General features: G+C 67.7%; 47 protein-coding genes and 3 tRNA genes (2 of these 50 cut by a window edge). 21 read left to right on the plus strand and 29 right to left on the minus strand.

The window, feature by feature from the left end; all coding sequences use genetic code 11:
• The 6 genes from C9412_RS03535 to C9412_RS03560 all read right to left on the minus strand — a co-directional run.
• Nucleotides 1–421, minus strand: partial view of a molecular chaperone gene (locus tag C9412_RS03535; protein ID WP_107230334.1) — the 5' portion only. 278 nt of this gene lie to the left of the window's left edge; 421 of the gene's 699 nt are visible here — the first part of the coding sequence; the start codon lies at nt 419–421; its stop codon lies beyond the left edge, outside the window.
• Entirely contained in the window at nt 421–765 is a 345-nt protein-coding gene (locus tag C9412_RS20810) for a hypothetical protein (RefSeq protein WP_258189958.1), read from the minus strand. Before C9412_RS20810 ends, C9412_RS03535 begins: the two co-directional genes overlap by 1 nt.
• Before the next feature lie 90 nt (nt 766–855).
• The gene (locus C9412_RS03545; protein WP_107230336.1) at nt 856–1,893 is read right to left on the minus strand and encodes a spore coat U domain-containing protein; all 1,038 of its coding nucleotides are present in this window, start codon (nt 1,891–1,893) and stop codon (nt 856–858) included.
• The gene (locus C9412_RS03550) at nt 1,890–4,268 is read right to left on the minus strand and encodes a fimbria/pilus outer membrane usher protein (protein WP_107230337.1); all 2,379 of its coding nucleotides are present in this window, start codon (nt 4,266–4,268) and stop codon (nt 1,890–1,892) included. Before C9412_RS03550 ends, C9412_RS03545 begins: the two co-directional genes overlap by 4 nt.
• A gap of 7 nt (nt 4,269–4,275) precedes the next feature.
• Nucleotides 4,276–5,025, minus strand: coding sequence for a molecular chaperone (locus tag C9412_RS03555; protein ID WP_107230338.1), 750 nt, complete (start codon nt 5,023–5,025; stop codon nt 4,276–4,278).
• Nucleotides 5,025–5,555 (minus strand): spore coat U domain-containing protein, encoded by a 531-nt coding sequence (locus C9412_RS03560; RefSeq protein WP_107230339.1) that lies wholly within the window; start codon nt 5,553–5,555, stop codon nt 5,025–5,027. Before C9412_RS03560 ends, C9412_RS03555 begins: the two co-directional genes overlap by 1 nt.
• Before the next feature lie 230 nt (nt 5,556–5,785).
• Between C9412_RS03560 and map the strand changes: the two genes are divergently transcribed.
• The 6 genes from map to dapE are packed head-to-tail and all read left to right on the plus strand — an operon-like array spanning nt 5,786 to nt 12,658.
• A complete protein-coding gene (gene map / locus C9412_RS03565; RefSeq protein WP_146160116.1) occupies nt 5,786–6,571 on the plus strand; it encodes a type I methionyl aminopeptidase in 786 nt (261 codons plus the stop codon).
• Between the two features lie 2 nt (nt 6,572–6,573).
• Nucleotides 6,574–9,201, plus strand: coding sequence for a [protein-PII] uridylyltransferase (locus C9412_RS03570; RefSeq protein ID WP_107230340.1), 2,628 nt, complete (start codon nt 6,574–6,576; stop codon nt 9,199–9,201).
• Nucleotides 9,201–10,262: a 2,3,4,5-tetrahydropyridine-2,6-dicarboxylate N-succinyltransferase gene (gene dapD / locus C9412_RS03575; RefSeq protein WP_107230341.1), complete on the plus strand. Its 1,062-nt coding sequence runs from the start codon at nt 9,201–9,203 to the stop codon at nt 10,260–10,262. The genes C9412_RS03570 and dapD overlap by 1 nt, the downstream gene beginning before the upstream one ends.
• Nucleotides 10,263–10,264: 2 nt before the next feature.
• Nucleotides 10,265–11,131 carry a hypothetical protein gene (locus tag C9412_RS03580; RefSeq protein ID WP_107230342.1) on the plus strand — a complete coding sequence of 289 codons (867 nt, stop codon included), beginning with the start codon at nt 10,265–10,267 and terminating at the stop codon, nt 11,129–11,131.
• Nucleotides 11,132–11,162: 31 nt separating this feature from the next.
• Nucleotides 11,163–11,534, plus strand: a complete 372-nt coding sequence (locus C9412_RS03585) for an arsenate reductase (RefSeq protein ID WP_181358660.1) — start codon at nt 11,163–11,165, stop codon at nt 11,532–11,534.
• Nucleotides 11,531–12,658, plus strand: a complete 1,128-nt coding sequence (gene dapE / locus C9412_RS03590) for a succinyl-diaminopimelate desuccinylase (protein WP_107230343.1) — start codon at nt 11,531–11,533, stop codon at nt 12,656–12,658. The genes C9412_RS03585 and dapE overlap by 4 nt, the downstream gene beginning before the upstream one ends.
• 102 nt (nt 12,659–12,760) lie before the next feature.
• Here the strand turns inward: dapE and C9412_RS03595 are convergent, their stop codons facing one another.
• On the minus strand, nt 12,761–13,639 hold the full coding sequence (locus tag C9412_RS03595) for an SEL1-like repeat protein (RefSeq protein ID WP_107230344.1): 879 nt from the start codon (nt 13,637–13,639) through the stop codon (nt 12,761–12,763).
• Nucleotides 13,640–13,975: 336 nt separating this feature from the next.
• Here C9412_RS03595 and asnB point away from each other — a divergent pair, with 336 nt between their 5' ends.
• The gene (gene asnB / locus C9412_RS03600; RefSeq protein WP_107230345.1) at nt 13,976–15,667 is read left to right on the plus strand and encodes an asparagine synthase B; all 1,692 of its coding nucleotides are present in this window, start codon (nt 13,976–13,978) and stop codon (nt 15,665–15,667) included.
• Nucleotides 15,668–15,773: 106 nt separating this feature from the next.
• The gene (locus C9412_RS03605; protein WP_107230346.1) at nt 15,774–17,165 is read left to right on the plus strand and encodes a cation:proton antiporter; all 1,392 of its coding nucleotides are present in this window, start codon (nt 15,774–15,776) and stop codon (nt 17,163–17,165) included.
• Between the two features lie 86 nt (nt 17,166–17,251).
• On the opposite strand, the gene C9412_RS03610 is transcribed toward C9412_RS03605, so the two are convergent.
• On the minus strand, nt 17,252–19,579 hold the full coding sequence (locus tag C9412_RS03610) for a penicillin acylase family protein (RefSeq protein ID WP_107230347.1): 2,328 nt from the start codon (nt 19,577–19,579) through the stop codon (nt 17,252–17,254).
• 123 nt (nt 19,580–19,702) lie between these two features.
• Between C9412_RS03610 and bfr the strand changes: the two genes are divergently transcribed.
• Nucleotides 19,703–20,191 carry a bacterioferritin gene (gene bfr / locus C9412_RS03615; protein WP_107230348.1) on the plus strand — a complete coding sequence of 163 codons (489 nt, stop codon included), beginning with the start codon at nt 19,703–19,705 and terminating at the stop codon, nt 20,189–20,191.
• Nucleotides 20,192–20,491: 300 nt separating this feature from the next.
• On the opposite strand, the gene parC is transcribed toward bfr, so the two are convergent.
• Nucleotides 20,492–22,735, minus strand: coding sequence for a DNA topoisomerase IV subunit A (parC, locus tag C9412_RS03620; RefSeq protein WP_107230349.1), 2,244 nt, complete (start codon nt 22,733–22,735; stop codon nt 20,492–20,494).
• 59 nt (nt 22,736–22,794) lie between these two features.
• Nucleotides 22,795–23,676: a helix-turn-helix transcriptional regulator gene (locus C9412_RS03625; RefSeq protein WP_181358661.1), complete on the minus strand. Its 882-nt coding sequence runs from the start codon at nt 23,674–23,676 to the stop codon at nt 22,795–22,797.
• A gap of 172 nt (nt 23,677–23,848) precedes the next feature.
• Between C9412_RS03625 and emrR the strand changes: the two genes are divergently transcribed.
• The 4 genes from emrR to emrB are packed head-to-tail and all read left to right on the plus strand — an operon-like array spanning nt 23,849 to nt 28,569.
• The gene (gene emrR / locus C9412_RS03630) at nt 23,849–24,292 is read left to right on the plus strand and encodes a multidrug efflux system transcriptional regulator EmrR (protein WP_005408766.1); all 444 of its coding nucleotides are present in this window, start codon (nt 23,849–23,851) and stop codon (nt 24,290–24,292) included.
• Nucleotides 24,289–25,782 (plus strand): multidrug efflux transporter outer membrane subunit EmrC, encoded by a 1,494-nt coding sequence (gene emrC / locus C9412_RS03635; protein ID WP_107230351.1) that lies wholly within the window; start codon nt 24,289–24,291, stop codon nt 25,780–25,782. Before emrR ends, emrC begins: the two co-directional genes overlap by 4 nt.
• A gap of 11 nt (nt 25,783–25,793) precedes the next feature.
• Nucleotides 25,794–26,975 carry a multidrug efflux MFS transporter periplasmic adaptor subunit EmrA gene (emrA, locus tag C9412_RS03640; RefSeq protein ID WP_107230352.1) on the plus strand — a complete coding sequence of 394 codons (1,182 nt, stop codon included), beginning with the start codon at nt 25,794–25,796 and terminating at the stop codon, nt 26,973–26,975.
• 7 nt (nt 26,976–26,982) lie between these two features.
• Nucleotides 26,983–28,569 (plus strand): multidrug efflux MFS transporter permease subunit EmrB, encoded by a 1,587-nt coding sequence (emrB, locus tag C9412_RS03645; RefSeq protein WP_107230353.1) that lies wholly within the window; start codon nt 26,983–26,985, stop codon nt 28,567–28,569.
• A 153-nt stretch (nt 28,570–28,722) separates the two neighbouring features.
• Here emrB and C9412_RS03650 read toward each other — a convergent pair.
• Together C9412_RS03650 and C9412_RS03655 are read right to left on the minus strand one after the other, a co-directional pair.
• Nucleotides 28,723–28,807, minus strand: a tRNA-Leu gene (locus tag C9412_RS03650).
• 50 nt (nt 28,808–28,857) lie between these two features.
• Entirely contained in the window at nt 28,858–29,757 is a 900-nt protein-coding gene (locus C9412_RS03655; RefSeq protein ID WP_107230354.1) for a LysR family transcriptional regulator, read from the minus strand.
• Between the two features lie 99 nt (nt 29,758–29,856).
• Here C9412_RS03655 and C9412_RS03660 point away from each other — a divergent pair, with 99 nt between their 5' ends.
• Nucleotides 29,857–30,603, plus strand: a complete 747-nt coding sequence (locus C9412_RS03660) for a sulfite exporter TauE/SafE family protein (RefSeq protein ID WP_107230355.1) — start codon at nt 29,857–29,859, stop codon at nt 30,601–30,603.
• Nucleotides 30,604–30,732: 129 nt separating this feature from the next.
• Here C9412_RS03660 and C9412_RS03665 read toward each other — a convergent pair.
• Nucleotides 30,733–30,817: transfer RNA gene (locus tag C9412_RS03665), tRNA-Leu, on the minus strand.
• A 218-nt stretch (nt 30,818–31,035) separates the two neighbouring features.
• Nucleotides 31,036–31,120: transfer RNA gene (locus C9412_RS03670), tRNA-Leu, on the minus strand.
• 128 nt (nt 31,121–31,248) lie between these two features.
• Between C9412_RS03670 and rnr the strand changes: the two genes are divergently transcribed.
• The 3 genes from rnr to rlmB all read left to right on the plus strand — a co-directional run bounded on the left by rnr (nt 31,249) and on the right by rlmB (nt 35,213).
• A complete protein-coding gene (rnr, locus tag C9412_RS03675; protein ID WP_107230356.1) occupies nt 31,249–33,714 on the plus strand; it encodes a ribonuclease R in 2,466 nt (821 codons plus the stop codon).
• A gap of 119 nt (nt 33,715–33,833) precedes the next feature.
• A complete protein-coding gene (locus tag C9412_RS03680; protein ID WP_107230357.1) occupies nt 33,834–34,316 on the plus strand; it encodes a GFA family protein in 483 nt (160 codons plus the stop codon).
• Nucleotides 34,317–34,469: 153 nt separating this feature from the next.
• Nucleotides 34,470–35,213 (plus strand): 23S rRNA (guanosine(2251)-2'-O)-methyltransferase RlmB, encoded by a 744-nt coding sequence (gene rlmB, locus C9412_RS03685; protein ID WP_107230358.1) that lies wholly within the window; start codon nt 34,470–34,472, stop codon nt 35,211–35,213.
• Nucleotides 35,214–35,311: 98 nt separating this feature from the next.
• Here rlmB and C9412_RS03690 read toward each other — a convergent pair whose 3' ends face one another.
• From C9412_RS03690 to C9412_RS03700, 3 genes are read right to left on the minus strand one after another with little or no spacing between them, the layout of a single operon-like run.
• Entirely contained in the window at nt 35,312–36,751 is a 1,440-nt protein-coding gene (locus tag C9412_RS03690) for a TolC family protein (RefSeq protein ID WP_107230359.1), read from the minus strand.
• The gene (locus tag C9412_RS03695; RefSeq protein ID WP_107230360.1) at nt 36,748–38,706 is read right to left on the minus strand and encodes a MacB family efflux pump subunit; all 1,959 of its coding nucleotides are present in this window, start codon (nt 38,704–38,706) and stop codon (nt 36,748–36,750) included. Before C9412_RS03695 ends, C9412_RS03690 begins: the two co-directional genes overlap by 4 nt.
• Nucleotides 38,703–39,947: an efflux RND transporter periplasmic adaptor subunit gene (locus C9412_RS03700; protein ID WP_107230361.1), complete on the minus strand. Its 1,245-nt coding sequence runs from the start codon at nt 39,945–39,947 to the stop codon at nt 38,703–38,705. The genes C9412_RS03695 and C9412_RS03700 overlap by 4 nt, the downstream gene beginning before the upstream one ends.
• 204 nt (nt 39,948–40,151) lie before the next feature.
• Between C9412_RS03700 and C9412_RS03705 the strand changes: the two genes are divergently transcribed.
• The 3 genes from C9412_RS03705 to C9412_RS03715 all read left to right on the plus strand — a co-directional run bounded on the left by C9412_RS03705 (nt 40,152) and on the right by C9412_RS03715 (nt 45,506).
• A complete protein-coding gene (locus C9412_RS03705) occupies nt 40,152–40,880 on the plus strand; it encodes a response regulator (RefSeq protein ID WP_107230362.1) in 729 nt (242 codons plus the stop codon).
• A 6-nt stretch (nt 40,881–40,886) separates the two neighbouring features.
• Nucleotides 40,887–42,296, plus strand: coding sequence for an ATP-binding protein (locus tag C9412_RS03710; protein ID WP_107230363.1), 1,410 nt, complete (start codon nt 40,887–40,889; stop codon nt 42,294–42,296).
• Nucleotides 42,297–42,473: 177 nt separating this feature from the next.
• Complete coding sequence (locus tag C9412_RS03715; protein WP_107230364.1) at nt 42,474–45,506, plus strand: ligand-binding sensor domain-containing diguanylate cyclase; 3,033 nt, start codon at nt 42,474–42,476, stop codon at nt 45,504–45,506.
• Between the two features lie 91 nt (nt 45,507–45,597).
• Here the strand turns inward: C9412_RS03715 and rnt are convergent, their stop codons facing one another.
• From rnt to pstS (C9412_RS03770), 11 genes are all read right to left on the minus strand, one after another.
• A complete protein-coding gene (gene rnt / locus C9412_RS03720; RefSeq protein ID WP_107230365.1) occupies nt 45,598–46,182 on the minus strand; it encodes a ribonuclease T in 585 nt (194 codons plus the stop codon).
• 273 nt (nt 46,183–46,455) lie between these two features.
• Nucleotides 46,456–46,950, minus strand: coding sequence for a DoxX family protein (locus tag C9412_RS03725; protein ID WP_107230366.1), 495 nt, complete (start codon nt 46,948–46,950; stop codon nt 46,456–46,458).
• A gap of 24 nt (nt 46,951–46,974) precedes the next feature.
• Nucleotides 46,975–47,730: a putative DNA-binding domain-containing protein gene (locus tag C9412_RS03730; protein ID WP_107230367.1), complete on the minus strand. Its 756-nt coding sequence runs from the start codon at nt 47,728–47,730 to the stop codon at nt 46,975–46,977.
• Nucleotides 47,723–48,598: a DUF692 domain-containing protein gene (locus C9412_RS03735; RefSeq protein WP_107230368.1), complete on the minus strand. Its 876-nt coding sequence runs from the start codon at nt 48,596–48,598 to the stop codon at nt 47,723–47,725. Before C9412_RS03735 ends, C9412_RS03730 begins: the two co-directional genes overlap by 8 nt.
• A complete protein-coding gene (locus C9412_RS03740) occupies nt 48,585–48,941 on the minus strand; it encodes a hypothetical protein (RefSeq protein ID WP_107230369.1) in 357 nt (118 codons plus the stop codon). The genes C9412_RS03735 and C9412_RS03740 overlap by 14 nt, the downstream gene beginning before the upstream one ends.
• A gap of 258 nt (nt 48,942–49,199) precedes the next feature.
• Nucleotides 49,200–49,907, minus strand: coding sequence for a phosphate signaling complex protein PhoU (phoU, locus tag C9412_RS03745; RefSeq protein WP_049444209.1), 708 nt, complete (start codon nt 49,905–49,907; stop codon nt 49,200–49,202).
• Nucleotides 49,908–49,983: 76 nt separating this feature from the next.
• On the minus strand, nt 49,984–50,814 hold the full coding sequence (gene pstB, locus C9412_RS03750) for a phosphate ABC transporter ATP-binding protein PstB (protein WP_057498350.1): 831 nt from the start codon (nt 50,812–50,814) through the stop codon (nt 49,984–49,986).
• 19 nt (nt 50,815–50,833) lie between these two features.
• On the minus strand, nt 50,834–51,697 hold the full coding sequence (gene pstA, locus C9412_RS03755) for a phosphate ABC transporter permease PstA (RefSeq protein WP_032127902.1): 864 nt from the start codon (nt 51,695–51,697) through the stop codon (nt 50,834–50,836).
• A complete protein-coding gene (pstC, locus tag C9412_RS03760; RefSeq protein WP_008267250.1) occupies nt 51,697–52,665 on the minus strand; it encodes a phosphate ABC transporter permease subunit PstC in 969 nt (322 codons plus the stop codon). Before pstC ends, pstA begins: the two co-directional genes overlap by 1 nt.
• 82 nt (nt 52,666–52,747) lie before the next feature.
• Nucleotides 52,748–53,836, minus strand: coding sequence for a phosphate ABC transporter substrate-binding protein PstS (gene pstS, locus C9412_RS03765; protein WP_107230370.1), 1,089 nt, complete (start codon nt 53,834–53,836; stop codon nt 52,748–52,750).
• A 496-nt stretch (nt 53,837–54,332) separates the two neighbouring features.
• A complete protein-coding gene (pstS, locus tag C9412_RS03770; RefSeq protein WP_014036550.1) occupies nt 54,333–55,349 on the minus strand; it encodes a phosphate ABC transporter substrate-binding protein PstS in 1,017 nt (338 codons plus the stop codon).
• Nucleotides 55,350–55,856: 507 nt separating this feature from the next.
• Here pstS (C9412_RS03770) and C9412_RS03775 point away from each other — a divergent pair.
• Nucleotides 55,857–57,089: a porin gene (locus C9412_RS03775; protein ID WP_107230371.1), complete on the plus strand. Its 1,233-nt coding sequence runs from the start codon at nt 55,857–55,859 to the stop codon at nt 57,087–57,089.
• 82 nt (nt 57,090–57,171) lie between these two features.
• On the opposite strand, the gene nth is transcribed toward C9412_RS03775, so the two are convergent.
• Nucleotides 57,172–57,671 carry the 3' portion of an endonuclease III gene (gene nth, locus C9412_RS03780; protein ID WP_107230372.1) on the minus strand. 193 nt of this gene lie beyond the right edge of the window, so the window shows 500 of its 693 coding nt (coding positions 194–693); its start codon lies off the right edge, out of view; the stop codon is at nt 57,172–57,174.

Consider the following 57,671-nt stretch of genomic DNA (forward strand, 5'->3'; position numbering starts at 1 on the left):
GGTCGAGCCGGGCCTGTATGCGGGGTTGCGCCTGCGGAGCGGCCTGGCCGCGGAACAGCGGGAGTGAGTAGCGGGGCAGGCCGGGCTGGCCGGGCTCCAGCACGATGCGATAGGCCTGTTCACCGGCCACGGGCTCGGGGCGGCCGGGCAGCAGCCAGACGCGCTGGCGCACGCCCGGGGCGAGATCAAGCTGGATCGGGCTGGCCAGGATCTGCCCGGTTGGGCGCAGCCGTTCGGCATCCACCTGTTGTTCCCAGGCCAGCACCCGCACCTGGCCCTGCCAGTGGCCGGGGCCGGGGTTGTACAGCCACAGCTCGGTGCGGCCACCTTCGACGGGCAGCTGAAGCGTGGTGGGGGACAGGTCCAGTGCCGCGGCGGGCATGGCCAGCAGCGACGCCAGCAGGATCAGCGCCGTGCGCATCAGTAGATGACGGTCACGGCAGGCACCGGTTCTTCATTGGCGGGCGGTGGTGCCAGATCGCGGACCTGGGCGGGCAGCTGCGGCGCGTCACTGCGTTGCTGCGGGACCGGGCAGCGGCGGCTGCCGGCCTCGCCGTTGCAGGCGTCCACCACGGTGAGCCGGATCTGCAGCGGCGTGGTGGCGGGTTCGGCCCATGCGGGCGTGCTGGCGAACAGTATCGCCCCGATCAGAAATACGCGAACCACCCGCCAACCACCCTGCGTCAGGACTCGCTGCGCGGTATCGGCGGGATCGGCCGGAACTGTAGAGTCGAGTTTGCTCGACTGCGCCAGGCCAGCATCCACGCATGGCGTGGATCTACCGGAACCCGTCCCGGTAGGTGCCGACCGTCCGGAACCTGCCCGGTAGGTGCCGACCGTTGGTCGGCACGCCCATCAATAGGTGATCGTCACCTGCACCAGGTCGTTGTAGGTGCCCGCCGGCGGCTGGCCGGTGACCGGCGGCACCCGGCCATAGATGGTCAGCTGCTGCGCGCTGCCGGTCCCGGTACCGCTGGCGGTATCGACGGTCAGCGTGTTGCCCCAGCGCTGGGTGCGGGTGGAATCGCGGTACAGCTCGTAGGTGAGGTAATAGGTGCTGCCGCCAATGGTGGTGGCCATGCGCCGTGTGCTGGTGGCTGCGGGATTGTTCTGCCCGTTGTTGAGACTGACCTGGTAAGCGGTGTTCTTCAGGCAGGTCAGGGTCAGCGTGGCGGTCTGGTCGATGTTGGCGGGAATGCCGCCGGTGACATTGCCGAAGTTCATGTTGGTGGTGACGTAGCTGCCGCATTGCGGCAGCACATTGGCGGTGGCGGTGAAGCTGAAGGCCGCGCTGGCACTGTTGGTGCCGGTGGCACCGCCATTGCAGGTGGCCGGCACGGTGGCGGTGCCGAGCAGTACCTCGTTCCAGGCCCAGGTCAGCACCACATTCGCCCCACTGAAGGTGCTGCTGTAGGCACCGGAGGCCAGCACCTGGTTGGCCGGGATCTGCGCGAACAGCTGGGTGCCCTGTGCGCCACTGCCGCCGGTCAGCAGCGGCACGTTGTAGGTCATGGTCAGTTCCTGCGCCGGCGGCGTGCCGCGCGGGGCCAGCCCGGTCACCTGGCTGAAGTTGGAGGTGTTGTAGAGCTGGAAGTTCATGCTGTCGCTGGCGCTGGTCTTCATCGTCCGCCAGGTGGAGCTGCTGCCGCCGCCGCTGCCGGCGCCGATGCCCACGCAGACCCGCACGCCGGTGGTGGCCAGCAGGCTCAGCGCGGCGGTGGTGCAGGTCACCGTGATGTTGAGCGTGCCGGTGGTCGCGCCGGGGGCATTGCTGTTGACGTTGCCGAACGGCAGCGTCGGGTCGGCGATGGCGGTGCACACGGCGGTGGCGCGCGCTGGCGCCGCCGCCAGCAGGCCAGCGATCAGCAGCAGGCCCAGCAGCAGCGTCCTCACGGCGCCACCTCCGGGATGCACGCCAGCGGTGCTGGCTTCGGCCGCGCGCCGGACGCCACCACCTTGGGCAGGTCCGGTACCTTGACCCGGCATTGCCCGCCGCTGGTGGTGATGTACAGCACGCTGCCGGCGGCCACGTCTTCCAGGTACAGCAGGCCGTCATAGCCCACCAGCGCCTGCCGCCCGTCGGGCAGCTGCACTTCGCTGCCCACCTCCAGTGGCTGCCCGTCCATGCTGTGCAGGGTCAGGCTCAGCGAGGGTCGCGAGCGCAGTTCGAAGGTCACCCGCGTGCCCGCGCGCTGGCGTGGGGTCACCCAGTCTTCGATGCGGTCGGCGCGCATGTCCTCAGGCAGGTCCAGGGTGTCGATCGAGACCCGGTTGCGCTGCCAGGACAGCAGTGGGCTGACCAGCAGCAGGCCGCGATCATCAGTCACGCCGATCAGCCGGTTTTCCAGCCGCACCGGCACGCCGCCCACGCCGTTGGTGCTGATCACTGCGAACGCGTCGGAGACCTCGCGGGTCGCGAAGGCATGCCCGCCCATCCACACCAGGCTGCCGCTGGCGCTGGCGTAGGCATAGTTCAGGCCGCCCTGGCGCGAGGCGCCAAGCGAATAGCGGCCGACATCGTTGAGGATGCCGACTTCGGCCAGGCCGCCGTTGCCATCCTCGCCGTGGCGTACCTGTGCGCGCCAGCCGACGCCGCCGGCGCTGCCATCGCCGGGCACCGGCTGGGTGACATCGGCCACCCAGCTCTGGCTGTCGCCGTTGCGTTGGCTGGACAGGCTGGCCTGGCGGTTGTTGCCCAGGCTGGCGGTCACAGACAGATAGAGGCTGCGGTCATCGCTGTTGTCCAGGTTCTGGTTCAGCGACAGGTAGGCCGACCAGCGCTGGCTCCAGCTGCGCGACCAGAACAGGCTGGCATAACGGTTGTCCTCGCCGTCGGGGTAGCGCAAGCGCAGGTAGCTGGCGCTGAGCGTGCCCAGCCGCAGCAGGTCGACGCCGATCGTGGCCTGGTCGCTGATGTCCGGTGGCAGGTTGCCCTGCAGCGCGCCCAGGTCGCGATAGTCGCCGTGGCTGCGCACGCTGCGCAGGTTGAAATTGAAGCGGCGATTGTTCCAGCTGTAGCCCAGCGCCCATTGCCCGCCCTGCAGGCCGTGGTAGTCGCTGCGCGCGTAGGCGGCATTGAACACCCCCGCGCCGCCGAGCAGCCACCAGCCGCCGAGGCCGGCCTGGGCCAGGCCACCGCCGCCTTCGGCATGCGCTTCGCCGGTAAAGGTATCGCTGACGCCGCCACGCCAGCTGGCACTGGCCACGGTGCGATCGTCGTAGGCGAAGGAGCGTTGGCCGAAATCCTCGCGCAGGCGGCCGACGCCGACCGACCAGTCCGACAGGCCCTTGGCCAGCAGCTGCTGGGTGCCGTAGAAGCTGAAATCCAGGGTCTGCATGCGGCCGAACGCGTCGGTCACCACCACCTGTGCGGTGCCGGTACCACTGATGCCGGGCTGGGCGCCCAGCTGGAACGGGCCGACCGGCACCTGGCCGCTGTACTGGCGCAGGCCATCGACGTACAGCTCGACGGTGGACGGCACCACCGCCTGGCCGAGAAAGCTGGGCGTAGGTGTCAGCACGCGATAGGGCTGCAGGCCGTAGTTGCGGCCGATCTGCAGGCCGCCCAGGCGCACCGGCCGGGTCCAGTCGACAAAGCCGCTGTAGAAGTCGCCGACGTCCAGGGTCAGCGCCTGGTCGGGGAAATCCAGGCTCCAGCGGGTGTCCAGGCGCACGCTCTCGCCGCGCCAGCGACGATCGCCGGGCTGCTGGTAGCGGCGGCTGACTGCGGTGTTCTCGAAGGTGCCGTTGCCGATGCCGAACAGGCGCAGTTCCGAGCTCAGGCTGAGGTTGCCGAGCGTATCCACGCGGCTGCCATACACGTCGTAGTTGAGCAGCAGGCCCGGCGAGGCCGTGCCGGCCAGTGCGCGGGTCTGTGGGCGGCTGAGCACGGTGGTCGGCAGGGTCAGCTGGTCCAGCGGCACGTCCAGTGCCAGCGTCTGCATGTGCGCGTCGTAACGCACCACCGCGCCGCTGATCTGGTCCAGGTAGACCGGGGCATCACCGCTGGCATTGAAGCCGAGCTGGCGCAGCACCTCGGGGCTGGCCTGCAGGCGGCCACGGTTCTCGGTGAACGGCAGCAGGCCGCGCGGCGTACTGTTGAGCGAAACATCCAGGTACAGCGTCTGACTGGCGGTCAGCGGCGTTGGTGGTGGCAGGATCGCATCGGCTGACACGCCCGATACGTCTGCGGCCCCGGCGGCCGCGATACCGGGCACATCGGCGGCCTCGGTCGCCGCAGGAGCCAGGGCAGCCAACAGCGCGCCCATCAACGCCTCAGCGAGCCGGTGGTGGCGACAGTGGCGTCTGTTCCGACTCGCCATTGAGCTTGGCCGTGATCTGGTCGTTGTCGCGGTCGATCGCGGTACGCTCGATCGGCCAGCGCATCACCTGTCCGGGCAGCACATAGCCCAGCAGCCCCGGGTGCACGATGCGTGGGCGCTGCGTACTGCCCAGCGCGAGATCGGCGATCTGCGCATAGCTGTTGCCGGTGTTGGCCACTTCCACCCCGTTGCGGCCGTCCTCCAGCCGTACCAGGCGCGCGGCCAGCTGTGGCGCGAGCTTGCCGCCGGAGGGTTGCACGAATACCGGGATCGAATAGCGCAGCACGAACTGCATGCCGTTGGCGCGGGTCGCCAGGTCGGGTACTTCGTCGACGATCAGCCGGTAGTAGCGCTGGACCTCCGGCGGCTGGTTGACCGGACGCATCACCCGCACCAGCTGTTGCTGGCCGGCGGCCAGTTCCTGCATCGGCGGGGTGGCCAGCAGCTCGTCGGTGGGCAGCAGCTGTTCCTGCCCATCCTGCTGTACCCAGCGGAACACGCGCACCTGCAGCCTGACCGGCGAGGTGCCGCTGTTGGTCAGCCACAGTTCGCCTGCGCGTTGGCGGGCTTCGAGCTGCAGGCTGGTGGGGGCGACCTGCAGGCTGGTGGCGCCTGCAGCGGTGGCGAGCAGCAGGCTCAGGGCGAGCAGCGCCACGCCGGTGGCGCGCCACGGGCGGGGTCCGGCCATGCGGGCGTGCTCCATCAATAGGTGATCGTGGCGGTGACCGTATCCAGGTAGTTGCCGGTGGCCGGGTTGTTGGTGCTCAGGTTCAGGATCTGGCCGTAGACGATGTAGGGCACCGCCAGGCCGGTACCGATGCCGGCCTGGGTGTTGGTGCCGGTGGTGGCGCCCCAGACCAGGGTGTGCGCAGCGTCCTGGTAGAGCTGGTAGCCGACGAAATTGTTGGCGGTCACGGCCGCATTGGTGTTCTTCATGCGGCGGGTGGTGACGTCGTTGGCCGTGCTGGCGTTGGCGCCCGCGTTCAGCGAGATCGTGTACGGGGTCAGCGCCGAGCACTGCGCGGTCACCGTGCCCTGGCCCAGGGTGGGGGTGGCGGTGGTCGATGCGGCGGTGCCGAAGTCAACGTTGGTGGCCGCTGCGGCGGTGATGGTGCAGGCCTTGGTGACCACCAGGGTGACATTGAAGGTGGTGGTGTCGGCAGCCAGCGCCGGACCGCTCAGCAGGAGCGCCCCCAGGGCCCAGGCAAGCGGGGAACGAAGCGGGGATCGCATGGACAACCTCCCTGACCCGAAGGTCCGTTGAACAAGGCGAAGGCGGCATGTTCGGTGCCGCTTTGACGACGGTCGGCGTCAGCTTGTGCGGCTAAGTGTCTGTAATCCGTGATAAATAGGGATTCGAAAGGGCGAATCCCATCACGCTTTCACTTTCCTTGCCGGAACCGTGCACGGCCCGCAACGCCAGTTGGGTGGCGTTCGTTCAGATTGCGGCCGGATCGGCGATAATGGGCGCCATGAGCGTGAATCTGAAAACCCCGCAGGAAATCGAGATGATGCGCGTCGCCGGCCGTCTGGCCAGCGAAGTGCTCGACATCGTCACCCCCCACGTCAAGCCCGGTGTCACCACCGAGGAACTGGACCGCATCTGCCACGACCACATCGTGAACGTGCAGGGCGCCATTCCGGCCAACGTCGGCTACCGCGGCTTCCCCAAGACCGTGTGCACTTCGGTCAACAACGTCATCTGCCACGGCATTCCCAGCGAAGGGAAGGTGCTCAAGGATGGCGACATCATCAACATCGACGTCACCGTCATCAAGGATGGCTGGCACGGCGATACCAGCCGCATGTACTTCGTCGGGACGCCGTCGGTGATGGCGCGCCGGCTGGTGGAAGCCACCTATGAAGCGATGTGGCGCGGCATCCGTGCGGTGCGCCCGGGTGCGACCCTGGGCGACATCGGCCATGCCATCCAGAGCTATGCCGAAGGCGAACGTTTCAGCGTGGTGCGCGAGTACTGCGGCCACGGGATCGGCAAGGTCTACCACGACGAGCCGCAGGTGGTGCATTACGGCCGCCCGGGCCAGGGCCTGGTGCTGCAGCCGGGCATGACCTTCACCATCGAACCGATGATCAACGAGGGCACCCGCTACAACAAGGTGCTGCCGGATGGCTGGACCGTGGTGACCAAGGACCGCAAGCTGTCGGCGCAGTGGGAGCACATGATCGCGGTCACCGAGACCGGCGTGGACGTGCTGACCCTGTCGCCGGGCGAATCGCAGGTCGCCTGACCATGCTGCCGGCGGGTTCACTGCTGGACGCGCCGGCCGATTCGCTTGACGATTCCGAATGGGCGTCTGCCGCACGGCAGGCGCTGCAACAGGCCGATGCGCGCCTGTACCGCCGCTTCGACCAGGGCGACAACATCGAGCGCCTGCTGGCGCTGCGCGCGCGTGCGGCCGACCATCTGATCCGCCTGGCCTGGCAGCGCTGCCTGCCGGCCGACAGTGGCCTGTCGCTGTTTGCAGTGGGCGGCTACGGCCGCGGCGAGCTGTTCCCGCGCTCGGACATCGACCTGCTGGTGTTCGGTGACGCGCAGGCACAGCTCGCTCATGAGCCCGCATTGGCACGCCTGTTCGCGCTGCTGTGGGATTGCGGGCTGGCGGTCAGCCATGCCGTGCGTTCGGCCGCGCAGTGCCGCCAAGCCGCTGCCGACCAGACCGTGCTGACCGCGCTGATCGAGGCGCGTCCGATCCTGGCCGACGATGCGGCGCGCCGCGCGTTGCGCGAAGCGATCGATGATCGCGAACTGTGGCCGGCGCGGACCTTCTTCCTGGCCAAGCTGGAAGAACTGCGCAACCGCCACCAGCGTTTCGGCGATACCGCCGACAACCTGGAGCCGGACCTGAAGGACGGCCCGGGTGGCCTGCGTGACCTCAACACGCTGGGCTGGATGGCGCTGCGTGCGTTCGGCGTGCGTGATCTGGAGGCGCTGGTCGGGCTCGGCCACCTGGGCGCCGACGAAGCGGCTGCATTGAAGCGCGAGCGCGCGGTGCTGGCGCGGCTGCGCTTTGGCCTGCACCTGGTGGCACGCCGCCCGGAAGAGCGCCTGCGCTTTGATTACCAGAAAACCCTGGCCGCGCGCCTGGGCTTCGAAGACGACGCCGAGAATCTGGGTGTCGAAAAAATGATGCAGGGCTTCTACCGCGCTGCATCGGTGGTGCGCCGGATCAGCGACCGCCTGCTGCAGCGCTTCGAGGAACAGTTCGATGGCGAGGCGCAGCCGGAACCGCTGACCGTGGGTTTTTCGCTGCGTCGTGGCTACCTGGCCGCGAACGAGGCCGACTGGCCACGCGCGGATATCGGCCAGGTGTTCGCGCTGTTCGCCAGCTGGGCCAACAACCCGCAGGTGCGTGGCCTGCATTCGTTGACCGCGCGTGCGCTGGCCGAGTCGCTGCCGTTGCTTCCGGCCTATGACCAGGCTGATGCCGATGCACGCGAGCAGTTCCTGGCCCTGCTGCGCGGCCAGCGTCCGGTCGATACGCTTTCGCGCATGGCGCGGCTGGGTGTGCTTGGCCAGTGGATTCCCGCGTTTGCCCAGGTCAGCGGGCGCATGCAGTTCGACCTGTTCCATGTCTACACCGTGGATCAGCACACGCTGATGGTCCTGCGCAACATCGGGCAGTTCGCCAGCAGCCGCGCCGACGAGCGCTTCTCCATCGCCCATGAAGTCTGGCCGCGCCTGCGCAAGCCGGAGCTGCTGCTGCTGGCCGGGCTGTTCCATGACATCGCCAAGGGCCGCGGCGGCGATCACTCCGAGCTGGGCGCGGTGGACGCGCGTGCGTTCTGCCAGGCGCATGCGTTGAGCGTGACCGACACCGAACTGGTGGCCTGGCTGGTCGAGCAGCATCTGCGCATGTCGGTGACCGCGCAGAAGCAGGACATCGCCGATCCGGAGGTGATCCATCGTTTCGCCACGCTGGTCGGCAGCCGCGACCGCCTGGACTACCTGTACCTGCTGACCTGCGCCGACATCGCCGGCACCAGCCCCAAGCTGTGGAACGCCTGGAAGGACCGGCTGCTGGCCGATCTGTACTTCGCGACGCGGCGCGCATTGCGCGAGGGACTGGAGCATCCGGTGCCGGCCGCCGAGCGCGTGGCCGAGGCGCGCGACAGCGTGCGCGCGCTGGTGCGCGAACAGGGCTACGACGACGCCACCATCGACCGCCAGTTCGCGGTGATGCCCGACGAAGGCTTCATCCGCCTGCGCCCGGAACAGCTGGCCTGGCAGGCTGCCGCACTGGTGCCGGTGAAGCAGGGCCAGGCCCTGGTGAAGGTGCGCCGGATCAGCGTCGACGACCCGGCGCTGGAAGTGTTCGTGCATTCGCCGGACCGCGACGGTCTGTTCGCCGCCATCGTGATGACCCTGGACCGCAAGGGCTACGGCATCCACCGCGCACGCGTGCTTGATGGCCCGGCCGACACCATTTTCGATACGTTTGAAGTGAGCCCGGCCGACACGTTTGCCGATGGCAGCAGCGCCAATCTGGAAGCGGCACTGCGCGAAGCGCTCGGTGGCGATCTGGCCCGCCTGCGGCCGTCACGCCGGGTCGTGCCACGCCAGCTGCGCCACTTCCGTTTCGCCCCGCGCATCGAGTTCCGCGATGAACCCGGCGCGACCCGCTTTGCCCTGGTCGCTCCCGACCGTCCCGGCCTGCTGGCCGACGTGGCGTTCGTGCTGCGCAACCAGGGCCTGCGCGTGCACGACGCGCGCATTGCCACATTCGGCGAACGCGCCGAAGACACCTTCGTGATCAGTGACGAACACGACCTCCCCCTGACTGAACCTGCCCGGCAGCAGCTGCATGACGCGATGCTGGCCTGCCTGGACCCTGATCGAAACGCCGGAGACCCCGCCTGATGGCCACCAAGCCTGTGAAGAAGACTGCTGCCACCACCAAGAGTGCAGCGGCCAAGAAATCTGCCGCCGTGCCGGCCGCGAAGAAGGCCGCAGCGCCGAAGAAAACCGCGGCGGTGAAGACCCCGGCGAAGAAGGTGGCTGCGCCGAAGAAGGCCCCGGTCAAGAGCGCCGAAGCCGCACGCGCCGAAACCATCGCCCGCAAGTCGCTGCGCAAGCCGCCGGTGCCGGGTGTGGAAGAACTGAAGTTCGGCATCGAGAGCGCCTTCGAGCGCCGCGCCACGCTGACCCTGCACGAGCTGGAAGGTTCCACCCGTCCGCTGGTCAACCGGGTGATCGATGGCCTGGAAACCGGTGAATTCCGTGTGGCCGAGCCGGACGGCCACGGTGGCTGGAAGGTCAACGAGTGGCTGAAGAAGGCGGTGCTGCTGTACTTCCGCGTCAATGACATGGCGGTGGTTGACGCGCGTCCGGCGCCGTTCTGGGACAAGGTGGAATCGCGCTTTGCCGGTTATGACGAAGCGAAGTTCCGCCGCGCCGGCGTGCGCGTGGTGCCGGGGGCGATCGCCCGCCGCGGCACGTACTTCGGCAAGGACGTGGTGCTGATGCCGAGCTTCACCAACATCGGCGCCTACGTCGGCGAAGGCACCATGGTCGACACCTGGGCCACCGTCGGCTCCTGCGCGCAGATCGGCCAGCACTGCCACCTGTCCGGCGGCGCCGGTATCGGCGGCGTGCTGGAACCGCTGCAGGCCAGCCCGACCATCATCGAAGACCATTGCTTCATCGGCGCGCGTTCGGAAGTGGTGGAAGGCGTGGTGGTCGGCCATCACAGCGTGATCGGCATGGGCGTGTTCCTCAGCCAGAGCACCCGCATCTACAACCGCGCCACCGGCGAAATCACCTACGGCTACATCCCGCCGTACAGCGTGGTGGTGTCCGGCTCGCTGCCGAGCAAGGACGGTACCCACTCGCTGTACTGCGCGGTGATCGTCAAGCAGGTTGATGCCAAGACCCGCAGCAAGACCAGCGTCAACGACCTGCTGCGCGGCCTGGCCGACTGAAGGTGACCGCGCCGCAGGACCTGGCGCAGTCTGCGATCTACCGGCACCCGTCCGACAGCCTGTTCGGGCGGGTGCTGCCGCGCCTGCTGCACGCGGTGCAATGGACCCGGCTGCGCCGCGCGCTGTCGCGGCGCTGGCCGATGCCGGCGCTGCTCAGCGACGTGCGCGACGTGGTCTACGTGAGCTGGTGGGTCGATGTGCGCCATGCACCGCCGCCACCGCCGGGCCATCACTACGTGGTGCATGAAGGGCGTACGCCGTACACCATCCTCAGCTACCGCCACGGTCATTTCGGGCCCGCACTGGCCGGCCCGCTGCGCGCATTGATGCCGTCGCCTCGGCAGAGCAACTGGCGCTGGTACCTGCGCCGCGATGACGATCCGGAAGGCACACCGGTGGTGCTGTTTGATCGCAACGTGATGGACCAGCTGGCCTTCGTCGCCGGCGCGCGCGCGTTCAGCGATGCCATGCAGCCCCATCTGTCCGCCCGCTTCGCGCATGTGCTCGACGCCGATGGCGCGGGCCACACAGTGATCGAGAGCGGGCAGGGCAGTGCGCCGGTGTTGCATCTGCACTGGCAGGCTGCCGCAGGGTGGAGCGTGGCCGGGTGGTCGGCCGCCTTCGGTGGCGATGAGGCCCTGCTGCGTTTCCTGACCTGCCAGGACGAGGCCATCGCCCGCACCTGCGACCACCGCTGGGCCAGTACCCGTATTGCCCTGCCGGTGGCCGTCGACACCTTGCAGCCGCTGCACCTGTCGGGCGAACTGCAGTGCCCGCGCCTGCAGGCGATGGGTGTGGCGCTTGAATCGGGCCTGGCCTTCCGCTTGCCGCGGGTGCCGTTCCGGGTCGTCTCCGAGCGCCTGTTATGAGATTCTGGCCCCCTGTTTTCCAGCACTACAGATGGCCATGAGCACCACTGTCTACGGTTTGAAGAACTGCGATACCTGCAAGAAGGCGACCAAGTGGCTGGACCGCTTCGGTGTGCCGTATACCTTCGTCGATTACCGCGATAACAAACCGAGTCCGGAGACGCTGCTGGAATGGGCCGCGCAGCTGGGCGGGCTGGCGGCGATGGTCAACAAGTCCTCCACCACCTGGCGGCAGCTGCCGGACAACCGCAAGGCGGCCGAGTCCGATGCCGAATGGAAGCTGCTGCTGCGCGAGTACCCGCAGTTGATCAAGCGCCCGCTGGTGGTCAGCGCCGATGGCACGGTCAGCCAGGGCTTCAGTGACAACGGCTTCAAGGCACGCTTCGGCGTGGGCGGCGCATGAGTGCCGTTCTCGACCTGACCTGCGAGCTGATCGCGCGGCCCTCGGTGACGCCCGATGATGCCGGCTGCCAGGCGCTGCTGGCCGCACGCCTGAAGCAGGCCGGGTTCCACTGCGATCACCTGCGCCTAGGCGAGGTCGACAACCTGTGGGCGACCCACGGCAGCGGGGCGCCGGTACTGGTCCTGCTCGGCCACACCGACGTGGTGCCCACCGGGCCGCGTGAGGCCTGGAGCAGCGACCCGTTCACGCCGACGATCCGTGACGGCGTGCTGTATGGCCGCGGTACGGCCGACATGAAGGGCAGTGTGGCCGCGTTCGTGGTTGCCGCAGAGCAGTTCGTCGCCGCGCACCCCGATCACCCCGGTACGCTGGCGGTGCTGCTGACCAGTGACGAAGAGGGCGATGCCATCGACGGCGTGCGTCATGTTGCACGGCTGTTCGCCGAACGTGGCCAGCGCATCGACTGGTGCATCACCGGCGAGCCGTCGTCGACCGCGACGCTGGGCGACCTGCTGCGCGTCGGCCGCCGTGGCAGCCTGTCGGCCAAGCTGCGCGTGCAGGGGGTGCAGGGCCATGTGGCCTACCCGGAAAAGGCGCGCAACCCGATCCACCAGGCGGCGCCGGCACTGGCCGAGCTGAGCGCACGGCGCTGGGACGATGGCTACGAGAGCTTCCCGCCGACCAGCCTGCAGATCTCCAACATCCACGCCGGCACCGGCGCGAACAACGTGATTCCCGGCGAACTCGAAGTGGATTTCAACATCCGCTACAACCCGCACTGGGATGCGCCGAAGCTGGAAGCGGAGATCACCGCGCTGCTGGGCCGGCATGGCCTGCAATACACGCTTAAGTGGCATCGCAGCGGCGAGCCGTTCTACACCCCGGAAGGCACGCTGCGGGCGGCCGCGCGTGCGGTGCTGGCCGAGCACATCGGCCGTGCACCGGAAGAAAGCACCGGCGGCGGCACGTCCGATGCGCGCTTCATCGCGCCGTTGGGTGCGCAGTGCATCGAAGTGGGCCCGGTCAACGCCAGCATCCACCAGGTGGACGAGAACGTGCGCGTGGACGAGCTGGAAGCGCTACCGGGCCTGTACCAGCGGCTGGTGGAACGGCTGCTGGGGTGAGGAGGGTGGGTGCCGACCGTTGGTCGGCACGCTTTCCGGTAGAGCCGAGCCGTGCTCGGCTGATGTTCCCCGCTAGAAGCAGCCGAGCATGGCTCGGCTCTACTATTCCGAGAAAAGGAAGAACGGCGGCTTGATCGCCTTTTCCCAGTAACTCGGCGCGGCCATGTAGAAGCGCTGCGCCTCGGCTCTGATAAACCAGGCGGCCGCCGCAGCGGTGTCCTTCTCCACGCCCGGCGCACTCCGGCCCAGTAGCAGCCCGGCGAAGTATTGGCCGAACACGTTGCCCTGTTCGCCGGCGCGCTGGTACAGCAGCAGGGCTGCCGCCGGATCGCGCGGCAAGCCCACGCCGCTTTCCAGCAATGCCCCCAGATCCACCTGCGCCTCGGCATCGCCACGATCCGCACGCCGTTGGAGGCGGGCGATCAGCGGGTGCACCGCATCGCCTTGCGGCGCCACGGCATCCGGCAATCGCGAGGAACGGCTCGGATAGCGCTGGTAGATCATCGCGCGCAGGTCCCAACGCAGCGCCTGCTGCGCGTCGCCCTGCTGGCGATAGGCCGCAGCCAGTTCCTGGAATGCGTAGGGATTGCCGTGGTTGGCCGCAGCCAGATAGGCGCGCTCGCCGCGTCGCCACGAAGCATGCAGCACCGGTGCAGGATCGATGCGGGGGCTGTCGGCATGCCGCAGCGCGCCGGAGGCCCAGATCCGGCCCAGCGCTTCTTCGGCCTTGGTGTTGTGGAAGGTCCAGGGCGTGACCGCTGCGGCGCGCTCGTAGTAGGTGACCGCACGCGGGTCGTTGAAGCGTTCGAAGGTCTGCGCGGTTTCCCAGGCCCCCTCGAAACTGCCGTCGCTGCCGCGGCGTTCCAGCGCCTGCAGCTGGCCGGCAGGCAGGCGCGAAGGCGGGGGCAGGGTCTGGCAGGCGACCAGGCCCAGGCAGAGCAGGGCGGCCAGTACGGCGGTGCGTCCAGTGCGGTGTTGCATTTCCATTACACAGTGCAGGGCGGGCCATTATGCGCTTCACCTGTGGTTGCCGACGCAACTGTTGCGCCGCGCGAAAAACCGGGGTAGGGTCAGTGCCATGTCGATCCGCCTGGCCACCGCCGTCAATAACAACAACCGCAATAATCTGCGCGCGAATAATCGTGCGCGGCCGATGCGGGACTGCGCCCTGGGTAGATAGACAGCAACACACGCCCGGACACCAGAAAACCCGCATCGGCCGATGCGGGTTTTTTTGTGCCCGGGCGCAGCCTTCCCGGGCCTGGATGGCCGGTCGAACACCCTCCCTTCATGAAGTCCCCCAACAGGAGCTCTGCCATGTGTTCGATCTTCGGAATCTTTGGCCTGCAGGCCGGTGACGATCTTCCCGCCCTGCGCCGTCACGCGCTGGAACTGTCGCAGCGCCAGCGCCACCGGGGCCCGGACTGGAGCGGCGTATACCTCGACGAAGGCGCCTTGCTGGTGCACGAACGGCTGGCCATCGTCGATCCGGCCGGTGGCTCGCAGCCGCTGTTGTCGGCCGATGGCCAGCTGGCGCTGGCGGTGAACGGCGAGATCTACAACCACCAGCAATTGAAGGCCGCGCTGACTACCGCCTACGACTTCCAGACCGGTTCGGACTGCGAAGTGATCAACGCGCTGTACCGCCAGGGTGGGTCGCCGGCGCAGTGGCTGGAGCAGCTCAACGGCATCTTCGCCTTCGCATTGTGGGATCGCGACAGTGGCCGCGTGCTGGTGGCGCGCGATCCGGTCGGCGTGGTGCCGCTGTACTGGGGCCATGATGCGCAGGGGCGCCTGCGGGTGGCCTCGGAAATGAAGGCGCTGGTCGATTCCTGTGCCGATGTCGCGCAGTTCCCGCCGGGCCACTATTTCGACAGCGCCAGCGGCGAACTGGTGCGCTACTACCAGCAGCCGTGGCGCGAGTACGCCGATGTGCAGGGCCGCCAGGCCGACCTGGCCGAGCTTCGCCAAGCCTTCGAACATGCGGTCGAGCGCCAGTTGATGAGTGACGTGCCGTATGGCGTGCTGCTGTCCGGTGGCCTGGACTCATCGCTGGTGGCCGCCGTGGCTGCACGCTACGCACGCCGTCGCATCGAGGACGGTGGGCAGACCGAAGCATGGTGGCCGCGCCTGCACTCGTTTGCGATCGGGCTGAAGGGTTCGCCCGACCTGGCCGCTGCCGCGGTTGCCGCCGATGCGCTGGGCACCGTGCACCACGGCTTTGAATACACCTTCGAAGAAGGCCTGGACGTGCTGCCGGAAGTGATCCGGCACATCGAAACCTACGACGTCACCACCATCCGCGCATCGACGCCGATGTTCCTGCTGGCGCGGCGGATCAAGGCGATGGGGGTGAAGATGGTGCTCTCCGGCGAGGGCAGCGACGAGATCTTCGGTGGCTACCTGTACTTCCACAAGGCGCCGGATGCGCGCGAATTCCACGACGAGCTGGTGCGCAAGCTCGATGCCCTGCACAACTACGACTGCCTGCGTGCCAACAAGTCGATGATGGCCTGGGGCGTGGAGCCGCGCGTCCCGTTCCTGGATCGCGAATTCCTCGACGTGGCGATGCGTTTCGATGCCGCGCACAAGATGGTCGGTGCCGGGTTCGGTGGCCGTCGCATCGAGAAGGCGGTGCTGCGCGAGGCGTTCGATGGCTATCTGCCGGACAGCATCCTGTGGCGGCAGAAGGAGCAGTTCAGCGATGGCGTCGGCTACGGCTGGATCGACGGGCTGAAGGCGCATGCCGAAGCGCAGGTGAGCGACCGTGTGCTGGCCGCCGCCGACAAGCGCTTCCCGCACAACCCGCCGCAGACCAAGGAGGCGTACTACTACCGCCACCTGTTCGAGCAGTTCTTCCCGAGTCGTGCGGCTGCCGAGACGGTGCCGGGCGGCAAATCGATCGCCTGTTCCTCGCCGGCGGCGATTGCCTGGGATGCCAGCTTCGCGGCGGCAGCAGACCCCTCCGGTCGCGCGATTGCCGGCGTGCACGAACAAGCCCTGGCCTGACCCGGCAGAAAGGGGACGGAGGGGATTAAGTCGTTTGTGCCACAAACGACTTAATCCCCTCCGTCCCCTTTTTGCGACGTATCATCGGCGCCCTGCACATTGGGGAATGTTCATGGACGTACCGCGCGGGAGCCCGGCGCCGCCGATGAAATGGGGCTGGCGCTATCTGGCCTGGGCCGGCGTGCCACTGCTGGCCGGCGTGCTGCTGGCCCGCTATGCCGGGCCCGATACGCCGCAGGCGGTGGCCCGTGCCACCGCCGCCACCGAAGGCGGCTGGGCACAGCATCTGGCCTCACCGCTGGGCCTGTTCCTGCTGCAGCTGCTGGTGCTGCTGCTGGTGGCCAAGGGTGCCGGCGCGCTGCTGAAGCGGTTGGGCCAGCCGGCGGTGATCGGGGAGATGGCGGCCGGTCTGATGATGGGCCCACTGGTGCTGGGCAGCCTGTTGCCGCACCTGCACGGGGCACTGTTTCCGGCCAGTTCGCTGGGTCCATTGGGCATGCTCAGCCAGCTGGGCGTGCTGATGTTCCTGCTGGTGGCCGGTGCCGAGCTGGATCTGGCCGCGCTGCGCGGACGCCGCCGTTTCGCGTTCACGGTCAGCCATGCCGGCATCGCGGTGCCGTTCGTGCTTGGCGTCGCGCTGGCGATCTGGCTGTACCCGCAGCATGGCCCGCAGGGAGTGGGCTTCACCGCATTTGCGCTGTTTGTCGGCATCTCGATGAGCATCACCGCGTTCCCGGTGCTGCTGCGCATCCTCGCCGATCGCGGCATCACCCAGACACCGCTGGGCCAGACCGCCATCGCCTGCGCCGCGCTGGGTGATGCCACCGCCTGGTGCCTGCTGGCGTTGATCGTCGCCGCCGCCCAGGCCAGCGGCTGGTTGCCGGCCAGCCTCAACCTGCTGTGCGTGGTGGCGTTCGTGGCGCTGATGCTGGGGCTGGTGAAGCCGTGGTTCGCCCGCCAGCAGATCGCAGCGGGTCGCGAAGGGCGTTGGCTGCTGGGCATCCTGCTGCTGTCGTTGGCCAGCGCGCTGGTTACCGAAATGCTCGGCATCCACGCCTTGTTCGGTGCGTTCGCCGCCGGCGTGGCGGTCTCGTCCAACACGCAGCTGCGCGAGCTGCTGATGGCCCGCGTCGAGCCGTTCGCGGTAACGCTGCTGCTGCCGCTGTTCTTCGCCATGACCGGCCTGCGCATGCGTGCCGATGCGCTGCAGGCCAGCGATATCGTGCTGTGCGTGGTGGTGATCGTGGTGGCCACGGCCGGCAAGCTGCTGGGCACCTTCAGTGCGGCGCGCAGTGCCGGCATGCCCACGCGTGAAGCCTGGCGGTTGGGTGCGTTGATGAACACCCGTGGCCTGATGGAGCTGATCGTGCTCAACCTGGGCTACGAGCTGGGGCTGCTCGGCGACCGCCTGTTTGCGGTGCTGGTGATCATGGCGCTGGTGACCACCGCGATGACCGGCCCGCTGTTGAGCCTGATCGAGCGGCGCTACCGTCGGTGATGGGGCCGGTGATGGGGTCAGATCCCTTTTCCATCGGAAAAGGGATCTGACCCCAGGTCTCCGGGGTTGCCGGCCAGCGGCCGGCACTACCGCGCCGGGACCAGCGTCATCGTGTGCTCGGCCTTGCCGGGCAGGAACGGGCTCGGGCGGCCATGCACCCAGTCCTCGTGGCCGGCGCCCCAGTACGGCGACAGCGGATGCCCGCTCTGGCCGCCGGGCATGTGCACGATGCCGTCGGCCTCGTGGCCGGGCGATACCACCATGCGCTGGGAGGCGCCGAAGTTCGGCGTCTGCACGCGCGGCATGTCGCGGTCGCCGGGCAGGCGGTCGGCCGGCATGCACAGCCAGCGCTTGGCGAACCCGGGCATCGCCCGTGCGATCGGGTGGCAGATGGCCGCGGTATTGCGCTCGCCCCAGGTGCGTTGGGCCAGCGGTCCCTGCTGTGACAGCTCAGCTTCGGTACGCCGGGCGGCATCCAGCAGCAGCGCATCCCAGCTGTCGTATGCCGGTGGCAGCAGGTTGGCCGGGCGCTGTTGCAGCATCGGCCAGGCCACGCCTTCCAGCTGCGCCAGGCGCGGCTCCAGGAAGTCGTCGCCGAGCTGCGCATGGGCAGGCGCCAACAGTGCCGCGGACAGCGTGTCCATCACCTTGGAGCGGAATTCGCGCACCACCCGGTAGCTCACCGCGTCGGCCGAGGCGCGGCCGCCCCATGGGTGGCTGGCCGCCTTCAACCGCTTCAGTGCCGGATCGTCGCTGCGCTCGATGACGTCGTGCAGCAGCGCCCACCAGCGCTGCAGGAACACCGCGCGGTCATCGAGCTGGATCGCCAGCAGATCGTGTTCGTCGAAACGCTCCTGCACCGCCAGCAGATCGCGGATCTGGCGCGCACGTGCGCCGAGGTCGTAGCCACCATCACCGGCGATGGCCAGCGCCTCACCGTCGAGCACGCGACCGTTGGCCGTCCACAGGCGATGGCCTGGCGGGTCGATCAACGCCGGTGCGGCGTCGCTGCGCAGCGGCCATGGCGCGCACTGTGGGTTGCTGGCGGCGGTGAAGCCGGCGGGTGCGCAGCCGGGTCCGCGATCCGGACGCGCACCGATCAGGCGCCAGGCGATGCGGCCGCTGCGGTCGGCGATCACCAGGTTCTGCGCGGGGATGCCGGCGTGGTCGGCGAAGTGCAGGGCGCCATCGAGATCACCGGCGCGGGCCAGATCGCTGAAATCCAGGCGTACCGCGCCGGGCAGATGGGCCACCCAGCGCAGGGCATCGCCACTGCCATCGGCGTGGGTGTGCAGCAGCGGTCCCCAGGCCGTCTCGCGCACTGGAAACACCACGTCGGCCTGGCCCGCCACGGCGATGCGCTCCTGATGCACGGTAACGGCGGCGTTGGCTGGCTCCGTACGGTAATCGGCGGTGTCGATGTAACTGTTGGTGAAGCCCCAGGCGATGTGGCCGTTGCTGCCGACGATCACCGCCGGCAGGCCGGGCAGCGAGAAGCCGCTGACATTGACCTGGCCGCCGGCGGCCTGCGGGTCGGGATAGCGCAGCCGCACCCGGAACCACAGGCCCGGTGCGCGCAGGCCCAGATGCATGTCGTCGGCGACGATGGCGCGGCCATCGGCGGTGAGCGCGCCGGCCACGGCGAAGTTGTTGCTGCCAACGGCGTCGGCCTCGTCCTGCGCGGTGCCCGGTGTTGCCTTCAGGCTGCGCAGATCGAGCTGGCTGGCGTCGGGCAGGGCGGCGTTGCCGGTCGGTTCTCCGAACAGCGGGGCATCCCATTCGGTGCCATCGTGGGCAAGCAGGGCGTACAGCGGCGGCGGCACCACGGCACGGATGCGCTGCATCGCCAGTTCGGTACGGTTGTCCGGGTCCTGCAGGTCGGCATACATGGCCAGCCCGGCCAGCACGCTGTCGCTGGCCTGCCACGGTTGCGGTGCCTGCCGCAGCAGCAGGTAGGCCCAGGGGCGCACGGAGAGATCGGCCAGGCCCTCATTGACCCCACCGACATAGGCGCTTACGGCTTCGATGTTGTCGCCCAGCGCAGCCTGCATGTTCGCCTCGGTGCGTGCGCGCAGCCGATGCACGCGCATGCGCTTGTCGGTGTCGATGGCCTTTGGCCCGAACAGGGCCGACAGCTCACCGGCGGCACTGCGCCGCATCAGGTCCATCTCGAAATAGCGTTCCTGCGCATGCACGCGGCCCAGTGCGCGCATGGCATCGGCCTGGCTGCCGGCGGTGATGGTGACCACGCCCAGCGCATCGCGCTCGACGGTGACCGGCCCGGCCAGGCCGGGCACGGGGCGCTCGCCGTCCAGGTCGGCCAGGCTGCCGCGCAGCAGCAGCCACAGGACCAGGACGGTGGCCAGCACGATGGCGATCAGCACGCCCAGCATCCAACGCCATGTACGTCGCATCGCACGTCCTTTCCGAACTCGTGGGTCGATTGTAGCCGCAGGCGCAACTGCGACTGATTCCGATTAGATCACCGTATTTTGAAATGCGGCACCCTATGTCACATCGATTCACAGGAGCCCCCCATGAAAGGCAACCCGGACGTCATCGCCTGCCTGAAGGAACTGCTGCGCGGCGAGCTCGCTGCCCGCGACCAGTACTTCATCCATTCCCGCCGCTACGAGGACCAGGGCCTGTTCGCGCTGTACGAACGCCTGAACCACGAGATGGAAGAGGAAACCCAGCACGCCGACGCGCTGCTGCGCCGGATCCTGTTCCTGGGCGGCGACCCGGACATGCGCCCGCATGCCACCGAGCCGGGCAGGACCGTGGAGGAGATGCTGCAGAAGGACCTGGATACTGAATACGCCGTTCGGAACAATCTCGCCGCCGGCATGAAGCTGTGCGAGGAGAACGGTGACTATGTGAGCCGCGACATCCTGCTGGCGCAGCTGAAGGACACCGAGGAAGACCACGCCTGGTGGCTGGAGCAGCAGCTGGGCCTGATCAAGCGCATCGGCCTGGAGCTTTACCAGCTGAGCAAGATCGACGGCAACGGCGCCCCGGCGCACTGAGCGGCATCGCTCTCTGTAGAGCCGACCGCTGGTCGGCTGCCTTTCGGTAGAGCAGCCGACCAACAGTCGGCTCTACCAGGAGCAGAAGAGCAGCCGACCAGCGGTCGGCTCTACCAGCAGCACAGCGTTCTGTCGCCCGCCAGCACCGGAGCACCGCCAGCCAGCCTTCGCCCGCCAGCTGCTCCACCGCCCGCCAGCCGACAACGAAAAAGCCGGGGATTTCCCCGGCTTTTTCGTGTCTGATCCCCGGCAAGGCGTGTCAACCAAGGTTGACACCCACCAGGGGCAGGGCCCCAGCGGTCACTCCACCGACAGGCCTTCCACCTTCTGCCAGCCGCGCGGCAGCAGGTGGCCGCGGGTGGCGCGGGCGCCGAGGTAGGCGTCGAGCTCGTTGAACTTCAGCCCCATGGTGCGCTGGCCACTGCGCACCTGCAGGGTCTGGCCCGGGCTGATCGCCACGATGGCGACCACGCGTTCGGTGGCGAGCTTGGCCTTGGGGATCTCGATGATCTTGTTGCCCTTGCCCTTGTCCAGTTCCGGCAGGTCGTTGGCGGCAATTGCCAGCAGGTTGCCCGAACTGGTCACCGCGACGATACGGTCGGTGGCCACGTTCGCCACCACCGACGGGGTCAGCACCGACGAGCCGGACGACAGGTTCAGCATCGCCTTGCCGGCCTTGTTGCGGCCGATCAGGTTCTCGAAGCGGGTGACGAAGCCGTAGCCGTGAGTAGAGGCCAGCACGAAGCGGGTGTCCGGTTCGGCGCTGGCCAGGGTCACGAAGCTGGTGCCTGGTGCCGGCGAGAAACGGCCGGTCAGCGGCTCGCCGTTGCCGCGCGCCGAGGGCAGGGTGTGCACCGGCGTCGAATAGGCGCGGCCTTCGCTGTCGAGGAACGCGACCTGCTGGGTGCTGCGCGCACGCACCGCGCCCTGCAGCGCGTCGCCATCGCGGTAGGACAGCGCGGACGCATCGACGTCGTGGCCCTTGGCGGCACGGATCCAGCCCTTCTCCGACAGCACCACGGTCATCGGCTCGCTCGGCACCAGCTCGGTCTCGTCGATGGCCTGCGCGGCCTGGCGCTGCACCAGCGGCGAGCGGCGGGCGTCGCCGAACTTCTTGGCATCGGCGGTCAGTTCGTCGCGGATCAGCTTCTTCAGCTTGGCCTTGCTGTCGAGGATGCCGAGGATCTTCTCGCGTTCCTTGGCCAGCTCGTCCTGCTCGCCACGGATCTTCATCTCTTCCAGGCGGGCCAGCTGCTTCAGCTTGGTTTCCAGGATGTACTCGGCCTGTTCCTCGGACAGTTCGAAGCGCGCGATCAGCGCCGCCTTCGGTTCGTCCTCGGTACGGATGATGTGGATCACCTCGTCCAGGTTGAGGAAGGCGACCAGCAGGCCTTCCAACAGGTGCAGGCGGCGCTCGACCTTCTGCAGGCGGTGCTGCAGGCGGCGGGTGACGGTGTTGCTGCGGAAGGTCAGCCATTCGCTGAGCAGCATCTTCAGGTTCTTCACCTGCGGACGGCCGTCCAACCCGATCACGTTGAGGTTGACGCGGTAGCTGCGCTCCAGGTCCGTGGTCGCGAACAGGTGGCCCATCAGCTGCTCGGCGTCGACGCGGTTGGAGCGCGGCACCAGCACCACGCGCACCGGGTTGGCGTGGTCGGACTCATCGCGGATGTCCTCCAGCCACGGCAGCTTCTTGGCGCGCATCTGCGCGGCGATCTGCTCGATCACCTTCGACGGCGATACCTGGAACGGCAGTGCCGTCACCACGATGTTGTTGGCTTCCTTGGTGAAGGTCGCACGCGCACGCACGCTGCCGTTGCCGGTCTCGTACATGTTCCGCAGGTCGTTGGCGGCGGTGATGATTTCTGCGCTGGACGGGTAGTCCGGGCCCTGCACGTGCTCGCACAGGTCGCGCACGGTGGCTTCGGGGTTGTCCAGCAGGTGCAGCAGCGCGCTGACGATCTCGTTGAGATTGTGCGGCGGCACATCGGTGGCCATGCCCACGGCGATGCCGGTGGTGCCGTTGAGCAGCAGGTGCGGCAGCCGCGCCGGCATCCAGGTCGGTTCCTGCAGGGTGCCGTCGAAGTTCGGCGCCCAGTCGGTGGTGCCCTGGCCCAGTTCGCCCAGCAGCACTTCGGCGATCGGGGTCAGCTTGGATTCGGTGTAACGCATCGCCGCGAACGACTTCGGGTCGTCGCTGGAGCCGAAGTTGCCCTGGCCCTCGATCAGCGGGTAGCGGTACGAGAACGGCTGTGCCATCAGCACCAGCGCTTCGTAGCACGCGCTGTCGCCGTGCGGGTGGTACTTACCGATGACGTCACCGACGGTGCGCGCGGACTTCTTCGGCTTGGACGCGGCATTCAGGCCCAGCTCGCTCATCGAATAGATGATGCGGCGCTGCACCGGCTTCAGGCCGTCGCCGATGAACGGCAGGGCGCGGTCCAGGACCACGTACATGGAGTAGTCGAGGTAAGCGCGTTCGGCGTACTCGCGCAGCGGCAGTTGTTCGAAACCGTGGAACACGGGGCGGGCAAGTTCGGTCATGCGGCGTTGTTACCTATGTCGGGAGGCGGCGACGGCGGTCGCCGCTCGCAATCCTGTGATTATCCGGATGCGGCCGGGGATGCCAAGCCACGCGCCGGGTCCAGTCCGGTTTCCAGCCCGTGTCCGGCCCGCGCCAGGTAGCGCCCGGGCGGCAGCCCGAAGTGGCGGCGGAACACGGTAACGAAGGCGCTGGCGCTGCTGAAGCCCAGCGCGTGGGCGATGTCGGCCACGCTGCGGCCATCGGTCAGCTGGCGCAGGGCCTCGGCCAGTCGCGCCTGCTGCCGCCACTGGGCGAAGCTGAGCGTGGTCTCGTCGCGGAAGTGGCGGGTCAGGCTGCGCGGCGACAGCCCGGCCCAGTGTGCCCATTCGGCCAGGCTGCGCTCGTCGGACGGGTCGGCCAGCAGCTGCGAGGCGATCTTCAGCAGGCGCCGGTCATGCGGCATCGGCAGATGCATGCGCTGGCGCGGCGCGGTGCGGATCTCGTCCAGCAGCACCTCGATGATGTGCTGGCGCTCAGGCGTGGTGTCGTAGCCCAGCGGCCAGTCGCAGATGCGGTCGGCCAAGGCCTGGGCCAGCTTGGACAGGCCGAGCACGCAGGGATCGGAGGGCAGGGTGGCGCAGGCCGGCGCCGCCAGCGCCATGCCCCAGCCGCGCAGCGGGCCGTCGAGGGTGACCGTGTGTGGCTCCAGCGGCGGCATCCAGCCGGCCGAGCCCGGCGCCAGCGACCAGGTGCCGTGCGAGGTCCGGGTGGTCAGCAGGCCGCGTTCGACGCAGATCAGCTGGGCGCGCTGGTGGTGGTGCCAGTCCACCTCGCGCACCAGCCCCTGCGGGCTGTCGAAGCGGAAACCGACCACCGGCGGGCCATCGTTGCGCTCGAACCAGTCCAGCGCGTCGTCCCGCAGCAGCCGCTTGGGAGGGGGGATTTCTGCCTTGTTCATCATGTCCGCTGGCGGAAAAGTGTCATCCATTGGCTGAATTGTACTACCGGGCCACCTGAGCAGATCATTAAGGTAGGCGCCTTCACCGATCCAGCCCACTGCTGCAACACAGCATTCGATGCCAGATCGAATATTTCCATTGAGAAATATTTTTTTTGGAAGAGAATGCTCCCCCATGATCTGTCCTGCAACCACTCCCCCCAGCTTCGGCCTGCTGCTGCGCCAGGTGCGCGACGGCCTGGTCCGGCAACTCGACGCATCCATGGCTGAAGAAGATCTCGGTATCGGCTTCACCCACTACATCGGGCTGAAGGTGCTTTCGCACATGGCCCCGTGCACCGCCAACGAGCTGGCCCAGGCCATCGACCAGGTGCCCAGCGCGGTGACCCGCCTGCTGGACAAGCTGGAAGCGCTGGGCTGCGTCCGCCGCGAACCGCACGCCCAGGACCGTCGTGCACTGCAGATCGTGCTGACCGATGAAGGCCGCGCGCTGTGGGCGCGGCTGAAGCTGCGCGGCGACGCGGTGATGGATTACGCGCTGCGTGATCTTTCCGCCGACGAGCGCACGCTGCTGCTGTCCCTCCTCACCCGAATCCGCGATTCCCTGACGACCCCATGAACCCGATCCCGCATACCACTCTCCGCCGGTCCGGGCGCGCGCTGCTGGTGTCAGCGCTGGCCCTGGCCCTGGCCGCCTGCGCCAGCAGCCGTGGCCTCACCCCGCAGGGCCACGTGCTCGACGTGGACGGCCTGCACAGCGAACGCACCCTGGCCGATACCGACCTGAGCGCCACCGGCTTCCCGGCGCAGGACTGGTGGAAGGCGCTGGGTGATGCCCAGCTGGACGCGCTGGTTGCCGAGGGCCTGGCTGGCCACCCGAGCCTGGACGCCGCCGATGCGCGCCTGCGCCAGGCCCAGGCCCAGGTCGGCACCGCACGTGCCGATGAACTGCCGAGCCTGTCGGTGTCCGGTGGCTACACCGGCCTGCGTCTGCCCGAGTCGATGGTCGGCAGCGAGATGGGCGGCCGCTACGGCGGCAGCAGCCAGGTCGCCTTCGATTTCAGCTATGGCGTGGACCTGTGGGGCGGCAAGCGCGCCGCCTGGGAGGCGGCGGTGGATGGCGCGCACGCGGCCACGGTCGAAGCGCAGGCGGCCCGCCTGAACCTGTCCACCGGCATCACCCAGGCCTATACCGACCTGGCCTACGCCTGGCAGCTCAATGATGTGGCCGAAGAAGAGCTGACCCGTTCGCAGAAGTCGCTGGAACTGACCCGCCAGCGCCGCCGCGCCGGCATCGACAGCGACCTGCAGGTGCGCCAGGCCGAAGCCCGCGTGCCGGCCGCGCAGCAGCAGGTGCAGGCCGCACAGCAGCGCATCGACGCGGCCCGCACCGCACTGGCGGCACTGGTCGGCAAGGGCCCGGACCGTGGCTTGTCGATCCAGCGCCCGCAGCCGTTGAACCCGATGGCGCTGCAGCTGCCGGGCGTGCTGCCCAGTGAACTGCTCGGCCGTCGCCCCGACATCGTCGCCGCGCGCTGGCGCGTGGAAGCGGCCGACAGGCAGATCAAGGTTGCCAGGACCAAGTTCTACCCGAGCTTCAACCTGACCGCGCTGGCCGGCGTGGTCGCGCCGAACGTGGGCGACCTGCTGAAGAGCAGCTCCACCTTCGCCTACATCGGCCCGGCACTGAGCCTGCCGATCTTCGAAGGCGGCAAGCTGCGCGCCAACCTGGCCAACACCGATGCGCAGTACGACCTGGCGGTGGCCAACTACAACCAGGCCGTGCTCGACGCGCTGCGCGATGTGGCCGATCAGGTCAATGCGGTGCGTTCGCTGGCGCAGCAGGCGCATTCGCAGCAGCAGGCCGTGGACACCGCACGCTCGGCCTTCGACCTGGCCCAGCAGCGCTACCGCGCCGGCATCGGCAGCTACCTGGACGTGCTGACCGCGCAGTCCACGCTGTTGCAGTCGCAGCAGCAGCTGGCCGGCCTGCAGTCGCAGCAGGTGCAGTCCTCGGTGCGCCTGAGCAAGGCGCTGGGCGGTGGTTTCCAGCCCGCTGACGCCGACCGCGCACCGATCGCCTCCCATTCCGATTCCTCGCATTCCTGAAGACCCCTGCCATGAGCCAGACCCAAGACACCGCGGCCCCGGCCGCCTCCAACCGCCGTGGCAACCTGCTGCGCGGCCTGTTCGTGATCGTCGTGCTGCTGCTGGCCGCACTGGCGCTGTGGTACTTCATGTTCGGCCGTTGGTTCGAAGAAACCGACGATGCCTACGTGCAGGGCAACCAGGTGCAGATCACCCCGCTGGTGGCCGGTACCGTGGTCGCCATCAACGCCGATGACGGCATGCGCGTGGAGCGCGGCCAGCTGCTGGTGCAGCTGGACCCGTCCGACACCTCGGTGGCACTGCAGCAGGCCGAAGCCAACCTGGCCAAGACCGTGCGCCAGACCCGTGGTCTGTACCGCAGCGTGGAAGGCGCGCAGGCGGACTTGAACGCCCGCCAAGTGACCCTGAAGCGCGTGCGCGACGACTTCGCACGCCGCAAGGACCTGGCCGCCACCGGCGCCATCTCCAACGAAGAACTGGCCCATGCCCGTGACGAGCTGGCTGCCGCCGAAGCGGCCGTGGCCGGTTCGCGCGAGACCGTCGAGCGCAACCGCGCGCTGGTCGACGACACCGTGATCGCCACCCAGCCGGACGTGCAGGCGGCGGCCGCGCAGCTGCGCCAGGCCTTCCTCAACAACGCCCGTGCCGGCATCGTCGCGCCGGTCACCGGCTACGTCGCCCGTCGTTCGGTGCAGGTCGGCCAGCGCGTGCAGCCGGGCAACGCCCTGATGGCGGTGGTGCCGACCGAGCAGATGTGGGTGGAAGCCAACTTCAAGGAAACCCAGCTGCGCCACATGCGCCTGGGCCAGGAAGTGGAGCTGAAGTCGGACCTGTACGCCGGTGACGTGAAGTACAAGGGCCGCATCCAGAGCCTGGGCCTGGGCACCGGTTCGGCGTTCTCGCTGCTGCCGGCACAGAACGCCAGCGGCAACTGGATCAAGATCGTGCAGCGCGTGCCGGTGCGCATCGCCATCGATGCCAAGCAGCTGGCCGAACACCCGCTGCGCATCGGCCTGTCGATGAAGGCCGAAGTGAGCCTGCGTGACCAGAAGGGTGAAGTGCTGCCGACCGCTGCCGCCAAGGGCACCGTGTTCGACACCGATGTGTATGCCAAGCAGCTGCATGACGCCGATGAGGTGATCCACACGATCATCCAGGGCAACCTGCCGCAGCAGCAGGCGAAGGTGGGCTGAGGTCGCCATGTCCGCACAAGCTCCAGCCGCGCCCGGCGCTCCGGGCGCACCGGCGGCGCCGGGTGCGGCCTCCGGGTTCCTGCCGCCCAGCGTCGCCCTGTGCACCGTGGGCCTGGCGATGGCCTCGTTCATGCAGGTGCTCGACACCACCATCGCCAACGTCTCGCTGCCGACCATTGCCGGTAATCTCGGCGCCAGTTCGCAGCAGGCGACCTGGGTCATCACTTCGTTCGCGGTCAGCACCGCCATCGCACTGCCGCTGACCGGCTGGCTCAGCCGTCGTTTCGGCGAACGCAAGCTGTTCGTCTGGGCCACGCTGGCCTTCGTCATCACCTCGCTGCTGTGTGGCCTGGCGCAGAGCATGGGCATGCTGGTGCTGTCACGTGCGCTGCAGGGCTTCGTGGCCGGCCCGATGTACCCGATCACGCAGTCGCTGCTGGTCTCGATCTACCCGCGCGAGAAACGCGGGCAGGCGTTGGCATTGCTGGCGATGATCACGGTGGTGGCACCGATCTGCGGCCCGATCCTCGGTGGCTGGATCACCGACAACTACAGCTGGGAATGGATCTTCCTGATCAACGTGCCGCTGGGTATCTTCGCCGCGCTGGTGGTGGGCAACCAGTTGAAGGGCCGCCCGGAGCAGATCGAGAAGCCGAAGATGGACTACGTCGGCCTGGTCACCCTGGTGATCGGCGTCGGCGCGCTGCAGCTGGTGCTCGATCTGGGCAACGATGAGGACTGGTTCTCGTCGACGAAGATCGTGGTGCTGGCCTGCGTGGCGGTGGTGGCGCTGGCGGTGTTCCTGATCTGGGAGCTGACCGACAAGGACCCGATCGTCGACCTGAAGCTGTTCCGCCACCGCAACTTCCGCGCCGGTACGCTGGCGATGGTGGTGGCCTACGCGGCGTTCTTCAGCGTGTCGCTGCTGATTCCGCAGTGGCTGCAGCGCGACATGGGTTACACCGCGATCTGGGCCGGCCTGGCGACCGCGCCGATCGGCATCCTGCCGGTGATCATGACCCCGTTCGTGGGCAAGTACGCCTCGCGTTTCGACATGCGCATGATCGCCTCGGTGGCCTTCGTGTTCCTGTCCTTCACCAGCTTCCTGCGTTCGAACTTCAACCTGCAGGTGGACTACACCCACGTGGCCGGCGTGCAGCTGATCATGGGTATTGGTGTGGCGCTGTTCTTCATGCCGGTGCTGCAGATCCTGCTGTCGGATCTGGATGGGCGCGAGATCGCGGCGGGCTCCGGCCTGGCCACGTTCCTGCGTACGCTGGGCGGCAGCTTCGCGGCATCGCTGACGACGTGGCTGTGGGCGCGTCGTACCCAGGTGCACCATGCCGACCTGACCGAACATATCTCGGCCTATCAGCCGGGCATGCAGGACCAGGTGACGGCGATGGGGCAGGGCGACCTGCAGCATGGCGCAGCGGTGCTCAACAACATGATCAACCACCAGGCATCGCAGATGGGCTTCAACGACATCTTCTTCCTGCTGGGCTGGATCTTCCTGGCGATCATCGCGTTCCTGTGGCTGGCCAAGCCGCCGTTCGGCGCCGGTGCCGGTGCGGCGTCTGCCGGCGGCCATTGATCGATCATTGCCGTTGAAACGCAGAACCCCGCCGCAAGGCGGGGTTTTTGTCTGGAGCGCATCCACGCATGGCGTGGATCTACTGCCGGTGCGTTATTCCCGAACGCCGGAAACGAAAAAACCCGCTTTCGCGGGTTTGATCATCTTGAGTCGTGGTGCCCAGGAGAGGACTCGAACCTCCACGGTTTTACCCGCTAGTACCTGAAACTAGTGCGTCTACCAATTCCGCCACCTGGGCGACTCAGGAGATGAATTGTGCGGTACGGCAGAGAGTGTGTCAACAAGATTTCACAGTTTTTTCTGTGGCTGCACGCCCAGGTGTTGCAGCAGGCTGCGCATCGCCGGTGACAGCTGCGTCCACTCGGCAAAACAGGCGCAAAGACGGCGTTGTGCCCACGCATCGGCAAGTGGTACCGCAACGGTGTGCGTGCTGCGCCGATGCAGGCGGGCAACGGTGCGCGGCACGATGCCGACACCAATGCCGTGGCCGACCATGATGCACACGCCTTCGAAGGTTTTCATGCGGATGCGCATGTCCAGGCGGTGGCCGATGTCGCGGGCCTGGTCTTCGATGTAGGTCTGCAACGCGTTGCCATCGGCCAGGGCAACGAACGTTTCGCCGGCAACGTCGGTGAAGGACACGCTGCGGCGCGAAGCGAAACGATGACCGGCCGGAAGCAGCATCACCAGCGGGTCTTCGGCGACCACATGCCGCTGCAGGCCCGCAGCGTCGATCGCGTCGCTGATGATGCCGGCCTCGGCCTGGCCGGCGTTGATCGCGCGCACGACCTCCGGGCTGGTGCGTTCCAGCAGCTCCACATGCAGGCGCGGGCGCTTGGCCAGCCACGGTGCGAGGCGTACGGGCAGGTAGTGGGTCAGTGCGGCGGTGTTGGCATACAAGTGCAGGGTGCCGCGCGCGCCGTGCGCGAATGCCTGCAGTTCGCCGCGCAGCTGCGCCTGCTGCTGCAGGATCAGGCGCGCGTGGTGGGCGAGGGCGGCGCCGGCTTCGGTCAGGCTGACGCCGCGCGGGTGGCGATTCAACAGTGCGGTGCCGGCATCGGTCTCGATCATGCGCAGGCGTTCGCTGGCCGAGGCCAGTGCCAGGTTCGCCTGCGCCGCGCCGGCAGTGATGCTGCCGGCTTCGGCAATTGCCAGGAACAGGCGCAGGTCGGCGATATCCATCCGCATGGGGTGCCCTCATCGCAACGCCGGCGCCTTCGGATCAGCCGAAGGCAGAGGCGGGAAGACCGCATTGTGCGCCGATGGTCTGCCCGATCCAATGAGGGCATGAACGAGACAACGTATTTCCATGTGCTGTTGGTGGTGGTGTTCGTGCTGGCCGGCGTGGTCAAGGGCGTGACCGGCATGGGCCTGCCGACGGTGGCGATGGGCCTGCTGGGCGGTGCGCTGTCGCCGGTGGCGGCAGCGTCGATGCTGTTCATTCCCACCTTCGTCACCAATGCGTGGCAGCTGTTGTCCGGCCCGTCGCTGGCCCACATCGTGCGGCGTCTGTGGCCAATGATGCTGGCGGTGGTGGTGGTGACGCTGGGTTCGGCGGCGCTGCTGGTGCGGGTGGACCGCACCTGGTCGCGGGCAGCGTTGGGCATGGCGCTGGTGGTGTATGCGCTGTACGCGCTGATCGCGCCGGTGTTCCGTGTGCCGCAGCGGCGCGAGCGCTGGCTGGGGCCGCTGGTTGGCGCGTTGTCCGGTGTGGTCACCGGCGCGACCGGCGTGTTCGTGATGCCGGCGGTCCCGTATCTGCAATCGCTGGGGCTGCAGCGCGAGGAGCTGGTGCAGGCGCTCGGGCTGGCGTTCACCGTGTCGACGATCTCGCTGACCGCCGGGCTGGTGCTGCACGGTGCGTTCGGCATCCAGCAGCTGGGCCTGAGCGCAGTGGCGGTGGTGCCGGCGCTGTTGGGCATGTGGCTGGGGCAGGTGATCCGGCAGCGCATCAGTGCGCAGGTGTTCCGCGCCTGTTTCCTTGGTTTCCTGCTGTTGCTGGGTCTGGAGCTGGTGCTGCGGCCGTTGTTCTGAAGTCTTTGTAGAGTCGAGCCATGCTCGACTGATCGTCACAGCAGTCGAGCAAGCTCGACGCTACGGATCGGTGGCCCGGATTTCGGGCATGAAAAAACCCGCTTTCGCGGGTCTTTTTCATTCTCGACGTGGTGCCCAGGAGAGGACTCGAACCTCCACGGTTTTACCCGCTAGTACCTGAAACTAGTGCGTCTACCAATTCCGCCACCTGGGCGTCGAGGAGCGAGATTATGGGGTGTTGTTACGGGGGTGTCAACACCTTTTGCAGACCCGGGGTCGGATCCCGTTTCGCTTGCGAAAGGGGCTCTGACCCCAGCGCTTGATCCCAGCGCTTGATGTCAGGGTCAGAGCCCTTTCCTGCGGAAAGGGATCCGACCCCATTGCCGGAGTGCAGGCAAAAAAAATCCCCGCCGAAGCGAGGAGTTTTTTCGTTGGTGCCCAGGAGAGGACTCGAACCTCCACGGTTTTACCCGCTAGTACCTGAAACTAGTGCGTCTACCAATTCCGCCACCTGGGCGTTCCAGAGGCGCAATTGTGAAGATGAATCCGGGGGCTGTCAACGACTTCCTGAAATTATTTCATCCAACGCCTTCAGGGCGCCCCCTGACCCGTTCTGCACGCCATCACCGGCTACCATGTAGGGCGATGACTACCAAAAAACCAAGCAAGGGCGGGAGCAAGTCCCGCAGCCAGGCCCCGAAGAAGGGCGCCAAGGCGGGCGCTGCCCGCACCACCAAGCCGGGCAAGCCGCTGCCGGGCTGGTTCCCCGAATTGAATGAAGGCGGTGCGCCGCCACGCGGTCGCAAGGTCCGCAGTGCAGACGCCAGCGCACCGGGCCCGGCCCCGGGCCGCAAGCTGCCGCCGACCGGCAAGGTGATCAACGATCCCTATGCCGCCCGCGAAGCGGAGAAGTACGAACAGCCCATCGCCAGCCGCGAGGCCATCCTGGCGCTGCTGGAGCGTTGCGAAGGGCCGCAGACCGCCGAAGAACTGGGCGCGCGCCTGGGCCTGACCGCTCCGGACCGGGCCGAGGCGCTGTCGCGCCGGCTCGGCGCGATGGTCCGCGATGGCCAACTGGTACAGAACCGCCGCGGCGGCTTCGCCCCGATCCAGACCTTGAACCTGGTCACCGGCGTGGTGATCGCCAACCCGGAAGGGTTCGGTTTCCTGCGCCCGGTCGAGGGCGGCGACGACCTGTTCCTGCCGCCGTATGAAATGCGCAAGGTGATGCACGGCGACAAGGTGCTCGCCCGCGTCACCGGCATCGACCATCGCGGCCGTCGCGAAGGCAGCATCGCCCGTGTGCTCGAGCGCGGCATGACCCGCCTGATCGGTCGCTTCAGCGTCGAGATGGGTATCAATTACGTGGTGCCCGACGACAAGCGCATCCAGCGCAACGTGCAGGTACCGCCGGACCAGACCGGGGGCGCGCGCGACGGCCAGCTGGTGGTCTGCGAGCTGACCCAGGCCCCGGACAGCCGTCGTCCGCCGATCGGCCGCATCATCGCCGTGCTCGGCGACAAGCTGACCGCTTCGCTGGTGGTGGAGACCGCCATCCACGGCCACGAACTGCCCTTCGAGTTCCCGCAGGAGGTGCTGGACGAGGCCGCCTCGGTGCCGCTGGTGGTGGAGCCGGCGATGATCGGCGGCCGCGTGGACCTGCGCAGCACGCCGCTGGTCACCATCGATGGCGAGGACGCCAAGGACTTCGACGACGCGGTGTACTGCGAGCCGAACGCCGACGGCTTCCGCCTGGTGGTGGCCATCGCCGATGTCTCCAACTACGTTCGCCCCGGCACGCCGCTGGACGAGGAGGCGCAGAAGCGCGCCACCTCGGTGTATTTCCCGGGCTTCGTGGTGCCGATGCTGCCGGAGACGCTGTCCAACGGCATCTGTTCGCTGATGCCCAAGGTCGACCGCATGTGCTTCGTCTGCGACATGCAGATCGACCGTGACGGCGTGGTCAGCCACTCGCGCTTCTACGAAGCAGTGATGAACTCGCATGCGCGCCTGACCTACACCCAGGTCTGGCAGGCGGTGGGTGAGGATGACGCCGGCGCCAAGGCCGTCATTGGCGATCTGCTGCCGCAGGTGCAGCGCCTGCACCAGCTGTACAAGGTGCTGGCCAAGGCACGCGCCAAGCGTGGTGCCATCGAATTTGAAAGCAGCGAAGTGCGCTTCTTGCTGGACAACCGCGGTGAAGTGACCCAGGCCGGCATGCTGGTGCGCAACGATGCGCACAAGCTGATCGAAGAATGCATGATCGCCGCCAACGTGGAGGCGGCCAAGTACCTGCTGTCGCGCCACGTACCGGCGCCGTACCGCATCCACGAGAAGCCGCCGGAAACCAAGTACGCCGATCTGCTGGAATTCCTGAAGGAGTTCAAGCTGAGCCTGCCGCCGTGGTCGAAGGTGCGCCCGGGCGACTACACCAAGCTGCTGAAGAAGATCCGCGACCGTCCCGATGCCACGCTGCTGGAATCGGTGCTGCTGCGCAGCCAGAGCCTGGCCATCTACAGCCCGGACAACCAGGGCCACTTCGGTCTGGCGCTGGAAGCCTACGCGCACTTCACCTCGCCGATCCGTCGCTATCCGGACCTGCTGGTGCACCGCGCGATCAAGCACGCGCTGTCGGGCAAGCCGCTGGACGCGTTCACCTACAACGCGCGCGAGATGGCTGCGCTGGCGCTGCAGTGCTCCGAGCGTGAGCGCCGTGCCGACGAGGCCGAGCGCGAAGTGGACGAGCGTTACCGCGCAGCGTGGATGGAAAAGCATGTCGGTGGCCAGTTCGACGGCGTGATCAGTGGCGTGACCAGCTTCGGCCTGTTCGTGGAACTGGACGAATCCAAGGTGCAGGGCCTGGTGCATGTCACCCAGCTGCCGCAGGACTATTACAAGTTCGACGCGACCCGCAAGACGCTGACCGGCGAACGCCGCGGCAGCAGCTACCGGCTCGGCGACCGCGTGCGCATCCTGGTGCTGAAGGCCAGCATGGAAGAGCGCAAGATCGACTTCCGCCTGGTCGAGCACAAGGGAGAGGACGAAGGCGATGGCCTGCCGCCGCTGCCCGAGCGCGGCAAGCCGGCCAAGCGCACCAAGAAGCAATATTGAAAGGTGTGCCGACCAACGGTCGGCACCCACCTCTCCCGGGATGTGCCAACCTGGGTTGGCACATCCTGCACCCGGTAGGTGCCAACCTTGGTTGGCACGCCGTTACGGAGGAACCCACCATGCAGGACCAACCCGAGTACAGCGGCGGCTGCCAGTGCGGCGCGATCCGCTTCCAGGCGCGCGGTGAGCTGACCGACAGTTCGATCTGCCACTGCCGGATGTGCCAGAAGGCGTTCGGCGCCTATTACGCACCGCTGGTCTCGGTGCGCGGCGTGCAGTTCAGCTGGACCCGAGGCCAGCCGCGCTATTTCCAGTCGTCCAACGTGGTGCGGCGCGGCTTCTGCGCCGACTGCGGCACGCCGTTGACCTACGAGGCGCCAGACGGCGTGGCAGTGGCGGCAGGGGCCTTCGACCAGCCTGAACGCCTGCCGCCCACCCTCCAGTACGGGGTGGAGCGCAAGCTGCCGTTCGTCGACACCTTGGCCAGCCTGCCGGCCAGGCGCACCGAGGACGACGTCGCTGCCCTCGCGTTCCTGGCCACGATCGTGTCCCACCAGCACCCCGACCACGACACCCCGCACTGGCCGCCGCGCAGCCGATGACACTCTGTAGAGCCGAGCCCACGCTCGGCTGGCGGGTCGCCGCAGCCTGAACCCAGGGCAGCCGAGCGCTGGCTCGGCTCTACGGAGGGCCCGCCGCAGCGCCCGGCCCGCCGATGCTCTACCATAGCCACCCCCTTTCCGGTCCCCGCCCGCATGAGCAAGAACAGCCAGTGGATCGTCGGCGTCAACGCCGTCGCCTCCTCCATCGAGAACGACGCCGACAACGTCCGCGAAGTGCTGGTCGAGGCCGGTGCGAAGAACCCGCGCCTGACCGAAATCGAAGAGAACGCCCGCCGCAAGGGCATCGACGTGCGCAAGGTCAACAGCCAGGCGCTGGACGGCGTGGGCGGTTCGGTGCGCCACCAGGGCGTGGCCGCGCGCTACGCCGCGGCCCGCACCTACAGTGAAAACGAGCTGGAAGGGCTGGTGACCGCTGCAGAGGGCAAGGCCCTGCTGCTGGTGCTGGACGAGGTGCAGGACCCGCACAACCTGGGTGCCTGCCTGCGTTCGGCGGCAGCGTCCGGTGCCACTGCGGTCATCATTCCCAAGGACAAGTCGGCCACGGTGAACGCCACCGTGCGCAAGACCTCGGCCGGCGCCGCCGACCGCATCCCGGTGGTGGCGGTGACCAACCTGTCGCGCTGCCTGAAGGACCTGCAGAAGCAGGGCGTGTGGATCTACGGCCTGGCCGGCGAAGCGACCGCCTCGCTGTACGACCTGGACCTGAAGGGCAACATCGCGCTGGTGCTGGGCGGTGAGGCCGACGGCCTGCGCCGCCTGACCCGCGAGAACTGCGATGGCCTGGTGAAGATTCCGATGCCGGGCGAGATCGAAAGCCTGAACGTCTCGGTCGCCGCCGGCGTCAGCCTGTTCGAAGCCGTTCGCCAGCGCGGTTGAGCGCGGGGTCAGATCCCTTTTCCAGCGGAAAAGGGCTCTGACCCCATTGTTTGCCGTGCCGGTGGTAGCCGCCAACCTGGGTTGGCGCCCCCGGCACGTTACCCCGCGCTGCCGCCCAGCGCCTTGAACAGGGTCACGTCGTTGTTCAGCTGGCCCTGGCGCACGCGCGCCAATGACAGCTCGGCATCGCGCCGGGTCTGCTGTGCTTCCAGCCAGGTGCGCAGATCGGTGGCGCCTACCCGATAGCGCACTTCCTGCGCGCGCTCCACTTCCACCGCTTCGTCGTACGAGGCCTGCGAGGCCGCCACCTGGCGTGCCAGCTGTTCGCGCGCGGACAACGCGTTGTCCACTTCCGAGAGCGCGGTGTACAGCGTCCTGCGGAAGTTGGTCGCGGTGATCTGGTAGCTGGTGCCGGCGATATCGGTGTCCAGCTGCGCGCGCTGCAGGTTGAGGAACGGCAGCGACAGACCGGCGCCCAGCGTGGCCACCGGATTGCGCAGCACGTCGCCCAGCGAGGTCGCGCTGGAGCCGAGGCTGCCGGTCAGGCTCAGCGCCGGGTAGTACTGGGTCGCGGTGACCTTGATGGTCTTCAGGCTGTTGCGCAGGCGCAGTTCGGCCGCGCGCAGGTCCGGGCGGCGGCCCAGCAGGTCGCTCGGCAGGCCCTCCGCGATCTGCGGGCTGCGCGCGCCCAGCAGATCCTGCGGTTCGTCCTGCTGCGGCCACGGCGTGCCGTCCAGCAGCACGGTCAGCGCATTGCGCACCTCCACCCGCTGCTGTTCCAGCGCGCTCTGCGAGGACCGCTGCGATTGCAGGTTCTGCAATGCCTGGCGCACTTCCAGGCGCGATACCGCACCGGCATCGAAGCGCGCCTGCACCAGTTCGCGGGTGCGTTCGAGCCGCTCCAGGTTGGCCTGCCCGGTGGCGATCGACTGGTTGAGATAGGCCAGGTTCCAGTACTGGGTGATGGTGTCGCTGATCACCAGCAGCGCGGTGTTCTGCCGGTCTTCCTCGCTGGCCTGGGCTTCCCAGCGGGCGATGTCGCGCTGGGTGCGCAGGCGGCCCCACAGGTCCACTTCCCAGCCCAGCGAGACACCCGTGGAATAGCTGCGGCGCCAGTCGTCAGCCTGGTCGGTGGCACGGCTGGCGCTGCCGCTTACGCCGGACGACGAAGGCTGCGGCCACAGTGCATTGCTGGCCAGCCCGGCCTGCAGGCGCGAGCGCTGCACGGCCAGGCCGGCGGCGGCAAGGTCGCTGTTGGCGGCCAGTGCGCGGGCGACCAGACGGTCCAGGCGTTCATCGCCGAAGCCGGTCCACCAGGTGTCCTGGCGGATGTCGCGGCCGGGGGTATCCAGGCTGCTGCGCGGGTCGTCGGCCGGTGCATTGAGCGTGGCGTCGCCACGCCCGTAGCTGGCCGCCACGTCGGGGTCCTGTACCGGATAGCGACCCACCGAGGCACACGCGGACAGGGCGAGCAGGACAGCGCCGGCCAGCAGCAGGCGCGAGGGAGCAGGGAAGATCAGTCGGGTCATCATCGTCATTCGCGGGCCAGGGCCTCGACCGGGTCGAGCTGCGCGGCGTTGCGCGCGGGCAGGAAGCCGAACGCCACGCCGATCAAGGTCGAGCAGGCGAACGCGGCAACAATCGAGGCGGTGGAGAACAGCACCTGGAAGTCACTGGCGAAGCGGCCGATCATCGAGCCCAGCAGCAGCGCCAGGCCGATGCCGAGCAGGCCACCGAGCAGGCACACCAGTACCGCTTCGATCAGGAACTGCTGGCGGATATCACTCTGGCGGGCACCGACGGCCATGCGCACGCCGATCTCGCGGGTGCGCTCGGTCACCGACACCAGCATGATGTTCATCACGCCGATGCCGCCGACCAGCAGCGCGATGGCGGCGATGGCACCGATCAGCAGGGTCATCGTGCGCGTGGTCTGCTCGATCGTGTCGCGGATCTCGGCGCTGTTGCTGAGGAAGAAATCCTCGGTGCCGTGGCGCAGGGTCAGCAGGCGGGTGATGGCTTCCTGCGCGGCGTCCATCGGCGTGTTGTCGTCCACGCGCACGGTGATGCTGGAGACATGGCTCTGTCCGAGCATGCGCGACATCACCGTGGTGTACGGCACCCACACGCTGAGGCTGGTACTGCCGCCGAAACCGAAGCTCTGCCGCTTGGCCACGCCGACCACGCGCGCCGGCACGTTGCCGAGCAGGATCACCTGGCCGATCGGATCGACATCGGGGAAGAACTGGGTCTGGGTGTTCTCATCGATCACCGCCACCTGGCCCAGGCCCTTCACCGCATCGGCATCGAAGAAGCTGCCGCTGAGCAGGGTCACGCCCTTGACCCGGAAGAACTGCTCGCCGACGCCGCTGACCTGGGCGGTGGAGGACTGGTTGCGGTAGCGCGCGGTGACCGAACTGGACACGCTGGGCGTGGCACTGTCCACATAACTTTGCCGGGACAGGGCATCGGCATCGCTGGCCTTGAGCGTCTGCACGCGTGCCGAACGCATGTCGCCGAAACCACGGCCGGGATAGACGTCGATGGTGTTGGTGCCCAGCGCGCTGATGTTCTGCAGGATCTGCTGCTGCGAGCCGTTGCCGAGCGCCACCACCGACACCACCGAGGCGATGCCGATGATGATGCCGAGCATGGTCAGGAAGGTGCGCAGCCGATGCGCGTTCATCGCCAGCAGGGCCATGCGGAACGCTTCGGTGAAGCGGTCGCGGGCGGCGCGCCAGCTGTTGCCATGGGCGACGCCGGTGCTGGGGTCGCGCTGGGCGCGGTAGCTCGGCGCATCCGGGTTGGCGCGGTCGGCGATGATCTCGCCGTCGCGGATCTCGATGATGCGCTGCGCGTGCTGGGCCACGCTCATGTCGTGGGTGACGATGATGATGGTGTGGCCTTCGGCATGCAGCTCGCCGAGGATGGCCATCACTTCTTCGCCGGATCTGGTGTCCAGCGCGCCGGTCGGTTCGTCGGCCAGGATCACCTCGCCGCCGTTCATCAGCGCACGCGCGATCGATACGCGCTGCTGCTGGCCGCCGGACAGCTGGCCCGGCTTGTGGTGCATGCGGTCGCCCAGGCCCAGCCGTTGCAGCAGCTGCTCGGCGCGCGCGTTGCGCACCGGGCCGGGGCTGCCGGCATACACTGCGGGGACTTCCACGTTGCCACGTGCATCCAGGTCACCGAGCAGGTGGTAGCGCTGGAAGATGAAGCCGAAATGCTCGCGGCGCAGTTCGGCCAGCTCATCCGGTTCCATCTGGCCGGTCTCGCGGCCGGCCACCTGGTAGCTGCCGCGGGAGGGACGGTCGAGGCAGCCGAGGATGTTCATCAGCGTCGACTTGCCCGAGCCGGACTGGCCGACGATGGCCACCATCTCGCCGGCGTGGATGTCCACGTTGACGTCGCGCAGTACGGCGATGACATCATCGCCGGCCGGGAATTCGCGTCGCAGGTCGCGCAGGCGCAGCAGCGGCGCCGTCGTGCTCATCGGCGCGGGCCCATGCCCGGGCCGCCGACCCGCATCTGCATGCCGCCACGGTTGCCACCGCCGCTGCCGGGTGCAGCGGCACTGGCTTCACCGACCACCACGCGCTCGCCTTCCTGCAGGCCGGACAGGATCTCGGCCGAAGCGCCGTTGTTGATGCCGACCTTCACCTTGCGCGGCTGCGGCTGGCCCTTGTCGTCCAGTACCCGCACCATGCGCTCATCGCCGCGCCGCTTGGGCCCCAGCGCCACCGCCGGCACCATCAGCACGTTCTTGGCCTGCTTCAACAGCACCGAGACCTGCGCGGTCATGTCGATGCGCAGCGTGCCGTCCGGATTTTCCACATCGAACAGCGCGTTGTAGTAGACCGCGCTGCTGGAGCTGGAACTGGACGAACTGCTGGAACTGGAGGAGTTCTCGTTGGCGATCGAGGCCGGAGCCGGATTGATCTGGCGCAGCGTGGCGTGGTACTTGCGGTCCGGGTCGCCCAGGGTGGTGAAGTACACCGGCATGCCGGCCTTGATCTTGACCACGTCGGCTTCGGAGATCTCGGCATTGACGGTGACCACATCCAGCCGCGCCAGCATCACGATGGTCGGTGCGGTCTGGTTGGCGTTCACGGTGCGGCCTTCCTCGGCCACCACCGCCACCACGGTGCCATCCATCGGTGCGGTGATGCGGGTGTAGGCCAGGTTGGCGCGGGCGGTGCCCAGCTCGGTCTGGCGACCCTTGATCTGCGCCTCGTAGGACTGCAGCTGGGCGCGGGCGGTCTTCAGCTGGGCCTCGGCGGCATCGTATTCCTGGCGCGAGGTAGCTTCGGCGGCCAGCATCTGCTGCTGGCGCGCGAATTCCAGTTCGGCCTGGCGCAGGGTGGCCTGCTGCACGGCGCGCTGGGCGGTAACCTGGTCCAGCGAGGCCTGCGCGTTGAGCACCTGGTTCTGCTGGGTGGTGGCGTCGATCTCGGCGATCAGGTCGCCTTCCTTCACCGTATCGCCCAGCTGCACCTTCAGCGACTTGATCTGCCCCGAAGCCTGGGCACCGACGCTGACCAGCTTGTAGGCGTCGATCACCCCGGTGGCGTCCACCGTCTGCTCGATGTCGCCGCGGCTGACCGCGGTGGTCGCCACGGCCGGGCCGGCGGGCTTGCGCAGCAGCCACCAGGCGGCCACGGCAACGATCAGGGCAAGCAGGGCGATCAGTGTCAGGCGACCCCGGCGGGTCGCAGGCAACAGGCGGAACGTCACGTCGTGGCTTCACTCTCGGGGCCGCACGGGCGGCGTTGGTGGGCATTGTGAAGACCGGGCCGCGGGCCACTCAATCCTCGGGGTATGTCTGTATGTAACACTGTCGGTGAATACGCGTAACCACAGGTATCGCCCCCTTCGGCAGATACACTGGTACGCATTGCCCCGGATGCGGTTCAGCTGCCGACACGGGATGATCGCGCCATGGAGACCGAAAACCCGATGCACCGACTGCTGATCGTCGATGACGACAACGACATCCGCACGCTGCTGGCCGAACAGCTCGGCCGCGCCGGCTACCAGGTGAGCACCGCCGCCGAGGGCACCGCCATGCGCCAGCTGCTGGACCGTGAGCATGTGGACCTGATCGTGCTCGACCTCAATCTGCCGCGCGAGGACGGCCTGACCCTGTGCCGCGACCTGCGCGCGCGCTCGAACACGCCGGTGATCATGCTGACCGCGCGCGCCGAGCCGATCGACCGCGTGCTGGGCCTGGAAATGGGCGCCGACGACTACCTGGCCAAGCCGTTCGAGCCGCGCGAGCTGCTGGCGCGCATCCGCAACGTGCTGCGCCGGACCGAGGCGCTGCCGGCCAACCTGGAACCGCTGGCGGTGCGCCGCGCGCGCTTCTCGCGCTGGGTGTTCGACCTGGAGCATCGCCACCTGGTCGATCCGGATGACCGCGTGGTGGTGCTGTCCGGTGCCGAATTCCGCCTGCTGCGGGTGTTCATCGCCCACGCCAACAAGGTGCTGTCGCGTGAGCAGCTGGTCGCGCTCAGCAGTGGCCGCAACTACGAGGCGCAGGACCGGGCGATCGACCTGCAGGTCAGCCGGCTGCGTAACAAGCTCGGTGACGATGGCGGCCCGGACGGCCTGATCAAGACCGTGCGCAACGAAGGCTACGTGCTGGCTTCGTCGGTGAACCTGGAATAAGCCACGATGAATCGCCTGCGCCATTTCCTGTCCTCGATGGTCGGGCGGTTGTTCGTGATCCTGCTGCTGGGCATGAGCGTGGCCGCGATCGGCGCGACCATGCTGGCGACGTCCAAGCGCCAGCAGGAGTTCGAGCGGCAGAATCTGAACCGCATTGCCGACCGCCTGCAGGGCTACGTCAACCTGCTCGATGGCAACCCCGAGCTGCGCGAGCGCCTGCTCGAGGTCGACGGGCCGAGCGTGCGCGCGCTGCAGCCCGGCGCGCGGCTGGGGCGTGCCGACACCGCGCTGATGGAAGTGCTGGAGGACCGGCCCGGCCCGGTGTCGCGTGCGCACGTGCACTTCGCCTCGTTCCGGTCCTGCATTCCCAAGCTGCAGGACCTGTTGCCGCCGCCCAAACCCGGCCATCGCAAGCCACCGCGCGAGCGCGATCCTGCCTTCATCCCGCCCAAGTGCCGCGCAGTTGACGTGACACTCAACGATGGCACGCTGCTGAAGCTGGCGCTGGATTCGCCGGCAGTGGCGCACAACGGCATCCTCGCCGTCGACCCGTGGTTCCTGACCCTGCTGGTGCTGGCGATCGCCGTGCTGGCCTACATCGTGGCGCGCATCGCCAGTGCACCCCTGCAGGAACTGGCCGCCGCCGCTGAAGACCTGGGCGATGACCTGCAGCGCGACCCGCTGCCATTGCGTGGACCGCGCGAAGTGCAACGTGCGGCCGAAGCCTTCAACGCCATGCAGCACCGCCTGCAGCGCCATCTGGCCGAACGCACGCAGATGCTGGCGGCGATCACCCACGATCTGCAGACGCCGCTGACCCGGCTGCGCCTGCGCCTGGAGAATGTGAACGACGAGGCCCTGCGCGAGCGCCTGATCGGCGATCTTGCCGCGATGCAGGCGCTGGTGCGCGAAGGCCTGGAGCTGGCACGCAGCGCCGAGAGTTCCGAGCAGCGCGCCGCGCTGGACCTGGATTCGCTGCTGGAAAGCATCGTCGAAGATACCGCCGAGGGCGGTGCCGACGTGGTGTTCGAAGGCGGCAGCGGTTCGGTGCTGATGCTGCGCCCGCTGGCCATGCACCGGCTGTTCTCCAATCTGGTGGACAACGCGGTGATGTACGCGCAGCGGGCGCGGGTGCGCGTGGAGCGCAGCGGCGGTGCGATCACGGTGGTGGTGGCCGACGATGGCCCCGGCCTGGCCGATGAGCAGCTGGAGGCCGTGTTTGATCCGTTCGTGCGGGTGGAAACCTCGCGCTCGCGCGAGACCGGCGGCGCCGGCCTGGGCCTGACCATTGCCCGCGCCCTGGCCGAGAAGGACGGGGCGCGACTGTGGCTGCGCAACCGCGCCGAGGGTGGCCTGGAGGCTGTTGTGCAGTGGCCGGCCAGTGCCCAGGTGGTGGCGCCCGGGCGCGCCGGCTGAGCTGGTCGAGCGGGCAACGGTGACGCCAGGGCCTGGCTTTGCCCTATCATCTGCGTATCTCCCCAGCCTCCCCCCGATGAGCCAGCCCGTTCCCGCCGGCATGCCGCCCCGCGCTGTCCGGCTGTTCCCGCACGCTGCCGTGTCCTGCAGCCGCACCTGGCCACCGCTACTGCGGTGATGGGCGGTCAAGGGGACAACGGGCGCCGGGTGGAGCGCCGCGTAACGGCCGTCAGGCAGGCCCTGCGCCGCGGCCTGTTGTGGCTGCTGCTGGCCATGCTGCTGCCGCTGCCGGTGGCCGCGCAGGAAGGCGCGCCGCCGCTGCGTGACTACGCCATCGACGTATGGACCTCGCGCAACGGCCTGCCGCACAACTCGCTGCGCGACATCGCGCAGACGCCGGAAGGCCACCTCTGGTTCGCCACCTGGGAAGGGCTGGTGCGCTACAACGGCCTGGATTTCACCGTGTTCGACCGCAGCACGCGTCCGGGCCTGCGCGACAACGGCATCGGCGCGCTGTTCGTCGATCGCCAGGGCGGGCTGTGGATCAGCGATTCGCGCGGCAACGTCAGCCATCGTGGCAGTGACGGCCAGTGGCGGGTCTGGGAACACCAGGCCGATACGCCGCAGGTGCTGATCCAGTCGATGCAGATGGACAGCCAGGGCCGCCTGTGGCTGCTGTATGAAGGCAAGGGCATCGGCTATCTGCTTCCCGACCGCGGCATGGTCTACCAGGCGCCAGCGGCCGATCTGCCGATGGCGATGAGCTTCACCAAGCTGGTGGTCGATGCGCAGGACCGGGTCTGGATCGGCACCCTCGACGGCCTGGTGCTGCGCGACAACGACGGCGTGCTCAAGCGCGCGCCGGCGGCGTGGGGGCTGGGTGCCGGCAGCGGCCTGTCGTGGCCGTACCGGGCGCCGGATGGTGCGCTGTGGATCGTCGCCGGCGAGCGCCTGTACCGGGTGGAGGATGACCGGCTGGTGCTGGTGCATCGCCTGCCGGGCCAGCTGCACATGACCGCGATGCTGCAGGATCGCCACGGCGATCTGTGGCTGGGCACCGAGAACCAGGGCCTGCTGCGCATTTCCGCGCACGGGCTGGAACGGCTGCCGGCCGGCCTGAACCTGCCGGGCGGGCGGGTGGTGAGCCTGCGCGAAGATGCCGAGGGCAGTATCTGGGTAGGCGCCAACGGTGGCCTGTACCGCCTGCGCGAAACGCTGTTCAGCAGCTATACCGAGCGCGATGGGCTCAGCGGCGACTATGTGCGCACGGTGTTCGAGGATCGCGACCGCCAGCTGTGGGTCGGCAGTGCCAGTGGCCTTGACCGGCAGACCGCCGACGGTCGTTTCCAGGCGATGCCGCTGCACAACCGCGGTGGCAAGGCGCCCTCGGTGCTGAGCCTGGCGCAGGGGCCGAATGGCGACCTCTGGGTCGGCACCTTTGGCGATGGCGTCTACCGGCTTGGCCGCGATGGCAGCCTGCGCCACAACTACGGCGCCGCCGATGGCATGCCCGGTGGCAACATCCGCGCAATCAGCGTGGATCCGCAGGGCGTGGTCTGGGCCGGCACGCAGAAGGGCGTGGTACGTATCGATGGCGACCGGGTGCAGGTCTCCAACGTGCCGGGCATGCCGGGCGGCCTGATCACGGCGCTGGAACACGACCACCAGGGCAACCTGTGGATCGGCACCATCGAAGGCATCCGCGTGCTGCGCGGCGACCGCGTTCAATCGATCAACCTGGCCCCGCTGGGCGGCGGCCGCAGCGTGTTCGGCTTCCACCAGCTGGGCGATGCGATGTGGATCAGCAGCGACCGTGGTCTGTACCGCTGGCAGAACGGGACGCTGGCACGGGTCGGCCTGGAACAGGGCATGCCGGTGGACGCGGTGTTCCAGCTGGTGCCGGACCGGCTCGGCAATGTGTGGATCAGCAGCAACCGCGGCGTACTGCGCACCGACATGGCCACGCTCAATGCGGTGGCCGATGGACGCACGCCGCGGGTGGTGGTGGAGCGCTACAACGAGATCGATGGCATGGCCAACGCGCAGGCCAATGGCAGCTCCGGACCGTCGGCGATCCTGCGCCAGGACGGCACGTTCTGGGTGGTCACCGCCGGCGGCCTGAGCACGGTCGACCCGCAGCGCCTGCAGCGTTTCCGCGAGCGCCCCTCACCGCCAGCGGCGATCGAGAGCGTGCAGGTGGACGGCGCGCCGGTGCACTGGGAAGGCCCCGAACGCAACCACATTCCGGGCGGGCGCCGGCTGGCGGTCAGCTACGTCGGCCTGAGCTACCTGATGTCCGACCGGATCCGCTACCGCACGCGGCTCGATGGCCTGGACAGCGGCTGGGTCGAGCGCGGCCCGCAGCGCAGTGTCGAGTTCGTCGGCCTGCCGCCGGGCGACTACACGCTGCATGTGGCGGCGGCACATCCGGCCGGCAGCTGGGGCCAGCAGGAAGCGGTGTGGAGCTTCAGCGTCGAGCCGTTCTGGTGGCAGCGGCGCAGCGTGCAGGTGCTGGGCGGGCTGTTGCTGCTGGCCGGGCTGGTGGCGCTGTACCGCCTGCTGCTGCAGCAGCTGAAGGCCAGCAACCTGCGCCTGGCCCGGCGGGTAGACGAGGCGACCTTCGACCTGCAGGCCAAGACCGTGCACCTGCAGGCGCTGAACCAGGAAAAGACCGAGCTGGCCGAGCGCTTGGCGCGGCAGGCCGAAGCGTTCGAGCGCCAAGCCCGCGAGGATGCCCTGACCGGGCTGGCCAACCGCCGTGGCTTCGACGAAACGCTGGCCCGCGATTTCGCCCGTTCGCAGCGCAGTGGCCACTCGTTGTGCCTGGTGGTGCTGGATATCGACCACTTCAAGGACGTCAACGACCGGCACAGCCACAGCATCGGTGACGCGGTGCTGGTGCAGGTGGCGGCGGTGATCGGCGCGGCCTGCCGCGCATCGGATCTGCCGGCCCGTACCGGTGGCGAAGAGTTCGCGCTGCTGCTCAACGACACCCGGCTGGAAGAGGCCGCACAGCTGTGTGCGCGCCTGCGCGGGTTGTTCCACGATCACCCGGACTGGGCCGGCGTGCCGGGCCTGCGGGTGACCTTCAGTGCCGGCCTGGTGGAACTGGATGCCGACGATCGCACGCCGGCCTTGCTGTACCAGCGCGCCGACCGCGCGCTGTACCGCGCCAAGAGCGACGGGCGGGATCGCACCTGCATCGGGTGAATTCATCCACGCATGGCGTGGATCTACCGCCCGGTGGGTGGTGGGTGCGGACCGTTGGTCCGCACTGCCTGATGGAATGCGCCGTCGCGGTTTACCGCGGCCAGGCGTTGGCGATGGTGCAGAACAGCCGCGCGGTCTGCTCGGTGTCATACACCGCGCTGTGTGCCTCGTTGGCGTCCCAGCCCAGCCCGGCGGCATGGGCCGCGCGCGCCAGCACGGTCTGCCCGTAGGCGATGCCGGCCAGGGTGACCGTGTCGAACACGCTGAACGGATGGAACGGATTGCGCTTGTGGCCGGTGCGTGCCACCGCCGCATTGACGAAGCCCAGGTCGAAATGGGCGTTGTGGCCGACCAGGATCGCGCGCTGGCAGCCGTACTTCTTCATCGCCGCACGCACCGGGGTGAAGATGTGGTCCAGCGCCGCCTTCTCTTCCTTGGCCAGCCGGAACGGATGGTCGAGGATGATGCCGGTCACTTCCAGCGATTTCGGGTCGATCTCCAGGCCCTCGGCCGGCACCACATGGGCACTGGCGGTCTGGCCGGGGTAGAGCAGGCCGTTCTCGTCCATCTCGATCGGCACCGCGGCGATTTCCAGCAGGGCATTGCGCTGGCTGTCGAAGCCGCCGGTTTCCACGTCCACCACCACCGGCAGAAAGCCGCGGAAGCGCTGGGACATCGCGCGCTGCGCCGGGGATGTTGCGGAATCGGGGGCGGCGGCAGGTGCGGGGGTGGGGTCAGTCATGGGTGAATTCTAGCAGAGCGGCTCTGAGTGCCCGGCCAGCCCGGTAGGTGCCAACCGTTGGTTGGCACAACCGGCGCCGACCATGCCCGGCCTCGAGCCCGGTAGGTGCCAACCGTTGGTTGGCACGCCCCCGTTGACCAAGGCCGGCCTCGAGCCCGGTAGGTGCCAACCTTGGTTGGCACAACCCGCGCCGACCAAGGTCGGCCTCTACCGATCCGCAGGCCGTGCCAGCACGGCGTCCACGCTCAGCTTGCCGGCGCCGGTGAACAGCAACGGCAGCAACATCGCCATGAACAGCACCGGCAGCTTGAAGTTGCCGAAGCCCTGGTCGCTGATCGCATAGCCCATCGCCAGTTCGCCCAGCGAGTCCCATTGCATCGGCCAGTGCACCGCATAGGTGGCCACCACGGTCAGCACCAGCAGGCTGGCCGCCGCCAAACGCGTGCCGAAACCGAACAACAGGCAGGCTGCGCCGACCAGTTCGAACCAGGTCGCCAGCTGCCAGTTCAGTGCCGCGGGTACCTGATCGAAAGGGAACGGGAAGGCGTCCTGGAGGTCGGCAAACCAGTTCTGGCCCTGCAGCTTCTCGCGGCCGGATTCGAAATATTCCCAGGCCAGCAGCAGGCGCAGGCCGAGCGGGGCCAACCAGGGGGCGAGACGGTCCAGCTGGCTGCGCGTGGCAGCCAGGATCGGCAGGTTCATCGGTGGATCTCCGTGGAAGGGGCGTCAGCGCGGTGGGGTGAGCGGGCCGATCACGCCGGCGCGCAGGAACTGCTGCAGCAGCGCGGCACCGGGTTCGGCCAGCGCATCGGCGGCCAGCCCATGGTCGGTGGCGAGCTGCTGGAGGTAGCGATGGCCATCCAGGCCAGGCTGTTCGCCGATCCGGGACAGCAGGTGCACCGCCAGCGGGCTGAGCTCAGCGAACCGCACTTCACCGTCGGGCTCGCGGCGCACCAGCAGGCCGGTCGGTTCGGACGGCAGCGCACATGGCGCATCTTCGGCACCGAGGCGATGTACCGGCCACTGGTACAACAGCGGCCAGGCCAGCGGCGAGCGCTGCAGCGGTACCCGCAACGGATCGACGTCGCCAGGCGCCGGCAGGGGTTCGGCGGGCAACTGGTACAGCGCGGTTTCCACCCACTCGTAGTGGGCCAGTTCGGCCAGCGCCGGATGCGGCAGCGTGGGCTGCGCCTGCAGCCACTGCACGAACTCGGCGGCCAGTTCGGTGAACAACGGTGTCTGGCAGCGGTGGGTGGCGAAGTAGTGGCGCACCAGCGTGTTCCAGGCCGGTTCGCCGAGCAGGCGCATGCAGACCGGGAATCCAGTGCTCAGCAGGCCGAGCAGGTTGTTGAACAACAGGCGCTGATACACCGCCACCCGGCGCGGGTCCAACCCGGCCGGCGCGGCCACCGCCTGCGGGTCGCGCAGATGCGCGGTGAAGGCGTGCTGCTGTGCGCGCAGCGTGGCGGGAGCCTCAGCCATGTGCCGCTCCCGCGTGCATGGCCTGCAGGCGGCGGATGGTCTGCAGCTCGCCCTGCAGTTCTGCGTAGGGCGGGAAATTGAAATCGCGTTCGAGCAGGGTGGGGCGCGGCCCGATGCGCGCATAGGTGCGCGCCAGCAGTGCCCAGACCGGGTCGATCACCGCGCTGCCATGGGTATCGATCTTCAGGTCCGGCGCTTCGTCCAGGTGCCCGGCAACGTGCAGGCAGACAATGCGATCGGCGGGCAGGCCAGCGATGAAGGCATCGGCATCGTAACCGTGGTTGCAGGCGTTGACGTAGACGTTGTTGACATCCAGCAGCAGGTCGCAGTCGGCCTCGGCGAGCACGGCCGTGGTGAATGCCAGCTCATCCATCGCCGGTTCCGGCGCCAGGTAGTACGACACATTCTCCACGGCGATGCGGCGACCGAGCAGTTCCTGCACGCGTGTGATGCGCGCGGCGGTGTGGCGCACGGCTTCGTCGGTGAATGGAATCGGCAGCAGGTCGTACAGATGACCCTCGTCGCTGCAGTAGCTCAGGTGTTCGCTGTACAGCGGCACGCGGTGTTTTTCCAGGAACTGGCCGACCTGTTCCAGCAGCTGCGTATCCAGCGCTGCGCTGCCACCCAGTGACAGCGACAGCCCATGGCAGCTCAGTGGATGGCGCTGTGCCAGTTCGGCCAGCGCGTCACCGGCCGGGCCGCCAACGTGGATCCAGTTCTCCGGTGCACATTCGAGGAAATCGAAGTCGCCGGCCGGTGCATCGCGCAGGTCCTGCAGCAGCGCCCGGCGCAGGCCCAACCCCGCGGCCGCCGCGCGAAGCGGCGACCGTGGGTGGACGACGCTGGCGCGGACGTCAGTGCTTGCCACCGCACTTGCCTTCGCCGCACTTGCCTTCGGCCGACTTCTTGTCGCCGGTCTTGGCCTTGGCACCGGCGGCCGCACCGGCAGCCTTGCCCTTGTCGGCGCCGCACTTGCCTTCGGCGGTCTTGCCGTCGGCGCCACATTTGCCTTCGGCGTGCTTGCTGGCGTCAGCGGCCATCTTGGTGTCGGCGGCCTTGGCGTCGGTGCTGGCCTTGGCCGCCTGACCGGCCACCAGGTAGCCCTGGGCCAGGTCGCTCATGCTCAGGGCCGAGGCGCTGGCGGTCATGCCCAGGCCGGCGGCCAGGGCGGTAGCCGTCAGCAGGGACAGGGTCTTGTTGGAACTGCTCATCGGTCGTGCTCCTGGGTGGTGTGGGCAGATGCCCGGGTGGCCGGCAGGAATGCCGGTGGAAACGATGGTGCAGCGATCCTACTCAACGAATCCTCGCCAAGAGCTCAAATTTTCGTGAGGTTTGTTACAGAAGCATCCGGAAGGTCCGCACCGGGCAGGCCCGGCGCCCACAATGCGGGGGGAATACCCCAAAAAAGAAGGCCGCTGTCACCAGGACAGCGGCCACCTTGGAGTCAACTCCGGTGTTGCAGTGCAGCGTCAGATCTGGCCGGTGCTGGAGGTCTCGTCACGCTTTTCACGCGGCGGCAGCGGCTGCTCGCCGTGCACCAGGAACCACACGTTCTCGGCGATGTTGGTGGCGTGGTCGCCCACGCGCTCCAGGTTCTTGGCCATGAACAGCAGGTGGGTGCAGGGAGTGATGTTGCGCGGGTCTTCCATCATGTAGGTCAGCAGCTCGCGGAACAGCGCGGTGTACTGCGCGTCCAGGCGCGCGTCGTCTTCGCGCAGTTCCAGCGCAGCGTCGGCGTCGTTGTCGCGGTAGGCGGCGATGGCACGGCGCACCTGCTGCGCGGCCAGCCGGCCCAGTGCACGCAGGCCCTGGATCTGCGGCAGCGGCGGCACCTTGCCCAGCGCGATCGAACGCTTGGCGACGTTGGCGGCGTAGTCGCCGATACGCTCGATGTCGGCCGGAATGCGCAGGCCGGCGAGGATCTCGCGCAGGTCGCGCGCCATCGGGCCACGCAGTGCCAGGCGCATCACGTCGTGGCTGATCTGCTGCTCAAGCGCATCGATCGCTTCGTCGTTGGCGATGATGCGATGGGCGGCGTTCTCGTCGCGCTTCTCGATCACGTCCATCGCCGCTTCCAGCTGGGCGACAGCCATCTCGCCCATGCGGACGATCTCGGCCACCAGGCGCTGCTGTTCTTCGTCGTAGCTCTTGACGATGTGGTCGTTGGGAAGATTCATGGTTGTTCCACTCTGTAGAGTCGAGCCATGCTCGACTGCCGTTGTCTGTAGAGTCGAGCCACGCTCGACTGCCGTTTCAGCCGAAGCGACCGGTGATGTAGTCCTCGGTCTGCCGCTGCGACGGCTGCGAGAAGATCACTTCGGTACGGTCGTGCTCGATCAGGTCGCCCAGGTACATGAAGGCGGTGTAGTCGGACACGCGCGCGGCCTGCTGCATGTTGTGGGTGACGATGACGATGGTGTACTCGTTCTTCAGCTCTTCCACCAGCTGCTCGATGCGGCTGGTCGAAATCGGGTCCAGCGCCGAGGTCGGCTCGTCCAGCAGCAGCACCGACGGGCGCAGGGCCACGGCACGGGCGATGCACAGGCGCTGCTGCTGGCCGCCGGACAGGCCCAGTGCGCTCTGCCCCAGCTTGTCCTTCACTTCGTCCCACAGCGCGCCCTGGCGCAGCGCCTGCTCGACGCGGTCGGCCATGTCTGCCTTGCTCAGCTTCTCGTGGTGGCGGATGCCGTAGGCCACGTTCTCGAAGATGGTCATCGGGAACGGCACCGGCTTCTGGAACACCATGCCGACCTTGCTGCGCAGGCGGTTCATCGGGTACTTCGGCGACAGGATGTTCTCGCCGTCCAGCAGCACCTCACCGCGCGCTTCCAGCTTCGGGTACAGCGCATAGATGCGGTTGAAGATGCGCAGCAGGGTCGACTTGCCGCAACCGGAGGGACCGATCAGCGCGGTCACGCGCTTTTCCGGAATTTCCAGGTTGATGCCCTTCAGGGCATGGAACTTGTCGTAGTAGAAGTCCAGTCCGCGCGCGGCAAGCTTGACCGGAGCCGGCGTGTGCAGGCTCTCGTGCGAGGACGGCACGGCGATGCGCTGCATCGGCACGGCATTGGAGAGGTCGTTCATGGCGGTTTCCACGGAAAGGTCAGTCATGGGAGATACGGTTGCGCAGCAGGATGCCGCGGGCGGCAAGGCTGACCAGCAACACGAAGACAGTCAGCACCAGGGCACCGGCCCAGGCCAGCACCTGCCAGGATTCATACGGGCTGCCGGCGAACTGGTTCATCACCACCGGCACCGAGGCCATCGGCTGGAAGATGTTGTTGTTCCAGTACTGGTTGCCGAAGGCGGTGAACAGCAGCGGCGCGGTCTCGCCGGAGATGCGCGCCAGCGCCAGCAGGATGCCGGTGATGATGCCGGCCGACGCGCTGCGGTACAGCACCTGCACGATCACCTTCCACTGCGGGATGCCCAGCGACAGCGCCGCTTCGCGCATCTGCGAGGGCACCAGGCGCAGCATTTCGTCGGTGGTGCGCACCACCACCGGCAGCACGATGAAGGCCAGCGACAGCGCACCGGCGAAGGCCGAGAAGTTACCGCCGGTCTGCATCACGTACAGGGTGTAGACGAACAGGCCAAGCACGATCGACGGTGCCGACAGCAGGATGTCGTTGACGAAGCGGACCACGGTGCCGGCCTTGCGGGCGTTGCCGTACTCGGCCAGCCAGGTGCCGGCCAGCACGCCCAGCGGGGTGCCGATGCCGATGGCCAGTGCACACATCACCGCACTGCCGAAGAAGGCGTTGGCCAGGCCGCCTTCCTGCATCGGCGGCGGTGTCATCTTGGTGAACAGATCCCAGTTGATGCCGGCCAGGCCCTTCGAGGCCAGGGTGAACAGGATCCAGCCCAGGAAGAACAGGCCGAACAGGGCGGTGGCGCAGGACGCCGTGATGGCAACGACATTGCCGATGCGGCGGCGCAGGTACAGCGAATCAGCGGTAGTGGACATCAGTTGCCCTCCTTGCGGGACAGGCGCATCAGCATCAGGCGGGCGATGGCCAGCACCACGAAGGTGACGATGAACAGGACGAAGCCGAGCAGCAGCAGCGCCGAGCGGTAGGTTTCAGTGGCTTCGCCGAAGTCGTTGGCGATCAGCGCGGCGATGGTGGTGCCCGGTTCCAGCAGCGACGGCGACAGGCGCACGCTGTTGCCGATCACGAAGGCCACCGCCATCGTCTCGCCCAGAGCGCGGCCGAGGCCGAGGAAGATGCCGCCGATCACCGCCGAGCGGGTGTAGGGCAGCACGATGTCCCAGCTCACTTCCCACTTGGTGGAACCCAGCGCATAGGCCGATTCCTTCAGGCGGGTCGGCACGGTCAGGAACACTTCGCGCATCACCGAAGAGATGAACGGGATGACCATGATGGCCAGCACGAAACCGGCGGTGAGCATGCCGATGCCCAGCGGCGGGCCCTGGAACATCGGGCCGATGATCGGCCACTCGCCCAGGGTTTCGTTGAGGAACGGGGTGACGTACTCGGTCATCACCGGCACCAGCACGAACAGGCCCCACATGCCGTAGATGATCGAGGGGATGCCGGCCAGCAGTTCGATGGCGGTGCCGACCGGCCCGCGCAGCCAGCGCGGAGCGACTTCGGTGAGGAAGAAGGCGATGCCGAAGCTGACCGGCACGGCGATGACCATCGCGATCAGTGCGGTGACCAGGGTGCCGTAGATCGGAGCGAGGGCGCCGAACTTGTTTTCGACCGGATTCCAGTCGGCGGAGAAGAAGAAGCTCAGGCCCTGCATCTGCAGGGCATGGCGGCCGCCCCACAGCATCGACAGCGCGGCGCAGGCCAGGGCGATCAGGACGAAGATGACGGTGCCGACCAGCACCCATCGGAACAGTTTGTCGTTGCGGGCATCACGCGCATCACGCGTGGACGGGGCGGCTACAGGCTGGGCGATGGCATTCATGGGGACGGCAGGGCCAGGAGGGGGCGGGGCGGTACGGCGTGGAAGCAACGGTGCCCGCGCGGGGCGGGCACCGTCGGGTCCATCACTTCAGGTCGGTCGCCCAGTAGGCCTCGATCTGCTTGACCAGCTCGGCCGGCAGCGGCACGTAGTGCAGCTCGTTGGCCTGGGCCTGGCCGTTCTCGAAGGCCCACTTGAAGAAGGCCAGGGTGTCCTGGTTGCGCTTGGCGTCCTTCGGCTGCTTCTGCATCAGCATGAAGTTGGTGGCGGTGATCGGCCACGCCTGCTCGCCCGGGGCGTTGGTGATGACCAGGTTGAAGTCCTTGGCGCTGGCCCAGTCGGCGCTGGCTGCTGCGGCGGCGAAGGTTTCCGCGCTCGGCGCGACCCAGTTGCCGGCCGCGTTCTGCATGGCGGTGTACGGCATGCCGTTCTGCAGCGCATAGGCCAGTTCGACGTAGCCGATCGAGCCCTTGATCTGCTTCACGTACGAAGCGACGCCTTCATTGCCCTTGCCACCGACGCCGTCCGGCCACTGCACCGAGGTGCCTTCGCCGACCTTGCTCTTCCACTCCGGGCTGACCTTGGACAGGTAGTTGGAGAAGTTGAAGGTGGTGCCCGAACCGTCCGAACGGTGGACCAGGGTGATCTTGCCGTCCGGCAGCTTCACGCCCGGGTTGGCGGCGACGATGGCCGGATCGTTCCAGGTCTTGACCTTGCCCAGGAAGATGTCGGCCAGCAGGGCGCCGCTCAGGCGCAGCTTGCCGGCTTCCAGGCCTTCGATGTTGACCACCGGCACCACGCCGCCGATGGCGGACGGGAACTGCGCCAGGCCGGCCTGGGCCAGCTCTTCGCTGCTCAGCGGCTTGTCCGAGGAACCGAAATCGACGGTGCCGGCCTTGATCTGGGCGATACCGCCGCCCGAACCGATCGACTGATAGTTGATCTTGGCGCCGGTGGTGGCGTTGTAGTCGGCCGACCACTTGGAGACCAGCGGGAAGATGAAGGAGGCGCCCGCGCCGGACACTTCGGCGGTCACCTTGGCACCGGCGGCGGCCGGAGCGGCGGCACCGTCGGCAGCCGGCTGCTGCGCGGCCTGCTTGTCGCCACCGCAGGCCGACAGGCCCAGGGCGATGGCCAGGGAAAGGGCGGCAAGGCCGGCCGAGTGCAGTTTCATGGTCACTCCATAGCGGGGTAGAGCCGACGTGGTCGGCGGATGCGGCTATGAAATGATGTTTTTGTTACAGCCGTATTACGACCATGACAGAGGTGTCCTGGATCACGTTCTGACAGGGGTTTCACGGGGTTGGGCCGCCCTGGGAAAGGCCCTGGAGACCCCGGATCTGCGCACCGGCATGACCGCCGGTTGGCCTGAGTAGCGTCGAGCTTGCTCGACTGCTCCCTGCCCTTGGTAGGTGCGGACCGTTGGTCCGCACGCTCACGCACCCAGCCGGGTCTTTGGCCCTTCGTAGAGTCGAGCTTGCTCGACTGCCTTTGGCCCTTCGTAGAGTCGAGCTTGCTCGACTGATGCCCGCCGCGAGCAGTCGAGCAAGCTCGACTCTACACGCCCGTGCGCCGCAAACGAGAAAGGCGCGAGATCTCGAGGATCTCGCGCCCGGTTGGGGCCGGCGGGGGAGAGAGGACCCGCCGGCCCCGTTCCTGCGGGGGAACGCTTACTTCAGGTTCTGCGACCAGTAGGTCTCGATCTGGCGCACCAGGCTGTCCGGCAGCGGCACGTAGTCCAGCTGGCGGGCCTGGGCGTCGCCGCTCTTGTAGACCCAGCGGAAGAATTCCTGGGTGGCCTTGCCGTTGGCCGCGTTCTTCGGCTTCTTGTGCACCAGGATGAAGTTGGTGGCGGTGATCGGCCAGGACTCGGCGCCCGGGGCGTTGGTCATCACCAGGTAGAAGTCCTTGGCGCTGGCCCAGTCGGCGCTGGCGGCGGCCGCGGCGAACGAGGCGTCGCTCGGCTGCACGAACTTGCCGGCGGCGTTCTTCATCGCGGTGTACGACAGCTTGTTCTGCAGCGCGTAGGACAGTTCGACGTAGCCGATACCGCCCTTGATCTGCTTCACGTAAGCGGCAACGCCTTCGTTGCCCTTGCCGCCGATGCCGGCCGGCCACTGGACCGAGGTGCCTTCACCGACCGAGCTCTTCCACTCCGGGCTGACCTTGGACAGGTAGTTGACGAAGTTGAAGGTGGTGCCCGAGCCGTCCGAACGGTGCACGACGGTGATCTTGGCGCTCGGCAGGGTCACGCCCGGGTTCAGCGCGGCGATGGCCGGGTCGTTCCAGGTCTTGATCTTGCCCAGGAAGATGTTGGCCAGCACGGTGCCGTCCAGCTTCAGCGCGCCCGGGGCGATGCCGGCCACGTTGACCACCGGCACCACGCCGCCGATCACCGACGGGAACTGGGCCAGGCCCGAAGCGGCCAGTTCTTCCGGCTTCAGCGGGGCGTCGGAGGAGCCGAAATCAACGGTCTTGGCCTTGATCTGCGCAATACCGCCGCCCGAGCCGATCGACTGGTAGTTGACCTTGTTGCTGGTGGCGGCGTTGTAGTCGGCCGACCACTTGGACATCACCGGGTAGATGAACGAGGCGCCCGCGCCGGTGATTTCAGCGGCGTTGGCGGCGAACACGGACGACGCTGCGAAGACGGCAACGGCAACGCGCGACTTGAAGGCGTGGATCACGGGGTGGCTCCTGGGTTGATTGGGATGCGGGGTTACCCGCCCGGTGCACATTCCATAACGGTTCGATGACAGCGCAGGGACCGTTGTATGACGCAACCGTTACAGCGCTGGCCGCTGCGGTTGCGGCGGAGTCCGTGAAGGTTTCGCGTGCGCTTCCAGGCTGCGCGGAAGCGCACCGCCACCCTCTATATGTCGTCATCGGAGCATCTGGACCGACGCGTGCGCATCCCGGGAATGGGCATCCGGCAGCGATGCCAGCGTCACGAACCTGGCCGCACGGCGCCGCGCTGCACGTTGAAGCCGATACATCACGCCCTGTACCGCAAGGCCTCGACACAGACCACGGCCGAATTGCGTCGTCCGCATGACCGCACGAAGAAACCTGTGTTTGGTGCGCAGTTTGTCATTCGACTGTCATGGTTTTAACGGAACGTTCGCAAAACGCTTGACCGGCCTGCCGGCGTGGCGTTCTGCCCAAGCCATTCCAACCCTCTGGAGAGATCCAAAATGCGTTCCCATTTGCTCGCCGCCGCGGTCGTTGCAAGCCTCGGTCTGGTTTCCGCCGACGCCTTCGCAGCCCCCGCCAGCTCGGGCGTTTCCCAGGCACAGCTGCAGCAGCTGCAGGCACAGATCGCCGCGCTGCAGGCCCAGGTCCAGCAGTTGCAGAACGATTCGCAGGCGCTGCAGGCGCAGTCCGACGCGCAGTCCGAAGTGAACATCACCCAGGCCCAGGCCCTGGAAACGGCGCAGAAGACCCAGACCAGCGTCGACAAGCTGGCCAAGCTGGTCAATGACAACAAGATCGGCGGTCGCATGTTCTTCGACCTGACCAACATCGACAAGACCAGCAACGGCAAGGACACCGCCGCCAGCGGCACCGGTCTGGACGTCAAGCGCTTCTACCTGACCGTCGACCACAAGTTCAACGATATCTGGTCGGCCAACCTGACCACCGACTTCCAGTACAGCTCGGCCATCGGCAACACCGAACTGTTCGTCAAGAAGGCCTACGTGCAGGGCAGCTTCGACCCGGCCTTCAACCTGCGCGTCGGTGCCGCCGACATGCCGTGGATTCCGTACGTCGAGAAGTTCTACGGCATGCGTTATGTCGAGAACACCCTGACCGACCGCCTGAAGTACGGCAACTCGTCCGACTGGGGCCTGCATGGCTTCGGCAACCTGGGCAACAACTTCAACTACGCCGTCTCGGTGGTGTCCGGCGCCGGCTACAAGAACCCGACCCGCAGCAAGGGCATGGACGTGGAAGGCCGCGTGGCCTACACCCCGAACGAGAACTTCGTGGTCGCCGTCGGTGGCTACAGCGGCAAGCTGGGCAAGGAAACCGACATCCAGAGCGCCGAGAACACCTACACCCGCGCCAACGCGATGGTGGCCTACGCCGACAGCGACTTCCGTGTCGGTGGTGAGTACTTCCAGGCCAAGAACCTCAACAACGTGACGACCGTTGCCACCGACAAATCCAGCGGCTGGTCGGTGTGGGGCAGCGTGCGCGTGACCGACGGCGGCATCAACGTGTTCGGTCGTTACGATGACACCGACGTCAGCAAGACCCTGGACCCGACCCTGGGTGACAAGTACTGGAACGTCGGTGTCGAGTTCCCGGTCATGAAGAACCTCAAGCTGTCGACCGTGTACAAGTACACGCATCTGGCCAACGCCAGCGACAAGAAGAACGACAAGACCAAGGAATTCGGCGTCTGGGGCGACCTGTCGTTCTGATTGCCTGAAGCACCCTTGCTGGAAATGACGACGGCGGGCCTTGTGCCCGCCGTCTTCGTTTGATCACACACCGGGTGCCGCGTCACGCCGGCGCGGTGGTCTTTTCCTTGAACCGGCACAGGTCGGCGATCACGCAGCCCGGGCAATCCGGCTTGCGCGCCTTGCACACATAGCGTCCGTGCAGGATCAGCCAGTGATGCGCGTCGAGCAGGAACTCGGACGGAATCACCTTCACCAGCTTGTCTTCCACCTCGCGCACGTTCTTGCCCGGGGCCAGGCCGGTACGGTTGGCCACGCGGAAGATATGCGTATCCACCGCCATCACCGGTTCACCGAACGCGGTGTTGAGCACGACGTTGGCGGTCTTGCGGCCGACGCCGGGCAGCGCTTCCAGTGCGTCGCGATCGCGCGGCACTTCACCACCATGCTTGTCCAGCAGGATCGCGCAGGTGGCGATCACGTTCTTCGCCTTGGCGTTGAACAGGCCGATGGTGGCGATGTACTGCTTCAGTCCGTCTTCGCCCAGCGCGAGGATCTTCGCCGGCGTGTTGGCCACCGGGAACAGGCGACGGGTGGCCTTGT

Source organism: Stenotrophomonas sp. Nf1 (genome assembly GCF_003028475.1).
Taxonomy (GTDB): Bacteria; Pseudomonadota; Gammaproteobacteria; order Xanthomonadales; family Xanthomonadaceae; genus Stenotrophomonas.

Coding starts and splice junctions, on each gene's coding strand:
- C9412_RS03550 (WP_107230337.1), bottom strand. CDS start 4,268: ATGGGCGCGCTGTTGGCTGCCCTGGCTCCTGCGGCGACCGAGGCCGCC.
- C9412_RS03555 (WP_107230338.1), bottom strand. CDS start 5,025: ATGGAGCACGCCCGCATGGCCGGACCCCGCCCGTGGCGCGCCACCGGC.
- C9412_RS03560 (WP_107230339.1), bottom strand. CDS start 5,555: ATGCGATCCCCGCTTCGTTCCCCGCTTGCCTGGGCCCTGGGGGCGCTC.
- map (WP_146160116.1), top strand. CDS start 5,786: ATGGGCGCCATGAGCGTGAATCTGAAAACCCCGCAGGAAATCGAGATG.
- C9412_RS03570 (WP_107230340.1), top strand. CDS start 6,574: ATGCTGCCGGCGGGTTCACTGCTGGACGCGCCGGCCGATTCGCTTGAC.
- dapD (WP_107230341.1), top strand. CDS start 9,201: ATGGCCACCAAGCCTGTGAAGAAGACTGCTGCCACCACCAAGAGTGCA.
- C9412_RS03585 (WP_181358660.1), top strand. CDS start 11,163: ATGGCCATGAGCACCACTGTCTACGGTTTGAAGAACTGCGATACCTGC.
- dapE (WP_107230343.1), top strand. CDS start 11,531: ATGAGTGCCGTTCTCGACCTGACCTGCGAGCTGATCGCGCGGCCCTCG.
- C9412_RS03595 (WP_107230344.1), bottom strand. CDS start 13,639: ATGCAACACCGCACTGGACGCACCGCCGTACTGGCCGCCCTGCTCTGC.
- asnB (WP_107230345.1), top strand. CDS start 13,976: ATGTGTTCGATCTTCGGAATCTTTGGCCTGCAGGCCGGTGACGATCTT.
- C9412_RS03605 (WP_107230346.1), top strand. CDS start 15,774: ATGTTCATGGACGTACCGCGCGGGAGCCCGGCGCCGCCGATGAAATGG.
- C9412_RS03610 (WP_107230347.1), bottom strand. CDS start 19,579: ATGCGACGTACATGGCGTTGGATGCTGGGCGTGCTGATCGCCATCGTG.
- bfr (WP_107230348.1), top strand. CDS start 19,703: ATGAAAGGCAACCCGGACGTCATCGCCTGCCTGAAGGAACTGCTGCGC.
- parC (WP_107230349.1), bottom strand. CDS start 22,735: ATGACCGAACTTGCCCGCCCCGTGTTCCACGGTTTCGAACAACTGCCG.
- C9412_RS03625 (WP_181358661.1), bottom strand. CDS start 23,676: ATGATGAACAAGGCAGAAATCCCCCCTCCCAAGCGGCTGCTGCGGGAC.
- emrR (WP_005408766.1), top strand. CDS start 23,849: ATGATCTGTCCTGCAACCACTCCCCCCAGCTTCGGCCTGCTGCTGCGC.
- emrC (WP_107230351.1), top strand. CDS start 24,289: ATGAACCCGATCCCGCATACCACTCTCCGCCGGTCCGGGCGCGCGCTG.
- emrA (WP_107230352.1), top strand. CDS start 25,794: ATGAGCCAGACCCAAGACACCGCGGCCCCGGCCGCCTCCAACCGCCGT.
- emrB (WP_107230353.1), top strand. CDS start 26,983: ATGTCCGCACAAGCTCCAGCCGCGCCCGGCGCTCCGGGCGCACCGGCG.
- C9412_RS03655 (WP_107230354.1), bottom strand. CDS start 29,757: ATGCGGATGGATATCGCCGACCTGCGCCTGTTCCTGGCAATTGCCGAA.
- C9412_RS03660 (WP_107230355.1), top strand. CDS start 29,857: ATGAACGAGACAACGTATTTCCATGTGCTGTTGGTGGTGGTGTTCGTG.
- rnr (WP_107230356.1), top strand. CDS start 31,249: ATGACTACCAAAAAACCAAGCAAGGGCGGGAGCAAGTCCCGCAGCCAG.
- C9412_RS03680 (WP_107230357.1), top strand. CDS start 33,834: ATGCAGGACCAACCCGAGTACAGCGGCGGCTGCCAGTGCGGCGCGATC.
- rlmB (WP_107230358.1), top strand. CDS start 34,470: ATGAGCAAGAACAGCCAGTGGATCGTCGGCGTCAACGCCGTCGCCTCC.
- C9412_RS03690 (WP_107230359.1), bottom strand. CDS start 36,751: ATGACGATGATGACCCGACTGATCTTCCCTGCTCCCTCGCGCCTGCTG.
- C9412_RS03695 (WP_107230360.1), bottom strand. CDS start 38,706: ATGAGCACGACGGCGCCGCTGCTGCGCCTGCGCGACCTGCGACGCGAA.
- C9412_RS03705 (WP_107230362.1), top strand. CDS start 40,152: ATGGAGACCGAAAACCCGATGCACCGACTGCTGATCGTCGATGACGAC.
- C9412_RS03710 (WP_107230363.1), top strand. CDS start 40,887: ATGAATCGCCTGCGCCATTTCCTGTCCTCGATGGTCGGGCGGTTGTTC.
- C9412_RS03715 (WP_107230364.1), top strand. CDS start 42,474: ATGGGCGGTCAAGGGGACAACGGGCGCCGGGTGGAGCGCCGCGTAACG.
- rnt (WP_107230365.1), bottom strand. CDS start 46,182: ATGTCCCAGCGCTTCCGCGGCTTTCTGCCGGTGGTGGTGGACGTGGAA.
- C9412_RS03725 (WP_107230366.1), bottom strand. CDS start 46,950: ATGAACCTGCCGATCCTGGCTGCCACGCGCAGCCAGCTGGACCGTCTC.
- C9412_RS03730 (WP_107230367.1), bottom strand. CDS start 47,730: ATGGCTGAGGCTCCCGCCACGCTGCGCGCACAGCAGCACGCCTTCACC.
- C9412_RS03740 (WP_107230369.1), bottom strand. CDS start 48,941: ATGAGCAGTTCCAACAAGACCCTGTCCCTGCTGACGGCTACCGCCCTG.
- phoU (WP_049444209.1), bottom strand. CDS start 49,907: ATGAATCTTCCCAACGACCACATCGTCAAGAGCTACGACGAAGAACAG.
- pstB (WP_057498350.1), bottom strand. CDS start 50,814: ATGAACGACCTCTCCAATGCCGTGCCGATGCAGCGCATCGCCGTGCCG.
- pstA (WP_032127902.1), bottom strand. CDS start 51,697: ATGTCCACTACCGCTGATTCGCTGTACCTGCGCCGCCGCATCGGCAAT.
- pstC (WP_008267250.1), bottom strand. CDS start 52,665: ATGAATGCCATCGCCCAGCCTGTAGCCGCCCCGTCCACGCGTGATGCG.
- pstS (WP_107230370.1), bottom strand. CDS start 53,836: ATGAAACTGCACTCGGCCGGCCTTGCCGCCCTTTCCCTGGCCATCGCC.
- C9412_RS03775 (WP_107230371.1), top strand. CDS start 55,857: ATGCGTTCCCATTTGCTCGCCGCCGCGGTCGTTGCAAGCCTCGGTCTG.